At 65.5% G+C, this 52,953-nt stretch carries 47 protein-coding genes and 1 pseudogene; 23 read left to right on the forward strand and 25 right to left on the reverse strand.

Going from position 1 to position 52,953, the window contains the following annotated elements; all coding sequences use genetic code 11:
- Positions 1–54 precede the first annotated feature (54 nt).
- The 4 genes from HZZ13_RS33470 (at position 55) to HZZ13_RS33485 (ending at position 5,340) form a co-directional block, all read left to right on the forward strand.
- Complete coding sequence (locus HZZ13_RS33470; RefSeq protein WP_197963714.1) at positions 55–3,426, forward strand: helicase-related protein; 3,372 nt, start codon at positions 55–57, stop codon at positions 3,424–3,426.
- Between the two features lie 22 nt (positions 3,427–3,448).
- Positions 3,449–3,700 (forward strand): RNA-binding S4 domain-containing protein, encoded by a 252-nt coding sequence (locus tag HZZ13_RS33475; protein ID WP_197954914.1) that lies wholly within the window; start codon positions 3,449–3,451, stop codon positions 3,698–3,700.
- Between the two features lie 132 nt (positions 3,701–3,832).
- Complete coding sequence (gene fdxA, locus HZZ13_RS33480) at positions 3,833–4,171, forward strand: ferredoxin FdxA (RefSeq protein ID WP_197963715.1); 339 nt, start codon at positions 3,833–3,835, stop codon at positions 4,169–4,171.
- A gap of 344 nt (positions 4,172–4,515) precedes the next feature.
- A complete protein-coding gene (locus HZZ13_RS33485; protein ID WP_197963716.1) occupies positions 4,516–5,340 on the forward strand; it encodes a CarD family transcriptional regulator in 825 nt (274 codons plus the stop codon).
- A gap of 296 nt (positions 5,341–5,636) precedes the next feature.
- On the opposite strand, the gene HZZ13_RS33490 is transcribed toward HZZ13_RS33485, so the two are convergent.
- Both HZZ13_RS33490 and HZZ13_RS33495 read right to left on the reverse strand, forming a co-directional pair.
- A complete protein-coding gene (locus HZZ13_RS33490; protein WP_246504676.1) occupies positions 5,637–7,025 on the reverse strand; it encodes an adenylate/guanylate cyclase domain-containing protein in 1,389 nt (462 codons plus the stop codon).
- Positions 7,026–7,073: 48 nt separating this feature from the next.
- Positions 7,074–7,442 carry a winged helix-turn-helix transcriptional regulator gene (locus HZZ13_RS33495; protein ID WP_197963718.1) on the reverse strand — a complete coding sequence of 123 codons (369 nt, stop codon included), beginning with the start codon at positions 7,440–7,442 and terminating at the stop codon, positions 7,074–7,076.
- 39 nt (positions 7,443–7,481) lie between these two features.
- On the opposite strand from HZZ13_RS33495, the gene HZZ13_RS33500 reads away from it, so the two are divergent.
- Entirely contained in the window at positions 7,482–8,255 is a 774-nt protein-coding gene (locus HZZ13_RS33500; RefSeq protein WP_210349583.1) for a glutathione S-transferase family protein, read from the forward strand.
- Between the two features lie 30 nt (positions 8,256–8,285).
- Here the strand turns inward: HZZ13_RS33500 and HZZ13_RS33505 are convergent, their stop codons facing one another.
- From HZZ13_RS33505 to cyoA, 7 genes are read right to left on the reverse strand one after another with little or no spacing between them, the layout of a single operon-like run.
- Positions 8,286–8,819: a response regulator transcription factor gene (locus HZZ13_RS33505; RefSeq protein ID WP_197963720.1), complete on the reverse strand. Its 534-nt coding sequence runs from the start codon at positions 8,817–8,819 to the stop codon at positions 8,286–8,288.
- On the reverse strand, positions 8,809–10,212 hold the full coding sequence (locus HZZ13_RS33510) for an ATP-binding protein (RefSeq protein ID WP_197963721.1): 1,404 nt from the start codon (positions 10,210–10,212) through the stop codon (positions 8,809–8,811). The genes HZZ13_RS33505 and HZZ13_RS33510 overlap by 11 nt, the downstream gene beginning before the upstream one ends.
- On the reverse strand, positions 10,184–11,032 hold the full coding sequence (locus tag HZZ13_RS33515) for an SURF1 family protein (protein ID WP_197963722.1): 849 nt from the start codon (positions 11,030–11,032) through the stop codon (positions 10,184–10,186). Before HZZ13_RS33515 ends, HZZ13_RS33510 begins: the two co-directional genes overlap by 29 nt.
- On the reverse strand, positions 11,029–11,409 hold the full coding sequence (gene cyoD / locus HZZ13_RS33520; RefSeq protein ID WP_197963723.1) for a cytochrome o ubiquinol oxidase subunit IV: 381 nt from the start codon (positions 11,407–11,409) through the stop codon (positions 11,029–11,031). The genes HZZ13_RS33515 and cyoD overlap by 4 nt, the downstream gene beginning before the upstream one ends.
- The gene (gene cyoC / locus HZZ13_RS33525; RefSeq protein WP_197963724.1) at positions 11,406–12,035 is read right to left on the reverse strand and encodes a cytochrome o ubiquinol oxidase subunit III; all 630 of its coding nucleotides are present in this window, start codon (positions 12,033–12,035) and stop codon (positions 11,406–11,408) included. The genes cyoD and cyoC overlap by 4 nt, the downstream gene beginning before the upstream one ends.
- A complete protein-coding gene (gene cyoB, locus HZZ13_RS33530; RefSeq protein ID WP_197963725.1) occupies positions 12,036–14,033 on the reverse strand; it encodes a cytochrome o ubiquinol oxidase subunit I in 1,998 nt (665 codons plus the stop codon).
- An 11-nt stretch (positions 14,034–14,044) separates the two neighbouring features.
- Complete coding sequence (cyoA, locus tag HZZ13_RS33535) at positions 14,045–15,205, reverse strand: ubiquinol oxidase subunit II (protein ID WP_197963726.1); 1,161 nt, start codon at positions 15,203–15,205, stop codon at positions 14,045–14,047.
- A gap of 182 nt (positions 15,206–15,387) precedes the next feature.
- On the opposite strand from cyoA, the gene HZZ13_RS33540 reads away from it, so the two are divergent.
- On the forward strand, positions 15,388–16,716 hold the full coding sequence (locus tag HZZ13_RS33540; protein ID WP_197963727.1) for an MFS transporter: 1,329 nt from the start codon (positions 15,388–15,390) through the stop codon (positions 16,714–16,716).
- 51 nt (positions 16,717–16,767) lie between these two features.
- Here HZZ13_RS33540 and HZZ13_RS33545 read toward each other — a convergent pair whose 3' ends face one another.
- Together HZZ13_RS33545 and HZZ13_RS33550 are read right to left on the reverse strand one after the other, a co-directional pair.
- The gene (locus HZZ13_RS33545; RefSeq protein WP_197963728.1) at positions 16,768–17,262 is read right to left on the reverse strand and encodes a VOC family protein; all 495 of its coding nucleotides are present in this window, start codon (positions 17,260–17,262) and stop codon (positions 16,768–16,770) included.
- 315 nt (positions 17,263–17,577) lie between these two features.
- Complete coding sequence (locus HZZ13_RS33550) at positions 17,578–18,123, reverse strand: carboxymuconolactone decarboxylase family protein (RefSeq protein WP_197963729.1); 546 nt, start codon at positions 18,121–18,123, stop codon at positions 17,578–17,580.
- Between the two features lie 126 nt (positions 18,124–18,249).
- Between HZZ13_RS33550 and HZZ13_RS33555 the strand changes: the two genes are divergently transcribed.
- The gene (locus tag HZZ13_RS33555) at positions 18,250–19,464 is read left to right on the forward strand and encodes an acyl-CoA dehydrogenase family protein (RefSeq protein ID WP_197963730.1); all 1,215 of its coding nucleotides are present in this window, start codon (positions 18,250–18,252) and stop codon (positions 19,462–19,464) included.
- Positions 19,465–19,610: 146 nt separating this feature from the next.
- Positions 19,611–20,750 (forward strand): acyl-CoA dehydrogenase family protein, encoded by a 1,140-nt coding sequence (locus HZZ13_RS33560; RefSeq protein ID WP_197963731.1) that lies wholly within the window; start codon positions 19,611–19,613, stop codon positions 20,748–20,750.
- 227 nt (positions 20,751–20,977) lie between these two features.
- Here the strand turns inward: HZZ13_RS33560 and HZZ13_RS33565 are convergent, their stop codons facing one another.
- From HZZ13_RS33565 to HZZ13_RS33610, 10 genes are all read right to left on the reverse strand, one after another.
- Positions 20,978–22,015: an amino acid ABC transporter substrate-binding protein gene (locus HZZ13_RS33565; RefSeq protein WP_197963732.1), complete on the reverse strand. Its 1,038-nt coding sequence runs from the start codon at positions 22,013–22,015 to the stop codon at positions 20,978–20,980.
- Between the two features lie 94 nt (positions 22,016–22,109).
- Positions 22,110–22,703 (reverse strand): L,D-transpeptidase, encoded by a 594-nt coding sequence (locus tag HZZ13_RS33570; RefSeq protein WP_197963733.1) that lies wholly within the window; start codon positions 22,701–22,703, stop codon positions 22,110–22,112.
- A 358-nt stretch (positions 22,704–23,061) separates the two neighbouring features.
- Positions 23,062–24,033: a hypothetical protein gene (locus tag HZZ13_RS33575; protein WP_197963734.1), complete on the reverse strand. Its 972-nt coding sequence runs from the start codon at positions 24,031–24,033 to the stop codon at positions 23,062–23,064.
- A gap of 102 nt (positions 24,034–24,135) precedes the next feature.
- Positions 24,136–24,699: a thioredoxin family protein gene (locus tag HZZ13_RS33580; RefSeq protein WP_197963735.1), complete on the reverse strand. Its 564-nt coding sequence runs from the start codon at positions 24,697–24,699 to the stop codon at positions 24,136–24,138.
- Between the two features lie 32 nt (positions 24,700–24,731).
- Positions 24,732–25,430 carry a cytochrome c biogenesis CcdA family protein gene (locus tag HZZ13_RS33585; RefSeq protein ID WP_197963736.1) on the reverse strand — a complete coding sequence of 233 codons (699 nt, stop codon included), beginning with the start codon at positions 25,428–25,430 and terminating at the stop codon, positions 24,732–24,734.
- Between the two features lie 508 nt (positions 25,431–25,938).
- Positions 25,939–26,550 (reverse strand): sigma-70 family RNA polymerase sigma factor, encoded by a 612-nt coding sequence (locus HZZ13_RS33590; protein ID WP_197963737.1) that lies wholly within the window; start codon positions 26,548–26,550, stop codon positions 25,939–25,941.
- A 436-nt stretch (positions 26,551–26,986) separates the two neighbouring features.
- Positions 26,987–27,718 (reverse strand): response regulator, encoded by a 732-nt coding sequence (locus HZZ13_RS33595; RefSeq protein ID WP_036020286.1) that lies wholly within the window; start codon positions 27,716–27,718, stop codon positions 26,987–26,989.
- A gap of 10 nt (positions 27,719–27,728) precedes the next feature.
- Complete coding sequence (locus HZZ13_RS33600; RefSeq protein WP_197963738.1) at positions 27,729–29,474, reverse strand: ATP-binding response regulator; 1,746 nt, start codon at positions 29,472–29,474, stop codon at positions 27,729–27,731.
- Positions 29,444–31,474 (reverse strand): sensor histidine kinase, encoded by a 2,031-nt coding sequence (locus tag HZZ13_RS33605; RefSeq protein ID WP_197963757.1) that lies wholly within the window; start codon positions 31,472–31,474, stop codon positions 29,444–29,446. The genes HZZ13_RS33600 and HZZ13_RS33605 overlap by 31 nt, the downstream gene beginning before the upstream one ends.
- Positions 31,475–31,528: 54 nt before the next feature.
- Positions 31,529–32,539, reverse strand: coding sequence for a TRAP transporter substrate-binding protein (locus HZZ13_RS33610; RefSeq protein ID WP_197963739.1), 1,011 nt, complete (start codon positions 32,537–32,539; stop codon positions 31,529–31,531).
- Positions 32,540–32,683: 144 nt separating this feature from the next.
- Between HZZ13_RS33610 and ugpB the strand changes: the two genes are divergently transcribed.
- The 11 genes from ugpB (at position 32,684) to HZZ13_RS33665 (ending at position 44,362) form a co-directional block, all read left to right on the forward strand.
- Positions 32,684–34,066, forward strand: coding sequence for a sn-glycerol-3-phosphate ABC transporter substrate-binding protein UgpB (ugpB, locus tag HZZ13_RS33615; protein WP_197963740.1), 1,383 nt, complete (start codon positions 32,684–32,686; stop codon positions 34,064–34,066).
- 152 nt (positions 34,067–34,218) lie between these two features.
- Complete coding sequence (locus HZZ13_RS33620; protein ID WP_197963741.1) at positions 34,219–35,166, forward strand: aminoglycoside phosphotransferase family protein; 948 nt, start codon at positions 34,219–34,221, stop codon at positions 35,164–35,166.
- Between the two features lie 367 nt (positions 35,167–35,533).
- Positions 35,534–37,153 (forward strand): ABC transporter substrate-binding protein, encoded by a 1,620-nt coding sequence (locus HZZ13_RS33625; protein ID WP_197963742.1) that lies wholly within the window; start codon positions 35,534–35,536, stop codon positions 37,151–37,153.
- A 114-nt stretch (positions 37,154–37,267) separates the two neighbouring features.
- Positions 37,268–38,281: an ABC transporter permease gene (locus HZZ13_RS33630; RefSeq protein ID WP_197963743.1), complete on the forward strand. Its 1,014-nt coding sequence runs from the start codon at positions 37,268–37,270 to the stop codon at positions 38,279–38,281.
- Between the two features lie 3 nt (positions 38,282–38,284).
- Entirely contained in the window at positions 38,285–39,184 is a 900-nt protein-coding gene (locus HZZ13_RS33635) for an ABC transporter permease (protein ID WP_197963744.1), read from the forward strand.
- Positions 39,185–39,512: 328 nt separating this feature from the next.
- On the forward strand, positions 39,513–41,336 hold the full coding sequence (locus HZZ13_RS33640) for a dipeptide ABC transporter ATP-binding protein (protein WP_197963745.1): 1,824 nt from the start codon (positions 39,513–39,515) through the stop codon (positions 41,334–41,336).
- Between the two features lie 15 nt (positions 41,337–41,351).
- Positions 41,352–41,531 carry a DUF4089 domain-containing protein gene (locus HZZ13_RS33645; protein WP_197963746.1) on the forward strand — a complete coding sequence of 60 codons (180 nt, stop codon included), beginning with the start codon at positions 41,352–41,354 and terminating at the stop codon, positions 41,529–41,531.
- A gap of 4 nt (positions 41,532–41,535) precedes the next feature.
- Positions 41,536–42,930 carry an AtzE family amidohydrolase gene (locus tag HZZ13_RS33650; protein ID WP_197963747.1) on the forward strand — a complete coding sequence of 465 codons (1,395 nt, stop codon included), beginning with the start codon at positions 41,536–41,538 and terminating at the stop codon, positions 42,928–42,930.
- 1 nt (position 42,931) lies between these two features.
- Positions 42,932–43,327: an oxalurate catabolism protein HpxZ gene (gene hpxZ, locus HZZ13_RS33655; RefSeq protein ID WP_197963748.1), complete on the forward strand. Its 396-nt coding sequence runs from the start codon at positions 42,932–42,934 to the stop codon at positions 43,325–43,327.
- Entirely contained in the window at positions 43,324–44,046 is a 723-nt protein-coding gene (locus HZZ13_RS33660) for a GntR family transcriptional regulator (protein WP_197963749.1), read from the forward strand. The genes hpxZ and HZZ13_RS33660 overlap by 4 nt, the downstream gene beginning before the upstream one ends.
- 100 nt (positions 44,047–44,146) lie before the next feature.
- Positions 44,147–44,362 carry a hypothetical protein gene (locus tag HZZ13_RS33665; RefSeq protein ID WP_029673845.1) on the forward strand — a complete coding sequence of 72 codons (216 nt, stop codon included), beginning with the start codon at positions 44,147–44,149 and terminating at the stop codon, positions 44,360–44,362.
- Positions 44,363–44,377: 15 nt separating this feature from the next.
- Here HZZ13_RS33665 and atzF read toward each other — a convergent pair whose 3' ends face one another.
- The gene (atzF, locus tag HZZ13_RS33670; RefSeq protein ID WP_197963750.1) at positions 44,378–46,186 is read right to left on the reverse strand and encodes an allophanate hydrolase; all 1,809 of its coding nucleotides are present in this window, start codon (positions 46,184–46,186) and stop codon (positions 44,378–44,380) included.
- Positions 46,187–46,380: 194 nt separating this feature from the next.
- Entirely contained in the window at positions 46,381–46,887 is a 507-nt protein-coding gene (locus HZZ13_RS37045) for a MarR family winged helix-turn-helix transcriptional regulator (protein WP_197963751.1), read from the reverse strand.
- Positions 46,888–47,039: 152 nt separating this feature from the next.
- Here HZZ13_RS37045 and HZZ13_RS33680 point away from each other — a divergent pair, with 152 nt between their 5' ends.
- Positions 47,040–48,887 (forward strand): feruloyl-CoA synthase, encoded by a 1,848-nt coding sequence (locus HZZ13_RS33680; protein WP_197963752.1) that lies wholly within the window; start codon positions 47,040–47,042, stop codon positions 48,885–48,887.
- Positions 48,888–49,231: 344 nt separating this feature from the next.
- On the opposite strand, the gene HZZ13_RS33685 is transcribed toward HZZ13_RS33680, so the two are convergent.
- Positions 49,232–49,732 (reverse strand): MarR family winged helix-turn-helix transcriptional regulator, encoded by a 501-nt coding sequence (locus HZZ13_RS33685; RefSeq protein ID WP_197963753.1) that lies wholly within the window; start codon positions 49,730–49,732, stop codon positions 49,232–49,234.
- An 83-nt stretch (positions 49,733–49,815) separates the two neighbouring features.
- Here HZZ13_RS33685 and HZZ13_RS33690 point away from each other — a divergent pair, with 83 nt between their 5' ends.
- From HZZ13_RS33690 to HZZ13_RS33700, 3 genes are read left to right on the forward strand one after another with little or no spacing between them, the layout of a single operon-like run.
- Positions 49,816–51,024: a cytochrome P450 gene (locus tag HZZ13_RS33690; RefSeq protein WP_197963754.1), complete on the forward strand. Its 1,209-nt coding sequence runs from the start codon at positions 49,816–49,818 to the stop codon at positions 51,022–51,024.
- A gap of 12 nt (positions 51,025–51,036) precedes the next feature.
- Entirely contained in the window at positions 51,037–51,360 is a 324-nt protein-coding gene (locus HZZ13_RS33695) for a 2Fe-2S iron-sulfur cluster-binding protein (protein ID WP_197963755.1), read from the forward strand.
- 50 nt (positions 51,361–51,410) lie between these two features.
- Positions 51,411–52,622, forward strand: coding sequence for an ABC transporter substrate-binding protein (locus HZZ13_RS33700; protein ID WP_197963756.1), 1,212 nt, complete (start codon positions 51,411–51,413; stop codon positions 52,620–52,622).
- 58 nt (positions 52,623–52,680) lie between these two features.
- Here the strand turns inward: HZZ13_RS33700 and HZZ13_RS33705 are convergent.
- A pseudogene (locus HZZ13_RS33705) lies at positions 52,681–52,953 on the reverse strand (IS4 family transposase); the annotation flags it as partial.

The raw sequence follows: 52,953 nt of genomic DNA on the forward strand, positions 1-52,953 counted from the left end.
CGCCCCGGATAGCACTGACATTCGCCCAAATCGCCATTACCTATTCCCCCAGACATGGCTTTTTCCTCCTCCCCCTTCGCCTCCGAGCGCGCACCCGGTGCGGGCGTCACTGCGGTGCTCGGTCCGACCAACACCGGCAAGACCCATCTCGCCATCGAGCGGATGCTGGCGCATCCCTCCGGGATGATCGGCCTGCCGCTGCGCCTCTTGGCGCGCGAGGTCTACAACAAGATCGCGGCCAGAGCCGGCGAGGCCAGCGTCGCGCTCGTCACCGGCGAGGAGAAGATCAAGCCGAGGAATCCGCGCTATTGGGTCTCGACCGTCGAGGCGATGCCGCGCGACCTCGACGTCTCCTTCCTCGCCGTCGACGAGGTCCAGATCGCCGCCGATCTCGAGCGCGGCCACGTCTTCACCGATCGGCTGCTCAACCGCCGCGGCCGCGACGAGACGCTGCTGCTAGGCGCCGCCACCATGCGTCCGATCATCGAGCGCCTGCTGCCGGGCGTCTCCATGATCACGCGGCCCAGATTGTCGCAGCTCGAATTCGCCGGCGATCGCAAGATCACGCGCCAGCCGCGCCGCACCGCCATCGTCGCCTTCTCCGCGGACGAAGTCTACGCCATCGCCGAGCTGATCCGCCGCCAGCGCGGCGGCGCCGCCGTGGTGCTGGGTTCGCTCAGCCCACGCACACGCAACGCGCAAGTGGCGATGTTCCAGAACGGCGACGTCGATTATCTCGTCGCCACCGACGCCGTCGGCATGGGCCTCAATCTCGATGTCGACCACGTCGCCTTCGCCTCCGACCGCAAGTTCGACGGCTACCAGTTCCGCCGCCTCACGCCAGCTGAATTCGCGCAAGTGGCGGGACGCGCGGGCAGGGCCACGCGCAACGGCACCTTCGGCACCACGGGCCGCTGCGCGCCGTTCGAGCCCGAGCTCGTCAACGCGCTGCAGAACCACACCTTCGATGCCGTGAAGGTGCTGCAATGGCGCAATTCCAAGCTCGATTTCTCCTCGCTCGGCGCGCTCCAGGTCTCGCTGAACCTCGCCCCCGGCCACGAGACGCTGACGCGCGCGCCGATCGCCGAGGACATGCGCGTGCTCGATCACGCCGCCCGCGACGGCGAGGTGCGCGATATCGCGCATGGCAAGGCCGCCGTGGAGCGGCTGTGGGAAGCTTGCCAGGTGCCGGACTACAGAAAGCTGTCGCCGGCCGCCCATGCCGAGCTGGTGACGACGCTGTACGGCTTCCTGATGCGGAAGGGCTGCATTTCCGATTCCTGGTTCGAGGCCCAGGTCACCCAGGCCGACCGCGTCGACGGCGACATCGACACGCTGTCGGCCCGAATCGCCCAGATCCGCACCTGGACCTTCGTCGCCAACCGCCCGGACTGGCTGAAAGACCCGGAACGCTGGCAGGGGATTACGCGGGAGGTCGAAAATAAATTATCGGATGCGCTCCATGAACGCTTGACTGAGCGTTTCGTTGATCGCCGGACCAGTGTATTGATGCGCCGCCTGCGGGAGAACACGAGCTTGAATACTGAAATCGGCAAGACCGGCGAAGTTATCGTCGAAGGCCATGTCATCGGCCGCCTCGATGGCTTCACCTTTGCACCGGATGCGGCGGAAGCCGGCTCCGATGCGAAAGCCTTGCAGGCTGCAGCACAAGCGGTGCTCGCCGGCGAGATCAACGCGCGCGCCGAAAAGCTGGGCAATGCGCCGGACGAGCAGTTCGTGCTGACGTCCGAAGGCATCATCCGCTGGACCGGCGATGCCGTGGCGCGGCTCGCCGCCGCAGACGAGGCGCTGCATCCGCGCATCCGCATCATCTCCGACGAGCGCCTGACCGGCGCTCCCCGCGACAAGGTGCAGGCGCGGCTCGAGCTCTGGCTCAAGACCCACATCGAAAAGCTGCTCGGGCCGATGTTCGAGCTGTCGAAGGCCGAGGACGTCACCGGCATTGCCCGCGGCATCGCCTATCAGCTGGTCGAGGCGCTCGGCGTGCTCGAGCGTCCGAAGATCGCCAGCGAGCTGAAGGATCTCGACCAGCCCTCGCGCGCGACCTTGCGCAAATACGGCGTCCGCTTCGGCGCCTATCACCTCTATTTCCCCGGCCTGCTCAAGCCCGCCGCGCGTGCGCTCGCAGCGCTCTTGTGGGCGCTGAAGCAGGACAATGTCGATCTCTCCGCGCTCTCGGGCGCGCAGCATCTGGCCTCCTCGGGGCGCACCTCGTTCCCGGTCGACAAGGCGCTGCCGCGCGATGCCTATCGCGTGCTCGGCTACAAGCAGGCCGGCGAGCGCGCCGTGCGCGTCGACATCCTGGAGCGCCTCGCCGACCTGATCCGCCCGGCGCTGGCCTGGCGCGAGAATTCGCCGGGCGAAAAGCCCGCCGGCGCATTCGACGGCCGCAGCTTCGTGGTCACGCAGGCGATGACCTCGCTGACGGGATCTGCCGGCGAAGATTTCGCCTCCGTGCTGCGCGCGCTCGGCTATCGCATGGAGAAGCGCCCGCCGCTGCCGCAAAAGCCTGTCGCGACCGAGCAGGTCGTGACCGAGACTGTTACGGCCGAGACGCCGCCCGCTGAAGGCAGCGCGGAGACCTCGACCGAGACTGCAGCTGAAGCCGTTGCCGGCCTGCCGGCTGAGGCGCCGGCCACTGAGGCTGCCGCCGAATCCGTCACGGTCGAAGACGCGCCCGGCATGGAGCCGCACGACGAGCCTGCTCATGAGGAGGCTCAAGCGGAGCCGGCGCCGGAAGCTTCTGCTGCGCCGGAGCCGGTCACGCCGGAAGATGCCCCCGGCATCGCGCCGCCGGCCGAGGAGGCCGCGGCCCCGGTTGATGCGGCTCCGGCCGAGACCGCCGCCGTCGAAGCCGCCGCTTCACCCGATGCCGCCGCGCCGGTCGAAGCGGCCGTGACGCCCGCCGAGCCCGAGCTGGTCGAGGTCTGGCGTCCCGCCGGCCGTCACGAGGATCGCAAGCCGCGCCACGAGCGCCATCGCCATCAGCGTCACCATCATCAGCCGCGTCCGCAGGCGGGTGCCGAAGCTGCTGCCCCGACGCCCGGCGAAGCGGCCGAAGGCGCCCAGCCGGGCCACCGCCATGGCGGGCATCGCAAGGATTTCCGCAAGGGCCGCGAGGACAGTGGCGATCGCCGCGAGCAGCGCAGCGACAACAACCGCCGCTTCGAGGGCAAGGATCGTGATCGCGGCAAGGGCAAGCCCGGCGATCGCGACGGCGGCCGCGAGCACCGCGGCGGCCGCGACCGCGACAAGGGCCGCGATCGTCGCGATCGCGAGTCCGGTCCCTCGCTGCGTCCCTACGCCTCGAGCGCGAACCCGCGCGAGCGCGATCGTCCGATCGATCCGAACTCGCCCTTCGCCAAGCTCGCCGCGCTGAAAGAGCAGCTGGGGCGGAAGGAGTAGCCCCACGACCGAGCGGCAGCGCATCGACAAATGGCTGTGGCACGCGCGCGTGGTGAAGGCGCGCACCTCTGCGGCCGAGCTCGTCGTCACCGGCCATGTCCGCGTCAACGGCGTGCGCGAGACATCGCCGGGCCATGCGATCAAGGCCGGTGACGTCCTCACCATCGCGCTCGATCGCACCGTGCGTGTCCTGAAGGTCACCGCCTTCAACGAGCGCCGTGGCGATGCTGCCTCGGCTCGCGTGCTCTACGAGGAGCTCGGGACGCGCAATTAATTGCGTCTGATATTCATTTCTTGATCGATCAAACACACAAAGCCGTCATGATCGGGCCCTCCCGACCTTGCGGCGCCCGGCCATCCGCGCTAGGCAAGCCGCGACTTTTAAAAGAGCTTTTCGGAGCGTTGGATGACTTACGTCGTCACTGAAAACTGCATCAAGTGCAAGTACACCGACTGCGTCGAGGTCTGCCCGGTCGATTGCTTCTACGAGGGCGACAACATGCTCGTCATCCATCCCGACGAGTGCATCGATTGCGGCGTGTGCGAGCCGGAATGCCCCGCCGACGCCATCAAGCCGGACACGGAACCGGGGCTGGAAAAGTGGCTCCAGGTCAACGCCGAATACGCCAAGAGCTGGCCGAACATCACCCAGAAGAAAGAATCACCCGCCGACGCCAAGGAATTCGACGGCATGGAGGGCAAGTTCGAGAAATATTTCTCTCCGAACCCTGGCTCGGGAGACTAATTCGGGTCCAAACTTAACCCTAATAGCGGCGCTTTCTCCGAAAACCAGCCCTCAAGACCCCTAAATCATTGATTTTTGCGGGAAATGTGCTATATTGGGCACATTAAGCCGAACCCCGTCAGCCCCGTTGGCCCCTCTGGGTTCCCGTGAAACCAAATGTCGAACAGGGGCGTGGCAGTTTCCGCGCGCAGGCTGTGTCACAGAAAACGCGTAAAAAGAGTACTTCAGCGAGGGCTTCCCATAAGGAGGCCAAAAAAGTCGCCGCGGCCAGCCGTAGCGCATCCAAGGGTCGGACCGCGACGAAGGCGCCGGCTGCAAAGTCCTCGAAGAACAAAAGAAGCGCAATGCCTAACAAGACTGCCAAACCGGCCGCGAAAGCGACCGCTGCCAAGCCTGCTGCCGCCAAGCCTGTGAATGTCAAGCCTGTGACTGCCAAGGCCCCCGCTGCCAAGCCCGCGACCAAGGCCTCTGTTGCCGCTGCGCCTGCCAAGGCTCCCGTCGCTGCGAAGCCGGCCGCCAAGCCCGCGGCTGCGCCGAAGGTCGAGGAAAAGAAGGTCGTGACCCAGCGTCAGGGCTTCAAGGCCAACGAGTTCGTGGTCTATCCCGCTCACGGCGTCGGCCAGATCCTGGCCATCGAGGAGCAGGAGATCGCCGGTGCGAAGCTCGAGCTGTTCGTCATCAACTTCATCAAGGACAAGATGACGCTGCGCGTGCCGACCGCCAAGGTCGCCAATGTCGGCATGCGCAAGCTGTCCGATCCGGCGCTGGTCAAGAAGGCGTTGGAGACGCTGAAGGGCCGCGCCCGTGTCAAGCGCACGATGTGGTCGCGCCGCGCCCAGGAATACGAAGCGAAGATCAATTCGGGCGACATCGTCGCGATCGCGGAAGTCGTGCGCGACCTCTATCGCTCGGAATCGCAGCCCGAGCAGTCCTACTCGGAACGCCAGCTTTACGAAGCGGCGCTCGACCGCCTGTCCCGCGAGATCGCGGTGGTGCAGCACTCGACCGAGACCGAAGCGGTCAAGGAGATCGAGGCTCAGCTCGCCAAGAGCCCGCGCCGCGCCAGCGCCAAGGCGGAAGCTGCCGACGGCGAAGCCGACACGGATGCCGAGGGCGATACCGACGATACCGATGGCGACGACAGCACCGTCGCCGACGAGGCCGCGTAAGCAGCTTCGTTCTGCGCAAGCCATCAAGAGCCCGGCCGTTGGCCGGGCTTTTTCTTTGGCTTCCTGACGCCGCAGGGCTATCGCATATGAGGTGTGGCTATGGGCACCGGCTGTCTCCACAGCGTCATGGCCGGGCTTGTCCCGGCCATCCACGCCTTTCCACGCGGCACAAAGAACGTGGATGCCCGGGCCTTCGCCTCGCCGAAGCGGCTTCGGCCGCGCAGGCGGGACGAGCCCGGGCATGACGACCTCTGCAATATTCAAAGGCCCTGCCTTACACCGGGACGAGCTCGCCTCTACACGCCGCGCGGCTGGGTCCAGATCGAGATCGGCTGCTGAATACCGCGGACCGCCCGCGGCTCTCGCGCTTGCAATGACTGAAACGTTGCGGCTGCGTCGCCAAGCTCGGCCTTCGCCTGACTGACGAGGTCGTCACTCGCCACCAGCGCGCAATCGAGAGCGCGGGTCAAGGCCTCGAGACGGCTTGCCACGTTGACGGTCGCGCCGATCACCGCAAATTCCAGACAGGTCTGCCCGATGTCGCCGAGCACCACCGGCCCATAATGCAAGCCAAAGCTCACATGAAGCGGCGGCTCGCCTGACGCTGCGCGCCGGTCGTTCCAACCGTCCGCCGCCGCGATCATGGCCTGGGCGCATCGCAGCGCGTTGCTGGCGTCGTGCGCCCCCGCGAAGGGCGTGCCGAACGTCGCCATCAACCCGTCCCCGAGATATTTGTCGAGCGTGCCGCTATGGCGGAAAACCTCCTGCTCCATCAATCCGTGGAATTCCCGCAACGTCCGCACCACCTCCTGTGGCGAGCGCGCATCAACAAAGGCCGTGAAGCCGACAATGTCGACGAACAGCACCGCGACGTGTTGCGTGCGCACCTGCTTCAGCGGCTCGTCCTGCTTCGACAATTCCGCCACGACGTTCGGCGAGAAATAGCGTGCAAGGTTGCCCCGCTCGCGCTCCACCGCGGCATGCCGCACCAGAAGGTCGTTGCTGCGGCGGACCGCGAGCGCCAAGGTCATGGCCACGATCATGAAGACGACGATCTCCTGAATGCGAACGTGGAACACGATCGCGCTCGGCGAAATCATCGCAAACAGGCGATGATCGCTGCCTGCTGCGGCTGCGATGCGGGCAGTCAGTGCAGGATCGCGATCGGGTTGCCACCACACCCAGGCGATGCCGATCATCCAGAGCGCAGCCGTCCACACGCCGACCGCAATGACGGTCCGCCAGGTATAGGCCAGTGTGGCGCCCGCGAGCAGCACGAAGAAATAGATGAAGTTGCCGAAATGGTACTGCATCGCGACCGGCCAGTGCGAGGTTCCGAACGGATTGGGAACCACGATGAGGCAGGTGAGCAGCGCCAGGTCGCAAAACAGGAGTGCCAATTCCGCCCGTGACACGCCAACCCGCCCGACCCTGACCTGGGCCCAGCCGATCAGTGCGAACAAGCCGAGCAGCGCCACGTAGTAGAGCTGCTCCCAGGCCGGGTTGATCACCAGCAGCAGGCAGGCAATGACGACGAGGGCGACATAGCGCGCCCGCACCGCGAGTTGCAGACCCTCCCGCTTGGCGGACGTCAGCGCAGCCTGTGCGAACTGAACCGTTTCGGCATCGCGCTTGCTCGGCGCCGGCGCAAACGCAGCCGGCAGGTTGAAGCGCTCGACGAGCATTGTCACGGAAGTCTCCTCACAATCTCCTCACCTGGGGCCTTCAGCGCATCAAGTCCGCTGCGTCGTTGCCGAGACGCCGACTTCACCTCGATGGCCATCTCCAGCCCCGGCCGCGACCGACGCCCACCAGTCCCCCAGGGCATCGATCAACGGCACGAGCGCGTGACCGGCGGCGGTCAGATCGTATTCCACGCGCAGCGGATATCCGCCGAATTCAGTGCGGCTGACGATGCCGGCGTCTTCCAGCTTGCGAAGCTCGAGTGCGAGCATCCTGTGCGAGATGGTCGGATTGTCGCGGCGCAAGTCGCTGAAGCGTTTGGTGCCCTGCTTCAAATAATAGATCAGCAGCGTCGGCCAGCGACCGCTCAGAATCTGCATCACCTCCTCGATGGGACATCGCGAAACGAGATCCTTCATCGGCGCCTCCAGGTTACAAAAAAGTTCGTAATTTACTTGATGCGGCGAGCGGCTAGGGTCGCATCACCGCTGCGCAGCGTGATCATCAGAAATCACGGAGAATGGATCGTGGACCCAATTCTACTCTACGGCTTCCCGAAGGGAAGCTCCATGGGGCTCGTTGCGGCTCTCGAATGGCTGGGTAAGCCATATCGGCTGTGTCGGGTCGACATGATGGGCGAGATGCGAAGCCAGTCATATGCCCGCATCAATCCGCGACATGAGACGCCGGTGTTCATCACCGAGCAGGGCGAGGTGCTGACGGAAACGATGGCGATCGCGGCCTGGCTCGAAGCCAGGGATGTCGAACGACGCATCAGCTTCGATCCGCTGTCGCGGCAAGCCGATCGAATGCATCAGCTCATGGCTTTCGTGAATACCGGTTTCACCGCCGCCTTTGCGCCGCTATGGGCCGCAATGGAAGCCGAAGCCATGGAGCCCGCCACGAAGTCGGCCTTGCGCGCCTTTGGCACGGGAAGGGTCATCGAGCGTCATGACAAGCTCGAAGGAATGATCGAGGCGCGCCAATTCCTGCTCGGGGACCGGCCGACCCTCGCCGACGCCGTGCTTGTCGGCGTCGCGCGCTGGCTCGACTTCCACGCGGTTGCGGAGAGCAGCCGCTGGCCGAAGCTGGCGGCACTGCGAGCTCGCCTCGAAGCCGATCCTGGGGTCCTCTACGCCACCGCTCTGGAGGACGGCGACTCGGGTCTGGGAACGGGATCGTGCACAGGCCACGTCGCGCTGGCCGACGTGATTGAGCGCTTCGGCAAGTAGGGAAGCAGCAGGAGCCGCGGCGCGCTCCTCCTACTTCACCGGGCGCTTCTCGAGCTTCCTCGCCAGCGTCCGCCGGTGCATGCCCAGCCGGCGGGCCGCTTCCGAGATGTTGAACTCGGTCTCGATCAGGGTCTGGTGGATGCGTTCCCATTCCAGCGTCTTGATCGAGGTCGGCCGCGTATCGAGCGCGACCTCGGCGTTACCTTCGGCCTTGTGGAAGGCGGCCTCGATATCGTCGGTGTTCGACGGCTTCGCCAGATAGTGGCAGGCCCCTAACTTGATCGCCTCGACGGCGGTGGAGATGCTTGCAAATCCGGTCAGCACCACGATCAGCATGTCGGGATCGTGCGTGTGCAGGAGCTCGACGCAGGCGAGGCCCGAGGCGCCGCCGAGCTTGAGGTCGACCACGGCATGACCGAACGAGCGCTGCTCCAGCACCTTTCGCACCTCCTCGATCGAGGCGGCGAGCACGACCTCGTAGCCGCGGCGCTCGAACGAGCGCTTCAGCGTGCGGGCGAAACCCGCATCGTCCTCGACGACGATGAGGGAACGGTCAGGTGTCAAATTTCCCTCCGATCGCCAATGTTGCGAGCGGCAGCGTGAGGCGCACCGTGGCGCCCCGCTTCCTGTGGTTCTCGGCGGTCACGGTGCCCCCCAATTTGCGCACGACGTTCACCACCAGGAACAGGCCGAGCCCGCCGCCGGCGCGGCCCTTGCTCGACTGGTAGGGCTTGCCCAGCTGTGCCAGCATCTCCGGCGCAAAGCCGGGGCCGCGGTCGGAGATCGACAGCACGAGATTGTCGCCCTCGCGCTCGGCGACGAGCTCGACCCACTCGCGCGAGACCTCATAGGCGTTGTCGAGCACGTTGAAGATCACCTGCTTCAGCGCGACGTCGGAGACGATCGCGACGTCCTCACCGAAGGTGTTGACGAAGTAGAGCGTGCGGGCCGAGCGAGCATTGCGCCATTCGTCGACCAGCGCGGTGACGAAGGCCGTCACCGTCGTCGGCGAGGAGCCTTCACCGCGGGCTTCGCCCGCCGATACCAGGATGCCGGTGACGATCGACTTGCACCGCTGCAACGAGGTTTCCATTTCAGCCAGATCCTCGGCGAGCTCCTGATCGGCGGCGAGGTCCGGCATGCGGCGCCAGTCGCTGAGGATCACCGAGAGCGAGGCGAGCGGCGTGCCGAGCTCATGCGCCGCGCCGGAGGCGAGCAGGCCCATGCGCACGATATGGTCCTGTTCGGCGGCATGCTGGCGCAACGCCGCCAGATGCGCGTCACGCTCGCGCAAATTCCGGTTGATGCGGGTGACGAACACGACGAGCAGCACGGCGTTGAGCACGAATCCCAGGAGCATGCCTGTTACGGTGAGCGTATAGGTCTCGCTCAACGGATTGGGCGGCAGATCGAGCGGCCGGTAGGCCAAGGTCAGCCAGACGAAGCTCGCACAGGTCAGCGCCACCAGCGACCAGGTCGAGCGGGCATCGAGCAGCACCGCGCCGAGCGTCACCTGGAGCAGGAACAGCGAGGTGAAGGGATTGGTGGCGCCGCCGGAGAGATAGAGCTGCGCCGTCAGCGCGGCGACATCCAGCATCAAGGCGACCAGGAGCTCGTTGTTGGTGATTGCGGCGCGATGGCGCACCCAGACCAGGCTGGAGACGTTGAGCAGCACCAAGGCGCCGATCACCGCGCCCATCCGCTCCAATGGCAGGGGAATGCCGAGGCCGAAATGCACGGCACCGATGGTGACGATCTGGCCGACCACCGCGGTCCAGCGCAGCTGGATCAGCAGCGCCATGTTCTTGCGGTTGGTCTCGTCGTCGGTGGGCGTGGTGCCGATCAGATCGCTGCGCGCGTCGGCCTGCGATTGCAGCGTGACGGGCCCGCCGCCATGGGCAAGCGTTTGGGGAAGCGTTTTCCCGTCGTCAGGTCGGCTCGACGATCGTTCCAGCATCTGATCCCGTCCTGCGGGCGACGGCATCCGAGCCGCCGGCCTTGTCGTGGACGAAGCGCTTGCGGCGGAACAGCCCGCCGCCGAATGTGACGAAAAGCCTGCCGGCCAGCATGAAAGCCAGGGCAAACCACGTCAGCGCGTAGATCAGGTGGTTATTGGGAAAGCGGATCACGGTCAATCCGCCGATTGGGCCGCCGGCAATTTGTGATCCGGCGTCGGCGTCCACGAAGAAGGGCGCGACCTCATGAAGGCCACGTGCCGCCGCAATGGCGGCGACGTCCCGCGAGTACCAGCGGTTGTGCTGGGGCACGTTGGTCCGCAAGAAACCGCCCCTCGGCTCGGTCATGCGGAGCAGGCCGGTGATCGCCACCTGACCTTGCGGGTTGCCGTCCCGGCGCGTCGATGCGTCGCGCCGCTCGGGCGGCACGAAGCCGCGGTTGATCAGCACCAGCGTGCCGTCGTCGCGCTGCAGCGGCGTCAACACCCAATAGCCCGGGCCCTCCTCGGTGACGGCCTGAACCAGCGTCTCGCTCTCATGCAGGAAGCGCCCGCTGACGCTGACGTGCCTGTATTCGTCGCTTGCGGCGCTGACGGCAGGCCATGCCGCAGGCGAGGGGATCGGCTGTACCGGCGCGTGGACGCGCTGCTCGACCCGGTCGATCAGCGCCAGCTTCCAGGCGCGGCGCTCGATCTGCCAGACGCCGAGCGCGATCAGAAGCACGAAAGCAATGAGCGAGAGGACCGTGAGCCACAAGGACGGCGACGGCGCAGCCTTGCTGCGCGTTTCGTCCTCGCCCGTCACGGTCCTGATGTCGCTCACTTCATTCCCGTCATCTGGTGGACCGGCATCATGTTGCTGTTGAGGTGGCTCATCACCCACAGCGAACCCGACAGGGCGATCACCACCATCACGATGGTGAAGATCAGCGCCATCATGGTCCAGCCGTTCTCGGACGTCGTGTTCATGTGCAGGAAGTAGACCATGTGCACGATGATCTGCACGATCGCGAAGGCCATGATCACCAGCGCGGTGATCTGCTTGCTCGGCAGCGCGCCGCTCATCACCAGCCAGAACGGGATCGCGGTGAGCACGACCGAGAGCACGAAGCCGAGCATGTAGCCCGAGAACGTGCTGTGGGCGTGGCCGCCTTCGTGGTGATGGTCGTGCGCGCCGGCTGCGTGGGTATTAGTGCTCATCGCAGAACTCCCAGGAGATAGACGAAGGTGAAGACGCCGATCCAGACCACGTCGAGGAAGTGCCAGAACATCGACAGGCACATCAGGCGGCGGCGGTTGGCCTCGATCAGGCCGAACTTTCCGACCTGCACCATCAGCGTCACCAGCCAGATCAGGCCGCAGGTGACGTGCAGGCCGTGGGTGCCGACCAGGGTGAAGAAGGCGGAGAGGAAGGCGCTGCGCTGCGGGGTAGCGCCCTCGTGGATCATGTGGGCGAACTCGGTGAGCTCGATGCCGATGAAGGCGAGGCCGAACAGGCCGGTGATCGCCAGCCAGATTTGCGTCTGCGCGACCTTGTTCTGCTGCATCGTCAGCATGGCAAAGCCGTAGGTGATCGACGACAGCAGCAGCATGGACGTGTTCACCGCGACCAGGTTCAGGTCGAACAGGTCCTTCGGTGCCGGCCCGGCGGCATAATTGCCGCCGAGCACGCCGTAGGTGGCGAACAGGATCGCGAAGATGAGGCAGTCGCTCATCAGGTAGATCCAGAAGCCGAGCGAGGTGCTGTAGCCTTCCGGATGCGGATGTTCGTCGGCGAGGTAGAAGACCGGCTCGCCGGTCTGCGAGGGATTGACAGCGATCGTCATTTACTTGGCTCCGGCGAGCAGCTTGGTGCGCGCGTCTTCGGTCCGGATGACGTCTTCAGCCGGAATGTCGAAGTCGCGGTGATAGTTGAAGGTGTGGCCGATCCCGACGGCGAGCATCGCGATGAAGCTCACGGCGGCGAGCCACCACATGTACCAGACGAGAGCAAAGCCCATCGCGGTGGCGAAGCCGGCGAGAATGATGCCGGTGCCGGTGCTGCTCGGCATGTGGATCGGCTTGAAGCCGGTGAGCGGACGCTGATAGCCGCGCCGCTTCATGTCCCACCACGCGTCATTGTCGTGAACGACCGGGGTGAAGGCGAAGTTGTAGTCCGGCGGCGGCGAGGAGGTCGCCCATTCCAGCGTGCGCGCGTCCCAGGGATCGCCGGTGACGTCCTTGAGTTGCTCGCGCTTGAGCAGGCTGACCGCGAACTGCATCAGCATCGAGAGGATGCCGATGAAGACGAACACGGCACCGATCGCGGCGATGACGAACCAGATCTGGAGCGAAGGATCGTCGAAGACGCGCAGGCGGCGCGTCACGCCCATCAGGCCGAGCACGTAGAGCGGCATGAAGGCCAGGTAGAAGCCGGTGACCCAGAACCAGAACGACATCTTGCCCCAGAACGGATCGAGCTTGAAGCCGAACGCCTTCGGGAACCAGTAGTTGATACCGGCGAACGCGCCGAACACCACGCCGCCGATGATCACGTTGTGGAAGTGCGCGATCAGGAACAGGCTGTTGTGCAGCACGAAGTCGGCCGGCGGCACCGCGAGCAGCACGCCGGTCATGCCGCCGATCACGAAGGTCAGCATGAAGGCGATGGTCCACATCATAGGCAGCTCATAGCGGATGCGGCCGCGATACATCGTGAACAGCCAGTTGAACATCTTCGCGCCGGTCGGGATCGAGATGATCATCGTGGTGATGCCGAAGAACGAGTTGACGCTGGCGCCCGAGCCCATCGTGAAGAAGTGGTGCAGCCACACCAGGTAGGACAGGATGGTGATGACGACGGTGGCGTAGACCATCGAGGTGTAGCCGAACAGCCGCTTGCCCGAGAAGGTCGAGGTGACCTCGGAGAAGATGCCGAACGCCGGCAGAACCAGTATGTAGACCTCGGGGTGACCCCAGATCCAGATCAGGTTCACGTACATCATCGGGCTGCCGCCGAAATCATTGGTGAAGAAGTTGGTGCCGACATAGCGGTCGAGCGACAGCAGCGCGAGCACCACGGTCAGGACCGGGAAGGAGGCGACGATCAGCACGTTGGTGCAGAGCGAGGTCCAGGTGAACACCGGCATCTTCATCATGGTCATGCCGGGGCAGCGCAGCTTGACGATGGTGCAGATCAGGTTGATGCCGGACAATGTCGTGCCGACGCCGGCGACCTGCAGCGCCCAGATGTAATAGTCGACACCGACGTCGGGACTGTAGCCGATGTTCGACAGCGGCGGGTAAGCCAGCCAGCCGGTGCGGGCGAATTCGCCGATGAACAGCGAAGCCATCACCAGCACCGCGCCGCCGACCGTCATCCAGAAGCTGAAATTGTTCAGGAACGGGAACGAGACGTCTCGCGCGCCGATCTGCAGCGGCACGACATAGTTCATCAGGCCGGTGACCAGCGGCATCGCCACGAAGAAGATCATGATCACGCCGTGGGCGGTGAAGACCTGATCGTAGTGATGGGCGTTGAGATAGCCTTCGGAGCCGCCAAAGGCGAGCATCTGCTGGCCGCGCATCATCAGCGCGTCGGCAAAGCCGCGGAGCAGCATCACGATGCCGAGGATCATGTACATGATGCCGATGCGCTTGTGGTCCACCGTGGTGAACCATTCGCGCCACAGATAGCCCCAGAGGCGGAAATAGGTGAGGCCGCCGAGCAGTGCAGCGCCGCCGAGCGCGACCACCACGAAGGTGCCGACGACGATCGGCTCGTGCAGCGGCAGCGATTCAAGGCCGAGCCGGCCGAAGATGAGCTTGAGAAGATCAGGAGACATGCGCGTTCTCTTTAGGAATCTGACTTCGGACGCTGTCCGAGGAAGAAGGACGAGGACTTCAGCGGCGTGAACGACGGCCGCTTCAGGCCGGCACCGAGCAGCGGCGCGGTGTCGACGGGTGCCGTAATGGACGCGGTGGTCTTGCCCTGCGGCGCATCCGGCGTGCAGGTGCCGGCGACGAAAACAGGCTCGGGCCCCAGCGGGGCGCCGCGGCGGGCATACTTGTCATAGGTGAGCGGCAGGGTGTTGTTCAGGCCCTGATGGCCGTTGCCGCCCTTGGCGTCGATCGCCATCATCTCGCTCTGGCACATCTTGCCGGTCTCGACGCACATGTTGAGGATCAGGCGGTAGAGATCGGCATCGACGGTGCCCCAGCGCCGCACCGGCTCGTTCTGGCTGGGCTTCTCCAGCTGGAGATATTCGGCGCGGCCGAGCGAGCCGCCGGCGGACTTGGCCTTGGCGACCCAGGTGTCAAAACCCTTGTCGTCGAGGCCTTGGAAGTTGAAGTGCATGCCGGAGAAGCCGGCGCCGCTATAGTTCGCCGAAAAGCCCTTGTAGGTGCCGGCGTGGTTGACCACGGCGTGGAGCTTGGTCTCCATGCCCGGCATCGCGTAGATCTGGCCGGCGAGCGCGGGGATGTAGAACGAGTTCATCACCGAGGATGCGGTGATGCGGAAGGTGATGGGGCGGTCGACCGGAGCGGCGAGCTCATTGACGGTGGCGATGCCGTAGTCCGGGTAGATGAAGAGCCACTTCCAGTCGAGCGCGACGACGTCGACCTCGAGTGGGGCCTTGGACTGGTCCACGGCGCGCTCGGCATGGATGCGGCCGAGGGTGCGATAGGGGTCGAGCAGATGGGTGCCCATCCAGGTCAGAGCGCCCAGGCAGACGATGATTAGAAGCGGCGCCGACCAGATCACCAGCTCGAGCTTGGTCGAGTGGTCCCATTCCGGCTCGTAGCGGGCCTGGGTGTTGGACTGGCGGTAGCGCCAGGCGAACAGCACCGTCAGCGCCATCACCGGCACGACGATCAGGAGCATCAGGACGGTCGAGATGATGACGAGGTCGCGTTGTTGGGCGGCGATATCGCCGGCTGGCGCCAGCACGATATAGTCGCAGCCGCTGAGTGCGGCTACCAGAGGTAGTAGCGCCAGGATCTTGAGACGAGACACGGGCCGAGCCTTATGAGAATGAGTTTCCTTTGCGGGGCCAACGGGTAGCTGCGGCGCAACAATCCGGACATTGGACAATTTGTCCAATGTTGCACTGCGGGAGGTTGGGCCAGACAGGAGCAGATTGCCTGGCGCCCCGCCGGGCGGTCGGCTTTGGTTTTCAGGACGTTAAGGGCGCACGAATGGCGACGGCACAGACCCCCGCAATGGCAGACCTCCACACGGGCGAGCACGGCCACGACCAGGCCAGTCCCGGCGAGATCGCCATCGGCGTCATCATCGGCCGTACCTCGGAATTCTTCGACTTCTTCGTCTTCGCGATCGCCTCGGTGATCGTGTTTCCGCGCCTGGTGTTCCCGTTCGCGAGCGAGCTGACCGGCACGCTCTATTCCTTCATGGTGTTCGCGCTCGCCTTCATGGCCCGTCCGATCGGCACCGTCATCTTCATGACGATCGACCGAACCTACGGCAAGACGGCCAAGCTGATCTCGGCGCTGTTCCTGCTCGGCACCGCCACCGTCGCGCTCGCCTTCCTGCCGGGCTATCAGGACATCGGCGTCGCCGCGATCTGGCTGCTGGCGCTGGCGCGCATCGCGCAAGGCCTGGCCTGGGGCGGCGCCTGGGACGGCATGGCTTCGCTGCTGGCGCTGAATGCGCCGGCCTCCCAGCGCGGCTGGTACGCGATGGTGCCGCAGTTAGGGGCCCCGCTCGGGCTGATCGTGGCGAGCGCGCTGTTCGCCTATTTCGCTGGCCTCCTTTCGGCCGATGATTTCTTCGACTGGGGCTGGCGCTATCCGTTCTTCGTTGCGTTTGCCATCAACGTCGTGGCGCTGTTCGCGCGCCTGCGCATGGTGACGACGGAAGAATACGCCACCCTGTTCGAGACCCGCGAACTCCAGCCGGCGCGGATCTCCGAGACGGTCGCGCGCGAGGGCCAGACCATCATGCTTGGCGCCTTCGCGCCGCTGGCGAGCTTTGCGCTGTTCCACATGGTCACGGTGTTTCCGCTGTCCTGGGTGTTCCTGTTCACCCGCGAAAGCCCGGTGCGCTTTTTGATCATCGAGATCGTCGCCGCCGTGTTCGGCGTCGCCGCGATCGTGGCCTCCGGCATCATTGCCGACCGCGTCGGCCGCAAGTCGCTTCTGATGGGATCGGCGATCGCGATCGCGGTCTACAGCGGCTTCGCGCCGCAGCTGCTCGACGCCGGCGCGTTCGGCGAGACCATCTACATGGTGATCGGCTTCATCCTGCTCGGCCTGTCCTTCGGCCAATCCTCCGGTGCGATCGCCTCGAACTTCCGGCAGGCCTATCGCTACACGGCGTCCGCGCTGACCTCCGACATGGCCTGGCTGTTCGGCGCCGGCTTCGCCCCGCTGGTCGCGCTGCTGCTCGCCACCAATCTCGGCGTCATCGCCTCCGGTGCGTACCTGTTGTCTGGCGCGTTCTGGACCCTGCTCGCGCTCTGGCTCAGCGGCCAGCGCGAGGCGGGCGATATGGACGCAGGGCGCTGAACGCGCAGCGCATGCAGGATGGGCAACGGCGCTGGTCGCGCCGTGCCCATCTCACCCCTGCCGCTGCCGCAACAGCGCTTCGACATCCAGCCGCTTGGTGAACATCGCGAGCTTCCCATCAGGCCCGAACGGCCATTGCTCCCGCGGCTTGTCCCAATACAGCTCCACGCCGTTCTGATCGGGGTCGCGCAGGTAAAGCGCCTCGCTGACGCCGTGGTCGCTGGCGCCATCGAGCGCAATGCCGGCCGTGAGCAGGCGATGCAGCGCATCCGCCAGCGCGGGGCGCGTCGGATAGAGGATCGCGGTGTGATAGAGCCCGGTGGTGCCCGGCGGCGGCGGCGAGCCGCCCTTGCTCTCCCAGGTGTTGAGCCCGATGTGGTGATGATAGCCGCCGGCCGAGATGAAGGCCGCGCCCGAGCCCATCCGCTGCATCAGCTCGAAGCCGAGCACGCCGCAATAGAAGCCGAGCGCGCGATCGAGATCGGCGACCTTGAGATGGACGTGGCCGATCCTGGTGCCGGCAGGAATGGCGGGGCTTTGCGACATGTGAATGCTCCATCGAATACACCCACATAAGGTCGGCCCCGGGACCGCGCTACGGGCCGATCCCGAAACCCATTGTTTCCGGAACGAGACCCGACTATGGACCGGTCTCTCTCGACATACGCAGTGCCATGGCCTCTTTGCATACAGGGCATGCAATCAAGCGTTCCATTTTCTCAGAGGCGAATGGAACGTCGGTGATGCTCAGGTCAGCTTCCTCGCAAAACGGACAGCGGATCGGCGTATCCCGGTCGCGCGCGAGTTGCTGAGCGACGGCAGTCCATCTCTTCGTTTTGTTCTGAATGGTCATAGCACGATTTAGGATAGCTCCGACACCTCACCGTCGGGCAGGCCAAACTCAAATGTGTTCAGCGTCATCGACACCAGCGTGTAATAGCCGCACAGGCCGATCACCTCGACCACGCCGCGCTCGCCGAGCAGCTTCACCGCCTCGTCGTAGAGCCCCTTCTCGACACCGTGGCCCTCGTGCAGCGACTTCGCGAGGTCGTAGATCATCTTGGCCACGGGATCGTCGAAGTCGGGCGTGCGGCGGTCGCGGATGGCGTCGATGATCTCGGGCTTCATGCCGCCGGCAAGCGCCAGGCGCTTGTGCGCATACCATTCGTAATGCGCGGTCCAGTGCCGCGCCGTCACCAGGATCGCGATTTCCGAGAGTTTTGCGGGAAACATCGTGTCGAAGCGCAGCACCTCGCCGAGCCGCGTGGCATGGCGCGCCATCTCGGGGCTGTTCAGCCAGGCCATCATCGGCGGCGGCGGCTTGCCGCGCTTGCCGGCGATCGACTCGTCATAGGTCTGCCGCTGGCTCTCGTTCATTTCGCCAGGCGAAAGAAGTTTCAGGCGCATGGTCGTTTCCTCTTTGTTTTCAAGGCTCGCCGCAGCGGCGACTATAACTGATAAGTGGTTGAATTCCGCGGGGGCTTGGCCCAGACTCGGCGGCAACAATTCGAATTTGAGTGATGGAAACGACCAATGACTGACTCCAAAACCAGCGATTCTGAATCCGCCGATCTCGAAACATTCCGCAACGAGACCCGCGCCTGGCTGGAGGCCAATTGCCCGCCGGAGATGCGCAAGCCGGCAACGTCCGATGCAGACGTGTTCTGGGGTGGGCGCAACGCGAAATTCTCGTCCGAGCCGCAGCGCATCTGGTTCGAGCGCATGCGCGACAAGGGCTGGACCGTGCCCGACTGGCCGAAGGAGTATGGCGGCGGGGGCCTGAGCGCTGCCGAGCACAAGGTGCTGCGCGCGGAGATGGCGCGGATCGGCGCGCGGCCGCCGCTGTCGAGCTTCGGCATCTGGATGCTCGGGCCGGCGCTGCTCAAGTACGGCAACGACGCCCAGAAGAAGGAGCATCTGCCGAAGATAGCCGCGGGCGAGATCCGCTGGTGTCAGGGCTATTCGGAGCCGAATGCCGGCTCCGACCTCGCTTCGCTCCAGACCCGCGCCGAGAGCGACGGCGACGACTTCATCATCAACGGCCAGAAGATCTGGACGTCCTACGCCAATTACGCCGACTGGATCTTCTGCCTGGTCCGCACCGATCCGACCGCGAAGAAGCATGACGGCATCAGCTTCATCCTGTTCGACATGACCTCCAAGGGCGTCTCGACCAAGCCGATCCTCTTGATCTCGGGATATTCGCCGTTCTGCGAGACCTTCTTCGACAATGTCCGCGTGCCGAAGGCGAATGTGGTCGGCCAGATCAATCGCGGCTGGGACGTCGCGAAATATCTGCTCCAGCACGAGCGTGCGATGATCTCAGGGATGGGCGAGCGCGGCGTCGGCCGGCCGCTCGGCCAGATCGCGGCCGATACGATCGGCACCGATGGGCAGGGCAAGCTCGACGACGCCATGTTGCGCGGCCAGATCGCGCGCTTCGACGTCGATGAAGCCGCATTAGCTGCCTGCGCCGAGCGCGCGGTCGATCTCGCCAAAGCCGGGCAGGCGCATCCGGCGTTCTCCTCGGCGATGAAATATTACGGCACCGAGCTCAACAAGCGCCGCCATGAAATCCTGATGTCGGCCGGCGGCGTCGATGCGCTGGAATGGGAGAGCGAGCGTTCCAGGCAGGGTGCCCGCCCGCGCGCCTGGCTGCGCACCAAGGCCAACTCGATCGAGGGCGGCACGAGCGAGGTCATGCTCGGCATCGTCGCCAAGCGCATCCTGGATTTGCCGGGGGCGTAAGCCTTTCTGTCATTCCGGGGCGCGACGAAGTCGCGAGCCCGGAATCCATCTATCCACCAACTCCGCCGCTCGATGGTTTCCGGGCCTGGCCCTTCGGGCCATCCCGGAATGACGAACCAGATAGATTTCGAATCGGAAACACGCCCATGGCCCTCGTCCTCACCGAAGAACAATCCATGCTCCGCGACTCCGCGCGCGGGCTGATCAGCGACAAGGCGCCGGTGTCGCACCTGCGCCACTTGCGCGACAGCAAGGACCCCACCGGCTTCTCCAAGGAGCTCTGGCATTCCTTCGCCGAGATGGGCTTTGCCGGCTTGCTGGTGCCGGAGGAGTTCGGCGGCAGCGGTCTCGGCTACGTCGAAGCCGGAATCATCATGGAGGAGATTGGCCGCACCTTGATGCCATCGCCCTTCCTCGCCACGTCAGTGGTGGCGGCCTCGGCGCTGGGCCGCGGCGGCAATGCCGCGCAGAAATCGGAATATTTGTCGAGGATCGCGAGCGGCTCGCTGCTCGCGACGCTGGCGATCGACGAGGGCGCCAAGCATCGCCCGCTGCAGACCAGCCTGCAGGCCGTGCGCGCCGGCAACGGCTTCAAGCTCTCCGGCGCCAAGGCGCTGGTGGTCGACGGCCACGTTGCCGATCTCCTCATCGTCGCCGCGCGCACCGCGGGCGCCGCCGGCGAACGCGAGGGCCTGACGCTGTTCCTGGTCGACCCCAAGGCCAAGGGCGTTGCGATAGAGCGCACCATCATGGTCGATGCGCACAATGCGGCGCGGATCGAATTCGCCAACGTCGAGGTCGACGCCGACAGCGTGCTCGGCGAGGTCGACCAGGCCGCGGGCCTGCTCGATGGCGTGCTCGATATCGGCCGCGGCGCGGTCGCCGCCGAGATGGTCGGCCTCAGCGATGAAGTGTTTGGCCGCACCGTCGAATATCTGAAGAGCCGCAAGCAATTCGGCAAGCTGATCGGCGAATTCCAGGCGCTGCAGCATCGCGCCGCCGAGCTCTATATCGACATCGAAATCACCCGTGCCGCCACCATGAAGGCGCTGCAGGCCCTGGATGCCGACGTCGCCAAGGCCGCGTCCGCCGTCGCGGTCGCCAAGGCGCGCGCCGGCACCACCGCCACGCGCGCGGTGCAGGAAGGCGTGCAGATGCACGGCGGCATGGGCATGACCGACCAGTTCGACATCGGCTTCTTCATGAAGCGCGCACGTGTCTGCGAGGAGCTGTTCGGCGATGCGAACTATCACACCGAGCAGCTGGCCAGGTCGCGGGGGTATTGAGGATCCTGTAGCCCGGATGGAGCGCAGCGAAATCCGGGTTCTTTCCGCACGGCGAGACCGCCCCGGATTACGCTACGCTCCATCCGGGCTACGGCGGTTGAGATTGTGGGATGCGCTTGCCTCAATCTCGTCATTGCGAGCGCAGCGAAGCAATCCAGAATCCCTCCGCGGAGGCGGTCTGGATTGCTTCGTCGCTGCGCTCCTCGCAATGACGACCGCGAGGCCGGTTACCGCATCGGCGGCGCATACTGCACGCCACCCGCGTTCCACAGCTGGTTCATGCCGCGCGGAATCTTCAGCTTCGACTTCTCGCCGATGTTGCGATCATACATCTCGCCGTAATTGCCGACGTGACGGATGATGCGCGCGGCCCAGTCCTTGGTGAGGCCGAGCTGCTCGCCGTAATTGCCCTCAGTGCCGACGAGGCGCATCACGTCCGGCTTCTTCGACTTCAGGGCCTCGTCGATGTTTTCCGAGGTCACGCCGAGCTCCTCGGCGTTGATCATCGCATACAGCGTCCACTTCACGATCATCATCCAGTCGTCGTCGCGCTGACGCACCACGGGGGCAAGCGGCTCCTTGGAGATCATGTCCGGCAGGATCATGTGGTCGCCGGGCTTCGTCAGGTTCAGCCGCAGCGCATAGAGCTGGGAAACGTCGGCGGAGAACGTGTCGCACTTGCCGCTATCGTAGGCCTTCACGACGTCGTCGAGCTTGTCGAACTTCACCTCTTCGTACTTCATGTTGTTGACGCGGAAGTAATCGGCGACGTGGAATGTCGTCGTGGTGTTCGCCTGCACGCAGACCTTGCTGCCGGTCAGATCCAGCGACGTCTCCTTGTTGCGCGAGCGCGGCAGCATGAAGCCTACGCCGTCGTAATAAGCGATGGCGGGAAAATAGAGGTCGTACTCCAGCTCACGCGCCATGCTCCAGGTCGTGTTGCGCGAGAGGATGTCCACCTTGCGGCTCTGCAGCTCCTTGAAACGCTCATTGGCGTCGAGCGGAACGAACTTCGCCTTGTTCGGGTCGTTGAAGATCGCAGCGGCGACCGCGCGGCAGAAATCGACATCGAAGCCGGTCCAGTTGCCCTTGTCGTCGGGGATCGAGAAGCCCGGCAGGCCCTTGTTGACGCCGCACAGCACCTCGCCGCGGCGAACGGTGCGCTTCAGCGTGCGGGTGTCGTAGAATTCATAGATGACGGCGAGGACGCCGACCAGCACGGCGACCGCGAGCCCGATCAGCAGGCCGCCACGAAAAGTGCGCATGATGTCTCTCTCTCTCTCTCGAAAGTATCGGAAAAGGAATGGGAGGAGGGTACGGAGCATGATCCCGAGGGATCATGCTCGAACCTAAAGGCCGTCAGAGTTCGGGCTTCTGCCGGATGACGACCTTGGTGCCGAGGGGGACGCGATCGTAGAGATCGGCGACGTCGTTGTTGACGAGACGGAAGCAGCCCGACGACACCTTGGTGCCGATCGTGTCGGGGCGGTTGGTGCCGTGGATGCGATAGACCGTGGTGCCGAGATACATGGCGCGGGCGCCCAGCGGATTGCCGGGTCCGCCGGCCATGAAGCGCGGCAGATAGGGCTGGCGCTGGATCATCTCCGCTGGCGGCGTCCAGTCCGGCCACTCCTTCTTGTTGGTGATGGTCACCAGCCCCTGCCACTGAAAACCGTCGCGGCCGACGCCGATGCCGTAGCGGATGGCGCGCCCGCCCGGCTGCACCAAATAGAGGTGGCGCTCGGCGGTCGAGACGATGATGGTGCCCGGCGCTTCCGTGGTTCGGAAGTAGACCACCTGCTTCTGCCATTCCGGCTCGAGCTGGTAGGAATCATCCGCGATCAGGCCCGGCTCGTCGCCGCGGTCCGGCTGCTGGGCGAAGGCGTGCGGCATGGACAGGAAAAGGCCCATCGCAGCCACCAAAATCCCGGTCAGGCGACGAAAATCCGTCATTTCAAGCTCTCCCCGCTGCCACAGCGCAAATCATTCGGAACCATCAAACCTGAGGGGCAAGTTCATGGCAAGTTGATGGCGCGCCGTCCTGGCATGTCACGACAATGCTTTGGTTTTTTGACGGGCCCAGAGCAATGCCACGAACAGGGGATGGCGCGAAAAGCAGTGATTGTCACCGCTCGGGAGGTGAGCTCCCTCCCCCGCTTGCGGGGGAGGGCTGGGGAGAGGGTGCTTCCGCAATGGGACACTCCCGACGTGGAGAGAACCCTCACCCGCCGCTGCGCGGCGACATCTCCCGCAAGCGGGAGAGGCGCAGACCGAACGCGCGGTGAGATCAACCCAGACAAATGGAGGCCCGCTAAATCTTGTTGCTCTCCGCCGCGATCCCGAGCCGCCGCACGATCTCGGCTCCCACGGCGCGGGCCTCGACCCGCGAGCCGATGCGGGGGCTGCGAAACCGCCGCCCTGAATGCAGCCGGATCACCACGATGCAATGCTCGTCCTCGGAGCGGCCGCGGCGCTCGACCGTGATCGTTTTCACGTCGGGCCCTGCGATGTGGTCGGCCCGCAGGCTGCCGTCGCCCCACAGGCGCTCGACGCGAATCTCGTTCGCGCCGATCACCCAGAACGCGCCGGTGGCGAGGTTCGCATAGCGATAGATGGCGAATGCGGCGATCGCGCCCAGCGGCAGCAGCAGGATGTCGACATGGCTCGGGGAAAGGCCGCGCCACAGCTTGTAGGCATAGGGGACCGCGGACAACGCCACGGCGATCAGTGCGACGATCCGGATGTCCCGTTCAGAAAACGCCTCGAGCGGCTCGCCGAGATGCATCTCGGGATTGCTGGCATCGAGCGGGTTGCTCGGCGCCTCGACATTGGGAACGCCGAAATTCGCCGCGATCCACGTCACAGTGTCCCTAACATGAGTGACGTCGGGAATCGGCGGCGAGGTCAGGCGTTCGCCCGAGGCGAGCGTGAAGACGAGCTGGAAGCGGGCCTTCACCCGCTTGCTGCCGGGGACCTGCAGCGCCGTGATCTCGTCCTTGCCGACGAGGCGCGTCTGGAGTTTTCCGAACGGCCGCTGCCTCCCGATCAGGATCTCGTCGGGCGTGATGATCCACACCACCGCCGGCGCCATCATGATGCCGACGACGAACCCGGCTCCCACCAGCAGCGCCACCGCCGATATCGTGATTTCCAGGACGTCCTGCGTGAACAGTCCCGGCGTGAAGCACAGCGCGACGGCGGCCGCCGAGCCGGCCACGACCAGCCGCTGTGCGATCGAGGAACCTTCACGAAGGCGGATGTCGGTGCTGCTAGTCGCGTCCATTGCGGGCGGCTGATTGCGTCGGTTGCGAACCTCCACGGACGGCTCCGTGGAGTCAAGCAACAAGGCGACAATTGCAGCCGGCCGCGCGATGGCCGCGCAGCGTCAGCTGCTCGCGTTCAGCAGCTTGGCCACGGTGCGATCGATCTCGTCATAGCTGCCTTCGCCGGCGTGCTGGAACACGATCTTGCCGCTCTGGTCGACGATGTATTGCGCCGGCCAATATTGATTGCGATAGGCGTTCCAGGTCTTGGACTCATTGTCCTGCGCCACCGGATAGGTGATGCCATGGCGCTTCAGCGCGGCCTGCACGTTGGCGGCCGAGCGCTCGAACGGGAACTCCGGCGTGTGCACGCCGACCACGACGAGACCCCGATCCCGGTACTTGGCGTAGAGCTCGGTGACATGCGGCAGCGTGTTGACGCAGTTGACGCAGCCATAGGTCCAGAAATCGACCAGCACGACCTTGCCGCGGAGATCGGCGATGCTCAGCGGCTTCGAGTTGAACCAGTTGGTGATGCCGGTGAAATCCGGCGCGGCCTGCTGGCTCGCGGCGGCGGTGACGATGGGTGCGGCACGCGCAGCCTCGTCGCAGATGCCGGGGATGACGGCGCCGGTGACGGTGATGCCGATCAGTGCAGCAGAGGTTGCGAGCAGCTTGAGAGTCATGGAAAGCGTCCTCCGGTGAAGATTGAGGGTGATCACAGGCCGATCTGGCCGGTGGGGTAGAAGCCGGTGAGCCACGCCACGAGCAGCGTGTCATATTGGAAATAGGCGGCGACCGCGAAGCCGATCACGACCACGCCAAAGCCCTGCTGCAGCCGCGGCGAGATCCGGGCCAGGCTGCGCACGCGCGTGGTCGCGGCCTGTCCGCCGTAGGCGACCGCCAGCATCGGGATCGCAGCACCAATGGCATAGGCGACCAGCAGCGTGCCGGCCCAGCCGAGATTCTTCGAGGTCGCAACCAGCGTCAGGATCGAGCCGAGCACGGGCCCTGCGCAGGGCGTCCAGACCAGGCCCAAGGTGGTGCCGAGGATCAGCCCACCGAGCGCGCCGTCGCGCTGCGGGGTGCCGGTGTTGCCGAGATCGAGCCAGCCGTTGAGCCGGATCGACAGCCATTCGAACGGCGCCGGCCACAGCATCAACAGGCCGAAGCCAAGCAGCAGGACCGCAGCCGCCTCGCGCAGCACGTTCGGATCGAAATCGAAGGCCCGCGTGATCGCGCCGAGCGCCAGCGCTACGGCCGAGAACGAGACGACGAAGCCGAGCGCGATCATCGCGGGGCGCAGATGCCCCGCGCGCCCGATCGAGGCGCCGAGCAGGATCGGCAGCATCGGCAGCGTGCAGGGCGCCGCGATGGTGAGGAGGCCGGCGAGGAGAGCGAAGACCAGGTCGAGCATGGCGCACTCGTGAGGGAGGTCACGAGGGCTGTTCGGGATGGATGGGGCGCTCGTTACGCCGCGTCACGCCTTCGTGACGGGGCCTTTGAGGCATTCTGTTCGCCGCGGCGGCGGTGCGCTCCCTCCCCCGCTTGCGACCCGCTTGCGGGGGAGGGCTGGGGAGAGGGTGTCTCCGCAACGGGACTCTCCCCCAGAGGAAAGAACCCTCACCCGCCGCACACGGGACGATGCTTCGCATCGCCCGGGTGCGTCGGCCTCTCCCGCAAGCGGGAGAGGCGGGAGTTCCACGGCGGCCAACACAAGACCAAACACAAAACGACCCGGACGGGGCATCGTCCGGGTCGCTGGGAGGTCTTGGGAGGTTTAACGAAACCGTATGGGAGCTTTATAGAGGGGAAGTTTTTCCGCCTGATGTTGTCGATTGTTTCAATTGTTTCGTCGGTGGTAACGCTTCCGTGTTCGGGGACAGGGCCAGAGTTGATGACCTATCCCCCTGAAATCATTGCCGTTACGCGGCGAAACGGTCCACTCCGGCGCCCTTAAGCAAATCGGCGAGTTGCTTGCGGGCATAGAACATCCGCGTCTTCACCGTGCTCTGGGGGATGCCGATGATCTGGCCGACCTCCTCCACTGACTTCTCGTGGTAGTAGATGAGGTTGATGATCTCGCGGTGCGCCGGCGACAGCTTCTGCACGCAGGCGCGCAGGATGGCGCTGGTGTCGCTGCGGTCGAGCGAGGTCTCCGGCGTGTCGCAATCATCGGGGATCTGACGCACGTCCTCCTGATCGATGTCCTCGAACCGGCGCTGGCGCATCGCGGTCAGCGCCTTGAAGCGGGCAATCGAGAGCAGCCAGGTGGACACCTGCGAGCGGCCCTGGAACTGGCCGGCGGTCCGCCACACGTCCAGAAACACCTGGCTGACCAGGTCTTCCGCCGTAGTGGCGTCGCGCACGATGCGCAGGATGAAACGGTACACCCGCACATTGTGCCGGCAGTAAAGGATGTGCATGGCCGTCCGGTTGCCGTCGGCAATGCTTTCGAGGAGCATGGCGTCCGAGGTCGCCTGAGCGGCAATGATGCTCTGGCTGGCTTGGGCGTTGATGGCGATGACGTTCGGCATGGACTTGGCTCCCCGTAGCGCCGCAACCGAGCGGCGTTTCCTGCTGTCAAAGTGTTAATGAGCCAACGTTTCGGGACGTCTGCACGAAAAGCGGAAAATGGTTTCGTGCGCCGCCAAATTGTTTCGTCACAACCGGCGCGACGAAACATTCGGGGCAAAAAACCGTGGAATTTCAATGTGTGGAGAATAAGGGGGCGGGGATTCGGGGGCGGACCCAGGCGCCGGGAACGTAATTCGGGGGATTGCGTTTGGTCGCGCCGCACCCACCGCTGTCGTCCCGGGGCGCGAAGCGAGCCCGGGACCCATAACCACAGAATGTGGTTTGGCGAAGATTCGGAGTTACCAGCTCGGCGTCATAACCCCTCCCTGGGGGTATGGGTCCCGGGCTCGCGCTACGCGCGCCCCGGGACGACGGCAGTGAGCTTGGGCTAAGAAACTACGCCTTCTCGCCCTGCGGCGAGAACAGATAGCCGCCGCCGCGGATGGTGCGGATCACGGCAGGCTTGGCCGGGTCGGGCTCGATCTTGCGGCGGATGCGCATGATGCGCAGGTCGACGGCGCGGTCGAAGGCTTCGGCATCGCGGGCGTTGGCGAGCTCGAGCAGGCGCTCGCGCGACAGCACGCGCTTCGGATTGGCCGCGAACACCTTCAAGAGCCCGAACTCGGACGCGGTCAGCGGATGCTCGTTGCCCTCGTCGTCGCGCAAGGCCTGCGCTTCGAGGTCGAGCCATTTGGTGCCGAAGCGCACCAGCTGCTCCTTGTCCGACTTCGCCGCCGGCGCGTCTGCCGCCTTTGCCGGCCCGCTCCGCCGCAGCACCGAGCGGATGCGCGCCATCAGCTCGCGCAGCTCGCAGGGCTTTGCGACGTAATCGTCGGCGCCAAGCTCGAGGCCGACGACGCGGTCGATCGGGCTCGCGGTCGCCGTCAGCATGATGACGGGCACGTTGATGCGGCTCTTGAGGTCGCGGATGATCGAGAGCCCGTCTTCCTCGGGCATGTTGAGGTCGAGCACGACGAGATCGGGCATGCTGCCCTGGATCGCGGCGCGCAACGACTTGCCGCCGTCGCACAGCGTCACGGTGAAGCCGTGCATCTTGAGGTAATCGCCGACCATCTCCCGGGCCGGGGCCTCGTCGTCGACGATCATGATGTGCTGGCTTTGAGTCATGGTCTTTGCATCACGGCATTTCGGTCGCAGGGAGAATGATGGTGAAGGTCGAGCCCTTGGTGGGGCCCTCGCTCTCGGCGGTCACCTCGCCGCCGTGCATGTCGATGATACGCTTGACGATGGAGAGACCAAGCCCCGTCGAGCTCTCGCCGGCGGTCGGCTTGGCCGACAGCCGCTGGAACCGGCCGAACAGGCGGCCGAGATCCTCCGGCGACAGGCCGGCGCCCTCGTCGCTGACGCGGACGATGGTGTCGCTGCCCTCGTGGATGACGGCCACGTTGATCTTGCCCCCGATCGGCGAGTATTTGATGGCGTTGCTGATGAGATTGTCGATCGCCTCGCGGATGCGGTCGGTGTCGCACATGGTGACGACGTTGGGCGGCGCGGTGACGCTGATCGCCTGCTGCTTGTTGACGGCGAGCGGCTGGTTGGCGTCGGCCACTTCCTTGACCAGCGCGGCGACGTCGACCGGCTCGCGGCGGATGGTGATGTCGAAGGCATCCGCCATCGCGTCCGAAATCAGGTGATCGACCATCGTGGTCAGGCGCTTGGTGGCGTCGCGGATGTGGTCGACCTGGGCGATGACGCCGCCCATCGAGGCGCCGGTCGAGATCAGCTCCTTCAGCATCTCGGTGCGGCCGAGGATGACGCCGAGAGGGTTCTTCAAATCGTGCGCGACGGTGCCCAGGATCTCGTTCTTGAAGCCGTTGGCGCGCTGAAGCCGCAGCCATTGCGCCGAGAGCCGGCGGTTGGCCTGCATCAGCGCGCGGGTGCGCTGGGCGACGCGGTCCTCCAGCTGGGTGTTGGCGTCCTGCAGCTGCTGATAGAGGATGACGTTGTCGAAGGCGATCGAGAGCCGGCTGGAGAAGATCTCGACCAGCGAACGGTCGGTCTCCGACAGCTCGCGCTCGGCCTGCAGCAGCACCACGACCTCCCGGCCCGATCCGGTGCGCAAATAGATCACGCTGCGGTGGTCGGCGAACTCGTTCTTGCGGCGCTGGAACGCGGCCTCCACCATCTCGCGCAGTTCGGGGTCGAGCGCCTTGGAGGAGGTGGTGCCGATGAAGCGGCTGTAGCAGCCGCTGCCGGCGAGCACCGAGAGCTCGGGATCGGCGCCGCCATTGTCGCGCAGCACCAGGATGCCGGCGCAGTCGACGTTGAGCAGCGAAGCGAGCTGGGTCAGGACGCCCTCGGCGAGCCGCTGCATCGACTTGAAGTCGTACAGCGTGGAGGCGGCGTCGATGATGATCTCGAGCCCGCGCCGCGTCTGCACCATGCGCTCGAGCTGCTGATAGGAGCGCAGCGCCGCGGTCAGCGAGGTGAACAGCTTGTCGGCGGTGAGCTCGGTCTTGGCCTTGTAGTCGTTGATGTCGTACTGAACGATCACGCGCCGCTCCGGCGCCTGGCCGGGCTGGCCGGTGCGCAGGATGATGCGCACGGTCTCGTTCCGGATCTCGTTGCGGATGAACTCGACCAGCTCGAGGCCGGCGACGTCGGTCTCCATGATGACGTCGAGCAGCACGGCGGCGACGTCGCGGTGCTCGGCCATCAGCTTGCGTCCTTCCGCCGCGGAATAGGCGGACAGGATCTCCAGGCTCTGGCCGTTCAGGCTGTAGTCCGACAGCGCGAAACGCGTGCCGTCATGCACGGCCGGATCGTCATCGATGACGGCGATCTTCCATTTCCGGGCGTTGCTATCCTCCGACGCGGTACCGCTATCGTCGATCAGGTGGAGGACATCGTCCTGTTCGGCCATCGAGAAGATCCGTCACTTTCTGTGCTTTGCGCGCCGCCCTTGGCGACGCGGGGCATGATAATGCGAAAAGTAGTGCCTTGTCCCAGCTTGGATTCCAGCATCATGCGGCCGCCGAGCTGTTGGGTGACGAGGTTATAGACGATATGAAGGCCAAGTCCCGTGCCGCCTTCATTGCGCCGGGTGGTAAAGAAAGGGTCAAAGGCCTGGCGCTGCACGTCCGGGGTCATGCCGGCCCCGTCGTCGGAGAAGCTGATCTCGATGTCCTCGGTCCCGCGCGGCCGCGCCGAGATCGCGATCCTGCCGGCGCGGCCATCGGCGAAGGCGTGGTTGGCGGCGTTGAGGAAGAGGTTGGTCAGGATCTGGCCGTAGGAGCCGGGATAGCCGTCGAGCAGCAGCCCCTCGGGCACGTCGACCTCCAGCGTGATCGGCGAGCGCTTCAGCACGGGCTTCAGGCTGGCGATGATCTGGTCGGTGGCTTCGCTTAAGGAGAACTGCCGCCGCTCGGCATGGGAGCGGTCGACCGCGACCTGTTTGAACGATTGGATCAGCTCGCCGGCGCGGGTGAGGTTGGCGACGAGCTGCTGCGAGGCGTCGCGCGAGGACTGCACGAACTCCTCCAGCTGCGAGCGGCGCAGGCCGCCCTCACCCTTGAGCTGGGCTTCGAAGATCTCGGTGCGACGGGCAAAGCTCGACGCCACCGTCAGGCTGATGCCGATCGGGTTGTTGACCTCGTGCGCGACGCCGGCAACGAGGCCGCCGAGCGCGGCCAGCCGCTCGGCGTCGATCAGGTTCTGCTGCGCGGTGTTGAGCTCGAGCAGGGCGCTCTCGGCCTTCTCCTTGGAGGCGCGCAGTTCGTCCTCGGTCCGGCGCTTGGCGATCGCGTTCTCGCGGAACACCTCCACCGCGCGCGCCATGGCCCCGACCTCGTCCCGCGCTTTCGTTCCCTGCACCTCGCGGTCGAGGTCGCCGAGCGTGATCGCGCGCATCGCGGTCATGATCTGCTGCAGCGGCAGGCGGATCGACAGCGCGATCAGGACGCCCACGGTCAGGATGACGCCCAGGAAGATGATGGCGATCGACAGCACCCGCCGGGAGATGTCGGCCAGCGTGCGGTCAAAGGTCTCCTGCGCCTTCTGCTCGCGCTGGCGCATCTTGGTCGAGAGGTCGTCTATGGCGCCGATCGCCTCGGCCTGGCTGGCGTCGATGGTGTTGCGCAAGAGCTCGGTGCGGCTCGCGAGCTGCTCGGAGAGCTTGGCAAAGCCCTCTCGAAGTGCGGCGGTGCGGGCCGCGAGCCGCTGCAAGGCCATCTTCTGCAGGTCGTTGTCGGCGAGATCGATCATGACCGGGATGGTCCTCTCGATCGTCTCGGTGTGGCGGCGCGCGTCGTCGGCGGCGCCCGACGACTGCGACAGATAATAGGAATTGGCCGCGACCAGCATCGCGGTGAAGGCTTCGCGGGACTTGCCGAGCGAGGGCCAGATCAGCGCGTCGCGATGGCCGGTGGCGCCCTCGATGATGGAGTAGAGGCCGGCCATGTCCCTGGCCGGACCCTGCACCTGCTCCTCATAGGTCCTGGCGATGGTGGACTGCACGCTGCGCAGCTCGCCGAAGCCGTTGAGGAAGCGGTCGGTGGTGCGCTCCAGCTCCTCGACCGAGCCCGACAGCATCGGGTCCTTGGCGGCGCGGCCCGTCAGCGTGCCCAGCACCGCCTCGCGCAGCAACAGGATCTCGGCGAACAGGTCCGGGCTCGGCTGGTTGATATAGCGGTGGATCAGGTTTTGCAGCCGCCCGGTCTCGCTTTCGAGCAGCGCCAGGATCCGGTCGGACTCGCGCACCCGGCGCACGTCGTCCCAGGCCGAGCCGAGCACCTGCGCGCCGTTCCAGATCATCGCCACCAGCACCACGACCACGGCGGAGTTCAGCGCGGCGATCGACAGGATGCGCCAGCGGATCGGCACCGCCCGCAGCAGGCCGACGATGCGCGCGCGCAGCTGCCCGATCGGGCCGGGCGGCTTGTCCGCGTGTTCGCTATGTCCAAGCGCAGCCAACAGGCCTCACTCCACCTTGCGAATTCGTTCGATCAGCGCGGCCGCCGCGGGGTCGCGCTCGGCCTTGGCGTAGATTGCGGCCATCGCCGCCTCGAACGGCTTGCGGTCGATGTCCCTGATGATGGTCACGCCGGCTTCCTGCGCCTTGCGCTGCGACTGTTCCTCGAGGTCGCGCCACTTCTCGCGCATGAACCGGCTGGAGCGCTGCGCGGCCTCCTTGAAGATCGTCTGCTCCTCCGCCGACAGGCTCCTCCAGGCCTTCAGCGAGATCACCAGCACCTCCGGGCTCATCGTGTGTTCGGTGAGCGTGTAATGGCCGGCATGCTTGTAATGGTCCGTGGTCACGAAGGATGGCCAATTGTTCTCGGCGCCGTCGATCAGATGGTTGGCAAGTCCGGTGAGCACCTGCCCGTACGGCAGCTCGACCGGTTCGGCGCCGAGCGCGCGCATCATCTGGCTCATCAACTCCGACTGCTGCACCCGGATCCGCAATCCCTTGAGGTCCGCGATGGTCTTCACCGGGCGGACCCCGTTGTAGATCGACCGCGCGCCCGAATCGTAGAAGGCGAGCCCGACGAAGCCGTAGGGCTCGAAGCTGCCGAGGATCTCGTTGCCGACGGGTCCGTCCAGCACCTTCTGCATGTGCTCGATGGACCGGAACAGGAACGGCATCGCCAGCACGTTCATGGCCGGGACGAAATTGCCGATTAGCGCCACATTGGTCCGGTTGAGGTCTATCGCACCGACCCGGGTCTGCTCGATGGTCTCCTTTTCCTCCCCGAGCTGGCGGGAGTGGAACACCTTGATTTCGTGCCGGCCCTTGGTGCGGTCGGCGATCAGGGCGCCCATGTAGCGCAGCGCCTGCACGGTCGGGTAATCCTCGGTCTGGGTGTCGGCGGCGCGAAATTCGCGCGCAATCGCGCTCGTCGTGCGCATGCTCGACGAGACTGCGGCAAGCACAAGCGCGACGAAGACCACCCCGGTCCGCGAGAGTTCGGCACGGCTCAACACTGGCACACTCAACCCCTCAGTGGTGGAGTCTATGGCGGAAGGAAAAGGTTCAATGCAATCTAGCAGATGGTTAAGGGAAGGCCATCCCGCGCCGGGCCCGCGAGCCGATTGTGCAGCGCGGCCGGAGTTCATTCGCGGTTGAAACTGGGTATGCCGCGCCTTAAGCAAGGCAGCCGCCTCTTCGACCGCGGCCCGGGAAGAGCCATCGTGAGGTCAGCATTGCGCCTTTTGCAGCTCGTCGCCGCCTTTGCGGCCCTCGCATTGGCCGCTCCCGCGCGGGCCGCCACCGAGATCGCGTTGTGGCACGCCATGTCGGGCGAGCTCGGAAGGCAGCTGGAAAGGCTCGCCGCTGACTTCAATGCCTCGCAGTCCAGCTACCGCATCGTGCCGGTCTACAAGGGCAATTACACCGAGACGGTGACGGCCGCGATCTTCGCCTTCCGCTCGCGCAGCCAGCCCGCCATCGTCCAGGTCAACGAGGTCGCCACCGCCACCATGACCGCGGCCAAGGGCGCGATCTACCCGGTGTTCAGCCTGATGCGGGACCAGGGCGAGCCGTTCTCGCTGGGCGATTATCTGCCCGCGGTCTCCGGCTACTACACCGATGCGACCGGCAATCTGCTGTCCTTCCCGTTCAATTCCTCGACGCCGATCCTCTATTACAACAAGACCATGTTCCGCGACGCGGGCCTCGACCCGGAGACGCCGCCGAAGACCTGGCCGGAATTGGGAGCGGCCGCCAAGCGCCTGCGCGACCGCGGCGCTCCTTGCGGCTTCACCACGTCATGGCCGTCCTGGATCCATGTCGAGAATTTCTCCGCCTTCCATAACCTGGCGGTAGCGAGCCGGGCGAACGGCTTCGCCGGGCTGGATGCGGAATTGACCATCAACAATCCGACGCTGGTGCATCACGTCGCGGCGCTCAGCGAGTGGCAGAAGTCCAGGCTGTTCGATTATAGCGGCCGCGGCCAGTCGGCCGAGCCGCGCTTCCAGAAGGGCGAGTGCGGCATCTTCATCGGCTCCTCGGCGACGCGCGCCGACATCAAGGCCAATTCGAAGTTCGAGATCGGCTATAGCATGATGCCCTATTGGCCGGACGTTGCGGGCGCGCCGCAGAACTCGATCATTGGCGGCGCCACGCTGTGGGTGCTGCGCGACCGGCCGCGCGAGGAATACAAGGGCGTGGCGCGGTTCTTCGCCTATCTGTCGCAGCCCGGCGTGCAGGCCGCCTGGCACCAGAACACCGGCTATCTGCCTGTGACCCGCGCCGCCTTCGAGCTGACGCGCTCGCAAGGCTTCTACGAGCGCAATCCCGGCTCGGCGATCTCGTTCGAGCAGATCACGCTTCATCCGCCGACCGAGAACTCCAAGGGCATCCGGCTCGGCTCCTTCGTCCTGATCCGCGGCGTGATCGAGGACGAGCTCGAGCAGGCCTTCGCCGGCCACAAGAGCGCGCAAGCCGCACTCGATGCCGCCGTCGAGCGCGGCAACAAGCTCCTGCGCCAGTTCGAGCGCGCCAGCCCGGAGCGGTAGGAACGGAATAGAAGCTTGGCGTTGGCTGGAATGCGAGACCTTTCCACGTCGTCATGGCCGGGCTTGTCCCGGCCATCCACGCCTTGTGGCAGCGGAAGAACGTGGATGCCCGGGACAAGCCCGGGCATGACGAACTCAAACAGCAGCGCGCGATGTCCATAAAACTCGCTGACCTCGCCGACGCCGCAAGCTTCCGCGCCTTCCGCTCCGTGTCCGCGCAATGGCTGCCGATCGCCCTCGACATCGCACGCAGCCACGGCCTCGACACCGGCTCGCCGCATGTGTTTGCGACCGGCACCAATCTCGTGGTCGGCCTCGGCGACAAGCTGATCCTGAAGATCTTTCCGCCGCTGCTCGCAGCGCAATTCGTCTCGGAGCGCGCCGCGCTGACGCAGCTCGCCGGTCGCTTGCCCCTGCCGATCCCCGAGATCGTCGCGGAGGGGATGCGCGACGGCTGGCCCTACCTCGCCATGACGCGTCTTGCCGGCACGCTCGGCTCGGAGGTGTGGCCGCAACTGCCGGAGCCGCAGAAGGAGCGCCTACTGCGCCAGATCGGCGAGACGATCGCCGCCGTGCAGCGCGTCCCTCTCGGGGAGCTCGCGTCCGTCGAGCCGCGCTGGGACGCGTTCATGCACGCCCAGATGCAAGGCTGTAAGGCGCGGCATGAGCGTCTTGGCCTTGCACCAAAATTCCTCGCCGGTCTCGACGATCTCCTCCGCGACGCCGCAAAACTGATCCCGATGGACGCACCGCCAGTGATTCTGATCGGCGAATACATCCCCGAGAACTTTCTGCTCGCCTGCGATGACGGCCAGTGGTCGCTCGCAGGTCTGTTCGATTTCGGCGACGTTCTCGCGGGATGGCGCGACTACGATCTGCTCGGCCCCAGCGCCTTCATGGCGGCGGGCCGTCCGCGCCGGGTGAAGAGCCTGCTCGAAGGCTTCGGCTATGCCAGGCTGGACTTTGCGCACAAGCGCCGCCTGATGGCCCTGATGCTGCTGCACCGCGCCAGCGACCTCAACAGCCACATCTGCATCGAGGGCTGGCAGGAGAGGGCGGGGGATCTGATCGAGCTGCAGGAGCTGATCTGGCCGGGCTGAGCGCTGCTCGTCATTCCGGGGCGCGCGCAGCGCGAACCCGGAATCCATTTCTCTACACGCGCTGCGGCCCGATGGATTCCGGGTTTGATGCTCCGCATCGCCCCGGAATGACGGCTGGGGGCCGGATGCGCGCGCCGGTTGGGCAGGGGCTGGGCGGCGCCTCCACAATGAGCTCTCAAGCGGGGCAGACTAATTTTTGCGCAATTGCCCGTCTTTGTATGCAATCGCGGGCGCAGTGCAGAGCGGTGAAAATACGAGATACTCTGCATTATCAGTTGTTTAGAGAGAATTTAGTCTCCCGTTAAGCCTTGGCACAAACCTTGCGAATCCAGCTCCAACCAAAAAACTTTTGCGTTGGAGCGATTTCATGAAGCGCCGCGATTTCCTCAAATCCGTTTCCGGGTTGGCCGCTGGCGCGGCGCTTCCGGCCATGCCGTCCGTGATCTCCCCGGCCAAGGCCGATGCCCGCTCGGAGACGCTGCTGATCGTCTCGGAGGGCGGCCCCAACAATCTCGATATCCATGGCGTCGGCACCAACGTGCCCGGCTATGAAGTCTCCTGGAATTGCTACGACCGCCTGATCAGCCACGAGATGAAGAGCGGCCCGGGCGGGGTGCCCTATTACGACCGCGACAAGTTCAAGGGCGAGCTCGCCGACGACATGAAGATCGACGACATGTCGGTCACCTTCAAGCTGAAGAAGAACGCCAAATTCCACGACGGCACGCCGGTCACGGCGAAAGACGTGAAATGGTCGCTCGACCGCGCCGTCAGCGTCGGCGGCTTCCCGACCTTCCAGATGAGCGCGGGCTCGCTGACCAAGGCCGAGCAGTTCGTCGTGCTCGACGATCACACCGTGCGCGTCGACTTCCTGAAGAAGGACAGGCTGACGATCCCCGATCTCGCGGTCATCGTGCCCTGCATCGTCAATTCCGAGCTGGTGAAGAAGAACGCCAGCGAGAAGGACCCATGGGGTCTCGAATACACCAAGCAGCAGACCGCCGGCTCCGGCGCCTACAAGGTGACGAAGTGGACCGCGGGCACCGAAGTCATCATGGAGCGCAACGACGACTGGGTCGGCGGTCCGCTTCCCAAGATCAAGCGCGTGATCTGGCGCATGGTGCCGCAGGCGGGTAACCGCCGCGCGCTGCTCGAGCGCGGCGATGCCGACATTTCCTATGAGTTGCCGTTCAAGGATTTCCAGGAGATGAAGGCGAACGGCAAGCTCAACGTGGTGTCGCTGCCGTTCTCCAACGGCATTCAATATATCGGCATGAACGTGACCAAGCCGCCGTTCGATAACGTCAAGGTGCGGCAGGCCATGGCCTATGCCATGCCGTACCAGAAGATCATGGACGCCGTGCTGTTCGGCCTCGGCAATCCCATGTTCGGCGCAAAGGACAAGGCGACCGAAGTCGCCTGGCCGCAGCCACACAAGTTCAACACCGACATGGAGAAGGCGAAGGCGCTATTGGCCGAGGCCGGCTATGCCAACGGTTTCGAGACCACGATCTCGTTCGATCTCAATTTCGCCGGCGTCAACGAGCCGCTCTGCGTGCTGGTGCAGGAGAGCCTCGCCCAGCTCGGCATCAAGACCACCATCAACAAGGTGCCCGGCGCCAACTGGCGCACCGAGCTCAACAAGAAAGAGATGCCGCTGTTCACCAACGTGTTCTCGGGCTGGCTCGATTACCCGGAGTACTTCTTCTACTGGTGCTATCACGGCAACAATTCCGTGTTCAACACCATGAGCTACAAGTCGGCGGCGATGGACAAGTTCATCGACGGCGCGCGCACGGCGGCAGCCACCGGCGACAAGGCCGCCTACGATGCCGACGTGAAGGGCTTCGTCGATCTCGCCTTCGCCGACATCCCGCGCATCCCGCTGTATCAGCCGTTCGTCAACGTCGCTATGCAGAAGAACGTCACGGGCTATCAGTACTGGTTCCACCGCCGGCTCGACTATCGCGCGATGGCGAAGGGGTGACGAGGCGAATAGGGAGTGGCGAATAGCGAATAGGGGAGCAGGGATCATGACGGTCAACCGCGAACGACTATTCGCCATTCGCTACTCGCCACTCGCAAGCGCGGAGCGCTGCCGATGCTGACCATGATCGGCAAGCGCCTGATGTTCGCGATCCCCTCGCTGATCGGCGTCGTCATCGTCACCTTCCTGCTGACGCGCGCGCTGCCGGGCGATCCCGCCGCCTACTTTGCCGGCCCCGCCGCGACGAAAGAAGCCGTCGAGCAGATCCGGAAAAAGCTCGGCTTCGACAAGCCACTGATCGAGCAGTTCTTCCGCTACGCCAACGATCTCGCGCACGGCGATTTCGGCAACTCGCTGACGACGGGCCAGCCCGTCGCTACCGAGATCCGCAACCGCCTGCCGGCCTCGGCCGAGCTGACGCTGCTCGGCCTCTTCGTGTCCATTGCGATCGCCATTCCGCTCGGCGTGCTGGCGGCAACGCGGCCGGGATCATGGATCGACCATCTCTGTCGGGTGACGACCACGGCCGGCGTCTCGCTGCCGGTGTTCTTCACCGGCCTCGTGCTGGTCTATGTCTTCTACTTCCGGCTGGGCTGGTCGCCGGCGCCGCTCGGCCGCCTCGACGTGTTTTACAGCGCGCCGCCGACGGTGACAGGCTTCTATCTGATCGACACCTTGATCGCGCGCGATTATGAAGCGTTCCGCTCGGCACTGAGCCAGTTGATTCTTCCCGCAACGACGCTTGCGATCTTCTCGCTGGCGCCGATCGCGCGCATGACCCGCGCCTCCATGCTCGCGGTGCTCGCATCCGAATTCGTCCGCACCGCGCGCGCCAGCGGCCTGTCGCCGGCAACCGTGATCGTCACCTACGCGTTCCGTAATGCGATGCTGCCCGTGATCACCACGCTCAGCATGGTGTTCTCGTTCCTGCTCGGGGCCAACGTGCTGGTGGAGAAGGTGTTCGCCTGGCCCGGCATCGGTTCCTACGCGGTGGAAGCGCTGATCTCTTCGGACTTCGCGCCGGTGCAGGGTTTTGTGCTGACCATGGCGGTGATGTACGTGCTGCTCAATCTCGTGATCGACATTTTGTACGGCGTGATCGATCCCCGCGTCAGGTTGGAGGGCTAGGTTATGAGCTCCGTTGCGCCAGCTGTTGAACCTGTCGGTCCCGCCCGCACGTCAGGCCTCGTCGCGATTTTTGAACAGACCCGTTACGTCCTCAGCGAGAACAAGGTCACGGGCTTTGCCTTCGCGCTGCTCCTGATCATCGTGTTCGCCGCGCTGTTCGGCCCCTATGTCGTGCCCTACGATCCGCTCGCCTCCGACACGGCCGCCGCGTTGAAACCACCGTCCGCGGCACACTGGTTCGGCACCGACCAGCTCGGCCGCGATATCTTCAGCCGCGTGATCGTCGCCACGCGCCTCGACGTCTTCATCGCGGTCGCCTCGGTGGCGCTGGTGTTCCTGATGGGCGGCCTCGCCGGCATTGCGGCCGGCTATTTCGGCGGCTGGACCGATCGCGTCGTCGGCCGCATCGCCGACACCATCATGGCCTTTCCGCTGTTCGTGCTGGCGATGGGCATCGTCGCCGCGCTGGGCAATACCGTGCAGAACATCATCCTGGCCACCGCCATCGTCAACTTCCCGCTCTATGCCCGCGTCGCGCGCGCCGAGGCCAATGTCCGCCGCAATGCCGGTTTCGTGCAGGCCGCGCGTCTCTCCGGCAACGGCGAATTCCGCATTCTCTTGGTGCACATCCTGCCGAACATCATGCCGATCATGATCGTGCAGATGTCGCTGACCATGGGCTACGCCATCCTCAACGCCGCCGGCCTCTCCTTCATCGGCCTCGGCGTCCGCCCGCCGACCGCCGAATGGGGCATCATGGTCGCCGAAGGCGCGGGCTTCATGGTGTCGGGCGAATGGTGGATCGCGCTCTTCCCCGGCCTTGCTCTGATGGTTGCCGTGTTCTGCTTCAACCTCCTCGGCGACGGCCTGCGCGACATCGTCGACCCCCAGCGGAGGACGTGATGGTTGGTCTTCAGTCAGCGGCGAGCGAAGCGAGACTGACCGGTGAGGAGGGCACTGTCTTCTCGCTCCCTCCCCCCTTGTGGGGGAGGGTTGGGGAGGGGGGTAGCCCAGGAAAAGGTGTCTGTGGGATGGATGTTGCGGTGCTCGCATGCGGAGAGAGCCCCCGTGTGGCACCCCCCTCCCTGCCCCTCCCCCACAAGGGGGGAGGGAATGAGAGAGCGGCGCCCGCCTCACGCGCAAATTCCTGGCCGAAATTCTCCAATGATTTCAGTCGCCATTCTACTGTGCATGGGGTTGTTTTCGAATGTTTGAGTGACGGGAGGCGTCCATGACCGCCCAGCCGCTGCTCGACGTCCGGGACCTCACGGTCGAATTCACCACCCGCCGCGGCATCGTCAAGGCGGTGCAGCACGTCAACATCTCCGTGGCCAAGGGCGAGACGCTCGCCATCGTCGGCGAGTCCGGCTCCGGCAAGTCGGTGACCTCCTACGCGGTGATGCGCATCCTCGACCGCGCCGGCAAGATCGCCGAGGGCTCGGTGCTGTTCTCCGGCATCGACGTCAAGGCGGCGACCGAAGACCAGATGCGCGATCTGCGCGGCCGCGAAGTCTCGATGATCTTCCAGAACCCGCGCGCCGCGCTGAACCCGATCCGGAAAGTGGGCGATCAGATCGAGGACGTCCTGCGCACCCATGTGCAGCAGGCCCAGGTGGCCGATCACGGCGAGAAGGCGATCGAGGCGCTGGAGCAGGTCAAGATCGCCCGCCCGCGCGAGCGCTACCACGCCTACCCGTTCGAGCTGTCGGGCGGCATGTGCCAGCGCGTCGTCATCGCGCTCGCGCTCGCCTGCAATCCGCAGCTCCTGATCGCGGACGAGCCGACCACGGGCCTCGACGTCACCACGCAGAAGGCGGTGATGGACCTGATCGTCGAGCTGACCAAGCGCCGCGCGATGTCGACCATCCTGATCACCCACGATCTTGGCCTCGCTGCCGCCTATTGCGACCGCGTCGTCGTCATGGAGAAGGGCCGCGTCGTCGAGACCGCCACGGCCGCCGACATTTTTGCGAACCCGCAGCACCCCTATACGAAGAAGCTGATGCGCGCGACGCCGCGGCTCGGGGTGAGCTTGCGAGATCTGCTGCCGGAAGAGGAAGCGAGCGCCTCGCAATCCTTCTCCGTCATGGCCGGGCTTGACCCGCCTGCGGGGCCGAAGCCCCTTCGGCGCGGCGAAGGCCCGGCCATCCATCACGCTTCGCAAGATTCGTCTCAGTCGATGGACCCCCGGGTCAAGCCCGGGGGTGACGAGAATCCAAAGCTTCTCCTCCGCGTCGACAAGCTCGTCAAAGAATATCCGCGCCAAGGCGCCACCGCCGTGCTCGGCAAACTGTTCGGCCGCAAGCCGCCGGTGGAGCCGGACGTGTTCCGCGCCGTCGATGGCATCAGCTTTGCGATCGGCCAGGGCGAGAGCGTCGGCCTCGTCGGCGAATCCGGTTGCGGCAAATCGACGACGTCGATGATGGTGATGCGTCTGCTCGACCAGACCTCCGGCCTGATCCAGTTCGACGGCGAGGACATCTCCGGCATTGCGCCCGCCGCCTTCGCCCGGCTGCCGCAGCGCAGCCGCATCCAGATGGTGTTCCAGGACCCGACCGACAGCCTCAACCCGCGCTTCACCGCCGCGCGCGCCATCGCCGACCCGATCATGCAATTGGGCGACATCAGGGGACGCGACGCGCTGCGCGCCCGCTGCGAGGAGCTCGCCACCATGGTCGGCCTGCCGCACAATCTGCTCGACCGCTTCCCGCACCAATTGTCCGGCGGCCAGAAGGCCCGCGTCGGTATCGCCCGGGCGATCGCGCTGCATCCCAAGCTCGTGATCCTGGACGAGCCGACCGCGGCGCTGGACGTCTCCGTGCAGGCGGTGGTGTTGAACCTGCTGCAGGACCTCAAGGCGCGGCTAGGTATGAGCTATCTGTTCGTCTCGCATGATTTGAATGTGGTGCGCCTGCTGTGCGATCGTGTCATTGTGATGCGGACCGGACGGATCGTCGAGGAAGGCTCTTCCGAGCAGGTGCTCGGCGATCCCAAGGACGACTACACCAAGGAGCTGCTGACGGCGATCCCGCATCCGCCGTTGCCGGTGCACTGATTGCTGGGACGCGTGATGGCCGAACCCCTGGACGACTATATCGACGCATTATCGAAGGCGCTGGCGCTGCCGATCGAGGAGGCCTGGCGGCCCGCCGTGCGCGCCAACCTCGAGGTGTCGCTGCGGCTTGGCCGTCTGGTCGACGAATTCGCGCTGCCGGACGAGACCGAGCCGGCGCCGATCTTCACGGCCTGACGCCATGACCGCCAAGCCAGAGATGACGGCCGCCGAGATCGCGAGTGCGGTTGCGGCGTGCAAGATGTCCGCGCTCGATGCCACTGACGCCGCGCTCGCGCGCATCGCGCAGCATGACGGCATCCTCAATTCCTTCACCGACGTCACCGCCGACCGCGCCCGCGCCAAAGCGCGCGCGATCGATGCCGACATGGCCGCCGGCAGGACAGTCGGTCCGCTCGCCGGCGTGCCCTTCGCCGTCAAGAACCTGTTCGATGTTGCGGGCCTGCCAACGCGTGCCGGCTCGAAGATCAATCGCGACCTCGCGCCCGCCAGGCGCGATGCGACGCTGATCGAGCGCATGGAAGCGGCCGGCGCGGTTCTGGTCGGCGCGCTCAACATGGGCGAGTATGCCTACGATTTCACCGGCGAGAACATCCATGACGGACCCTCACGCAATCCGCACGACACCACGCGGATGAGCGGCGGCTCCTCGGGCGGCTCGGGCAGCGCCGTCGGCGGCGCGCTGGTGCCGATCGCACTCGGCTCCGATACCAACGGCTCGATCCGCGTGCCGTCGTCCTTCTGCGGCGTCTTCGGCCTGAAGCCGACCTATGGCCGGCTGTCGCGCGCGCGCTCGTTCCCGTTCGTGGCGAGCCTCGATCATCTCGGCCCGTTGGCGCGATCCGTCACCGATCTCGCGCTCGCTTATGACGCGATGCAGGGCCCGGACGCAGACGACGGTGCCTGCAGCACGCGTGCTGTCGAGCCCGTCACGCCGCTGCTCGATGAGTCCATTTCCGGCTTGCGCGTTGCGATCGCCGGCGGGCACTTCCAGAAGAACGTGTTTCCGGAAGCCGTCGAGGCCGTCAGCCGTATCGCCAAGGCGCTGGGCGCAACGCAAGTGGTCGATGTTCCCGAAGCATCGCGCGCCCGCGCCGCCGCCTATGTCATCACCACCACGGAAGGCGCTTCACTCCATCTCGACCGCCTGCGCAAGCGCCCTGGCGATTTTGACCCGGCGGTGCGCGACCGGCTGATCGCGGGGGCGATGGTGCCGGCCGCGCTGGTCGATCGCGCCCAGAAATTCCGTCGCTGGTATCGCGCGCAACTCACCGAGGTCTTCAAATCGGTCGATGTTCTGCTGGCACCCGCAACGCCCTGCACCGCGCCAAAACTCGGCCAGGTCAATTTCAATCTCGACGGCGTCGAGCTGCCGGTCCGCGCCAATATCGGCATCCACACCCAGCCGATCTCCTTCATTGGCCTGCCGGTGGTCGCGGTCCCCGTGCCGCTCGAGCCGCTGCCGATCGGCGTGCAGATCATTTGCGCGCCCTGGCGCGAGGACATCGCGCTGCGCGTCGCGCACGCATTGGAGAAGATGGGCGTCGTCGCCGCGCCCGCGCCGAGAGGATTCTAAGATGCAGATCGATCTCCCCGACGTGGTTGCGGAAGTCAAAGCCGCGTTCGAGCGTTATGAGCAGGCCCTCGTCAGCAACGACGTCGCCGTGCTCGGCGAGCTCTTCCGCAACGACCCGCGCACGCTGCGCTACGGCATCGGCGAGAACCTCTATGGCTACGAGGCGATCTCAGGCTTCCGCGCCGCGCGCCCGCCGGTCGGCCTCAACCGCCGCACCGCCAAGACCGTGATCACGGCTTACGGCCGCGACACGGCCGTGGCGTCCACCTTGTTCTATCGCGATACGGCTCCCGGCAAGGTCGGCCGGCAGATGCAGACGTGGATACGTTTCCCGGAGGGCTGGCGCGTCGTCGCCGCTCATGTCAGCATCATCGACGAGCCGAAAGAGACCGTATGACGCTTGATGATCTTCCGCAGGGCACCTTGCCGGCCGAGCCGGTGGTGCCGCGTGTCGACCGTCCATCGCCGTCGCTGCTGAAGATCACGCGCGCCGAGGAGCTGCGGCTGCAGCTTGCCGACGAGATCGTGCGGGGAACGCTGGCGCCGGGCGCGCCGCTGGACGAGACCGATATCGCGCGGCGCTTCAACGTCTCGCGCACGCCGGTACGCGAGGCGTTGCGCCAGCTGGTGGCGAGCGGCCTCGTCGAGGCGCGGCCGCATCGCGGCGCCGTCGTGGCGCGGCCATCCATCGAGCGGCTCAAGAGCATGTTCGAGGCGATGGCGGAGCTCGAGGCCTTGTGCGCAGGCCTGGCCGCCGAACGCATGTCAGCGGCCGAGCGTCACGGCCTGGAGGCCATACACGAGGAATTGCGGGTACTGAGCTACACCGGCAATCCCGAGCGCTTCCACGAGGTCAACGAGCGCTTCCACAACGCGATCTATGCCGGCTCGCAGAACGGCTACATCGCCGAGATCACGCTCGCGACCCGCGTCCGCGTGCAGCCGTTCCGCCGCGCCCAGTTCCGCAACCTCGGCCGCCTCGCCAAGTCGCAAGCCGAGCACGACCGCGTCGTCGTCGCCATCATGCGCGGCGACAAGCAGGGCGCCGCCGCCGCCATGCGCGCGCATATCGAGCTGGTGCGCGGGGAGTATGAGATCTACGCGGTGTCGGTGTGAGTTGCGTGCTCACTGCGAGGTGAAGGAGAGGCGCCGGTTCTCGGGAACCCTGCTTTGCCCTGATCGTTTCCTCCCATCGATCCGATCAGGAGAAAATATCATGGCCTCCTCCGAGAAAGATCCCCGTCATCACACCCAGAAGATGAAGCAGCGTCTGCAGGAGACGGTGACGCACTTGCGCGAAGACATCCGCAAGGTCGACGAGCCCCAGCTCACCGCGATGTTCGAAACGTCCGCAGAGGTGCTGTCAGGCCTCGTCAAGGCGTTCGACGACTATGAGAAGAAGAACGAAGCTGCCTGGCGCAAGTCGGCGTGAGGCGGTGGCCGTCGTCTAAGCCGTCGCAGCTTCCGCCATAAACTTCCGCCATCCCCCGAACGCGGTGATGTCGCGGGCTTCGCTCAGCACTGCCGGCTCGACGAGGAATCCCTTCACGCTGCGCCCGTCGGCGAGCCTGATCGTGCCGATCGCCATCGGCGAAGGAATCGCATCGACGAACTTGCCGAAGGCGGACGATGATAGCGACCAGATCTCCAGCTCGATCGCAGCGCCTTGGCCGGCCTCGACGCGCAGCAGGCCCGGCTTCGGCGGCGTGGTCTGAAGCGCATACAGCTTGTAGTCGGCGGCCGTCCTGGTGGCCTCGATCAAGCGTGCGTTCAGCGCCGTCAGCTCCCCGTTCAGCGCCATGCCGGAGAGATGCGCGCCGACCACCGCAATCGGGATTTCATCGCCACTGCTTGCGGGTAGTGGCGCGAGTGGGGCCTGCGCCACACCCTTCGCGCCGAGCGTCAGCTTCGTATCGGCATGGAACACCCGTCCGATGCTTGCGAGCAGCGCGTCGCGCCCTGCGGGCGCCAGCAACGTGATGCCGAACGGAATGCCGTCGCTGCGCATCGAGGCCGGCACGGCGAGGCCGCAGAGATCGAGCAGGTTGACGAAGTTGGTGTAGGTGCCGAGCCGGCTGTTGAGCTCGATCGGATTGGCCAGCACCTGCGCGGTCGTATAGGCCGTCGGCGCCGTCGGCAGCACCAGCGCGTCGATGTTGGCGAACGTTCGCTCGGCAATCTTGCGCAGTCCCTGCAGGCGATAGAGCGCGGAGAAGGTGTCCGCCGCCGTGAGCCGCGCGCCGCCCGCGGTGATCTCCCGCGTCACGGGATGGATCGCATCAGGCGCGGACGCCAGCAGGCTCTTGATCACGAGGTAACGCTCGGCGACCCAGGGGCCCTCGTAGAGCAGCCGGGCCGTCTCATAGAACGGCTCGAGGTCGAACTCGACCAGCGTTGCCCCAAGCGCGGTCCATCGCTTCAGCGCATCGCTGTAGGCGGCTTCCGCCTTCCTGTCGCCGAAGAAGATCAGCTGGCCGTTGCGCGGCACGCCGAGGCGCAGGTTTGCCGGCATCGGCGTGATCGCGCCGAGCGGCCGGTCGCGCGAGAACGGATCGGCCTGGTCGGGGCCGGCCATCACCGACAGCGCGAGGGCGGCATCGTCCACCGTCAGTGCGAACACCGAGATGCAGTCGAGCGTGCGGCAGGCCGGCACCAGGCCTGCGGTCGAGATCATGCCGAGGCTCGGCTTCAGCCCGACGATGTTGTTGAGCATCGCCGGCACGCGGCCGGAGCCGGCGGTATCCGTGCCGAGCGACAGCGGCACGAGCCCGGCGCCGACCGCGGTGGCCGAGCCCGAGCTCGATCCGCCGGGAATGAGATCATCGCGGATCGAGTTGCGCGGGATACCATAGGGCGAGCGCACGCCGACGAGGCCGGTCGCGAACTGGTCGAGATTGGTCTTGCCGATGATGATCGCGCCCGCCGCACGCAGGCGCTCGACCGCTGTCGAGTCGTGCGTGGGCGTGTAGGAGAAAGCCGGGCAGGCCGCGGTGGTCGGAAAGCCCAGCGCGTCGATATTGTCCTTCACCGCAACAGGCACGCCGTAAAGCGGCAGGCTGGCCGCATCCGCCCGGGCCGCCAGCTTCTCCGCTTCCGCAATCGCGGCTTTCTCCTCGCGCAGGCTGATGAACACGGCGGGATCGTCGTGATCGCGGATGCGCCGATAGGTCCGCGCGACCGTTTCTGCCGGCGTCAGCGTGCCCGCGCGGTGCGCGGCCACAATCGCGGCGATCGTTTCAGGCTGCTCGGCCCCCATGGCGGCAAAACTCCGGCAATTCGTCTTGGCCCCGAGTGAAGCAAGCGATGTGCCATTGTGTACAGAATCCGGGCAGGACCATCGTTCCGGATCTTATCGTGCGATCAGTGGCTTGGGGGATATTCCGGCCGCCGCGCGCCCGCTCGCCTCGGCGACCCCTCGCCTGCATCTGCTCAAATCATGGGCAGCCTGGATCAGGTGAAGCCGGAGAGGATCCGGAGCAGCTGCGCCCGGTTCTCCTTGCCGATCTTGGCCTCGACATGCCGCTCGTGCTCGGCCGCGAGCCGCTTGAACTTTTCGAGCGCCGTCTCGCCCTGCGCCGTGAGGTGCAGCGCATGCGAGCGCCGGTCCTCCTTCGACTTGATCCGCTTCACCAGCTTGCGCTGCTCGAGGCTGTCGAGCAGGTGCACCAGCCGGGCGCGCTCGATGCCGAGTCGTTTTGCCACCGCCATCTGCGACAGGCCCGGATTGGCGCCGATTACGGTCAGCACCGAATATTGCGTCGGCCTGATGTCGACGTCTCGAAGCGTCTTGATGAAGTCCTGAAAGATCCAGATCTGGAAGCGCCGCACCGCATAGCCGGCGTGGCCGACCAGTGCGTCGAGGCCAACGTCGTCGCCGACATCGCGTGGTGCCGCGCCGTTGCCGGCGCGCTTGCGTGGGGAGTGGCGGGTGTCGGCCCGGGCTGCTGAGGGTGGCACGTCGGTATCTCCTGTCGCGCAACCCTAGCGCTCCTGAGCCCGAAGCGAAAGATTGTTGTTGACGACAACAATTGCCACGCCCAACATTATGGCCAAAGCGGCCCGGAACGAGGCTGCGGCCGATCCTGTAACCGGGATGGAGGAGGAAACACATGACAGTTGCCTCACATGGTGACGTTGCAGGCCTGTTCGCAACGCCGAGGACGGTCGCGGAGCATCGGCCCGACGGCAGCATCGTTCTGCGCTCGCCCGAGCCGCTCGGCGAGTTTGCGCGCTGCACCGGCGATTGGCTGGAGCAATGGGCGCAGCAAAGGCCGGATGCGATCTTCCTCGCCGAGCGCGGCAATGTCGACCAGCCCTGGACCACCGTCACCTATGCGCAGGCGCTGCGGAAGGTGCGCGCCGCCGCGTCCTGGATCCTGGCGCAAGGGCTCAGCGCCGATCGCCCCGTGGCGATCCTCTCCGACAACAGCGTCGATCATGCGCTGCTCGCGCTCGCAGCCCAGCATGTCGGCGTACCCTCGGCGGCGATCTCGCCGGCCTATTCGCTGATGTCGAAGGACTTCGACAAGCTCAAGAGCATGATTGCGCTGCTCGACCCCGGCGCGATCTACGTCTCCGCGCTCCAGCCGTTCGCACCAGCGCTGGCCGCCATCAAGCCGCTGCACAACGCACAGATCATCAGCGGCAACGCCGATGACGCCGACGCGCTCGCGTTCCGCGCCATTGCGGCAACGCCCGAGACGCCCGGCGTCGCAAAAGCCTTCGCCGCGGTGACGCCGGACACGATCGCAAAATTCCTGTTCACCTCGGGCTCGACCGGCACGCCGAAAGCCGTCATCAACACCCAGCGCATGCTGACCTCGAGCCAGCAGGCCAAGGCGCAGACCTGGACCTTTCTCGAACAGAGCCGCGATCTCGTCATTCTCGATTGGCTGCCCTGGAGCCACACCTTCGGCGCCAACCACAATTTCAACCTCGTGCTGCGCAACGGCGGCTCGCTCTACATCGACGCCGGCAAGCCCGCGCCCGGCCTGTTCGCGACGTCGCTCGCCAATTTGAAAAGCGTGATGCCGACGGTCTATTTCAACGTGCCGCGCGGCTTCGACATGCTGATCGCGGCACTGCGAAGCGACGAGGAATTGCGGCGCCGCTTCTTCGGCGAGGTGAAATTCGCGTTCTACGCCGGCGCCGCGTTGCCGCAGAATCTGTGGGATGCGCTCGCAGAGCTCTCGCTCCAGACGGTCGGCCACACGCTGCCGATGGTCTCGGCCTGGGGCTCGACGGAAACCTCACCGCTCGCCACCGACTGTCATTTCCTCGCCGAGCGCTCCGGCAACATCGGCGTGCCCATTCCCGGCACCGAGCTGAAGCTCGTCACCTCCGGCGACAAGCTCGAGGTGCGGGTGCGCGGCCCCAACGTCACGCCCGGCTATTGGAAGGCACCGGAGCTGACGAGGCAAGCGTTCGACGAGGAGGGCTTCTACCTGATCGGCGACGCCGTGAAGCTTGCCGATAACGCGCGCCCCGAGCGCGGCCTGTTCTTCGACGGCCGCGTTGCCGAAGATTTCAAGCTCAACTCCGGCACATGGGTCAGCGTCGGCGGCTTGCGCGTTGCCGGCATCGCCGCGCTGGCACCGCTGGCGCAGGACATCGTCGTCGCCGGTCACGGCGGCGACGAGGTGCGCTTCCTCGTGTTTCCGAACATCGCAGCCTGCCGCACCCTTGCCGGCCTGCCCGAGACCGTGGCCGCGACCGAGGTGCTCGCGCACGACAAGATCAGGACGGCAATCGCACAGGGGCTGGCGCGGCTGAAACAGCAGAGCGCCAACTCCTCCGCTCACGCCACTCGCGCGTTGCTGCTTGCCGAGCCTCCTTCGGTTGACGGCGGCGAGATCACCGACAAGGGCTACATCAACCAGCGCGCCGTGCTGACGCGCCGCGCCGATGCCGTGGCGCGGCTGAACGATGATGCGTCGGGGGAGTGGATCGGGTTGTAAAGGCCGAGTCAGCGACGCCACATTCCGCTGTCATTCCGGGGCGCGCCTCTTGGCGCGAGCCCGGAATCCATTTCACCGCAGGGGTGTTGCGCGATGGATTCCGGGTTCGCGCTACGCGCGCCCCGGAATGACGAGCGGGATACGCCAGCCACCCTGTCGCAATATCCTGCCGATTCTTTTGTTGCCTAAGCAACTAATTTGTGCGAACCACTTCAGACGGAGATGACGGCGGAGAACCGCTGCGTCTGATTCTGGAGGAAACAATGCGCGGCAGAGATGATGCCGTCGGCAAATGCCGACGCATGCCGGACGACGGGGCGCCTCTCCGGCGCGGCGCGTCAACTCTAGCTGCTGTCCGTCACCGCGCCGAGATTGTCGTGCAGCCGCCGGAGCAGGTCGATCAGCACTTCGCGCTCGTCCTTGCTGAGGCAGGACAGCAGGCGCCGCTCACGCTCGAACGCAGCGACAATCACCTTGTCGTGGGTGGCGCGGCCCCTTGCCGTCAACGAGATCGAGTGCGTGCGGCCGTCGTTCGGGTCGGTGCGGATCGACACCAGTCCGCGCTTTTCCAGGCCAGCAAGGGTCCTGCTCACCGGCCCTTTGTCGAAGCCGATGACGTGGCAGATGCGCGAGGCGGGAATGCCGGGCTCGATCGCCAGCAGCGACATGATCCGCCATTCCGTGACGTTGACGCCGAACTCCCGCTGATAGAACGCGGTCGCGCTGTTCGACAGCTTGTTGGCGATGAAGGTGATGAACGCCGGGACGTAGCGCTCGAGATCGAGCGTCGGTCCCGCATCGCTGGGCGCGGGCTTCTGGCGGGCTCTGGTCGACGACGGCGGCATATCGGGTTTCTAACTCGCGGCGGGCCCAAAGACCTAAGGGCATGCGCCGTCCTTTCACAAGATCAAAATGAGGGAGGTCTCCCATGACCGCATCCGGCTCCGCGGGATCGGGTGTCCCGCATCTCGACGTCGATCCCTTCGACATGACTTTTTTTGCCGATCCCTATCCCGCCCATGAGCTGCTGCGGGAGGCCGGCCCGGTGGTTTATCTCGACAAATGGAAGGTCTATGGCGTGGCGCGCTATGCCGAGGTCCACGCGGTGCTGAACGATCCCGCCACCTTCTGCTCCAGCCGCGGCGTCGGGCTTTCAGACTTCAAGAAGGAAACGCCGTGGCGGCCGCCGAGCCTGATCCTTGAGGCCGACCCGCCGGCGCACACCCGCACCCGCGCCGTGCTGTCCAAGGTGCTGTCGCCGACGGTGATGAAGCAGGTGCGCGACCGTTTTGCGGCGGCGGCGGAGGAACGGGTCGACGCGCTGCTCGAACAGCGCAGCTTCGACGCGATCACCGACCTTGCCGAGGCTTATCCGCTGTCGATCTTCCCCGATGCGCTCGGCCTGAAGCCGGAAGGGCGCGAGCATCTGATCCCCTATGCCAGCGTCGTGTTCAACGCCTTTGGCCCTCCCAACCAGTTGCGCCAGCAGGCGATCAAGCGCTCGGCGCCGCATCAAGCCTATGTCGCCGAGCAGTGCCAGCGCGAGAACCTGGCACCCGGCGGCTTCGGCGCCTGCATTCATGCGCAGGTCGACGAGGGGGCCATTACGGCGAGCGAGGCGCCGCTGCTGGTGCGCTCGCTGCTGTCGGCCGGTCTCGATACCACCGTCAACGGCATCGGCGCCGCCGTCTATTGCCTCGCGCGCTTCCCCGACCAGTGGCAGCGCCTGCGCGAGGATCTCACGCTGGCACGCGGCGCCTTCGAGGAGGCGGTGCGTTTCGAGAGCCCGGTGCAGACCTTCTTCCGCACCACCACCCGTGAGGTCGAGCTTTCCGGTGCGCGTATCGGCGAGGGCGAGAAGGTGCTGATGTTCCTTGCCGCAGCCAATCGCGATCCGCGGCGCTGGGACGATCCCGACGCTTACGACATCACCCGTCGCACCTCCGGCCATGTCGGCTTCGGCTCCGGCATCCACATGTGCGTCGGCCAGCTCGTCGCCCGCCTCGAAGGCGAAGTGATGTTGACCGCGCTGGCGCGTCGCATCGCGAAGATCGAGATCACGGGCGAGCCGAAGCGCCGCTTCAACAACACCCTGCGCGGGCTCGACAGCCTGCCTGTCACCATCACCCCGGCCTGACGAGGAGACTCGATGCCCGCCATCATCTTTATCCATGCCGACGGCAAGCCCGACCGCGTCGAGACTTCAGGCGGCGAGAGCGCCATGCAGGCCGCGACCCGTCACGGCGTCGACGGCATTTTGGCCGAATGCGGCGGCAACGCGATGTGTGCAACCTGCCACGTCTATGTCGATGAGAGCTGGCTCGCGCGCCTGCCGGCGATAGCTGACGACGAGGATGCGCTGCTCGACGGCACTGCCGCCGAGCGGCGGCCGAACAGCCGCTTGTCCTGCCAGATCACTATCACGTCCGAGCTCGACGGGCTCGTGCTGAGACTGCCCGATCGGCAGGTGTGAATCTCAATATGTCGGCAACGACCGGCGACCAACAAACAGGGGAGGGAATGATGAAGCATCTGAAGTGGACGCTCGCGCTGGCGGCGAGCCTGGTGACCGGCGCGGCGAGCGCCGAGATATCGGACAATATCGTGCGCATCGGCGTGCTCAACGACATCTCCGGCATCTTCCAGGACACCAACGGCATGGGCTCGGTCGAAGCCGCCCGCATGGCCGCGGAGGATTTCAACGGCGGCGGCAAGGGCATCAAGGTCGAGATCGTCTATGCCGATCACCAGAACAAGGCCGATGTCGGCAACGCGATCGCACGCAAATGGCTCGATGTCGAAGGCGTCGACGCCATCGTCGACGTGCCCAACTCGGCCGTCGGCCTGTCCATCAACGCGCTCCTGCGCGACAGCCGCATGACCTTCCTGGCGTCATCGACGGCGAGCTCGGATCTCACCGGCAAGGCGTGTTCGCCCAACACCATCCAGTGGGTCAACGACGCCTGGGCGACCGGCAACACCACGGCAGCGGCGATGATGTCGCGCGGCGGCAAGGACTGGTATTTCCTGACGGTCGATTACGCGCTCGGCAAGGGCATCGAGGCGGAGGCGCAGAAATACATCGAGGGTCACGGCGGCAAGGTGATCGGCTCGTCCAAGCATCCGCTCGGCACCTCCGATTTCGCGTCCTTCCTGCTGCAGGCGCAGAGCTCGAAGGCGCAGGTGATCGGACTCGCCAATGCAGGCGGCGACACCATCAACGCGGTGAAGCAGGCCGCCGAGTTCGGCATCCAGCAAAGCGGCCAGAAGCTCGTCGCCTTCCTGCTCTTCATCAACGACCTCCACGGCATGGGCATCAAGGTCGCGCAGGGCCTCCAGCTCATGGAAGCCTTTTACTGGGACATGAACGACGATACGCGCGCATTCGCCAAGCGTTTCGCCGCGCGGCCCGGCATGAACGGCAAGATGCCGAGCGGCAACCAGGCCGGCGTCTACGCTTCCACCCTCGCCTATCTCAACGCCGTCGCGGCCACCGGCAGCGACAATGCCAAGCAGGTCGTGCCCGAGATGAAGAAGTTCAAGGGCAAGGACAAGCTGTTCGGCGACACCACGATCCGCCAGGACGGTCGCGTCGTGCATCCGATGTATCTGTTCGAGGTGAAGAAGCCGGAGGAGTCGAAATATCCGTATGATTATTACAAGCTGGTCTCGACCATTCCGGCGGACCAGGCGTTCCGTCCGCTGGCGGAGGGCGGGTGTGAGCTGGTGAAGTAGCGAACGCTGTTGCAGCGAGCTCGGTTGCCTTCACCCTCCCCCTTGTGGGCTACCGGATTCACAGATCACCTCCGGGGATCATTAGCTTTGCACCGCGCTTCATGGCCTGGAACTCGAGCCAGCCCTCGAGCATGACGATCGGGCCTGGCTTGCCGTAATAGCCGGTCCATCCGCCGAGGCGCGCGCAGACCCAAGCTGCGCGCGCCAGTGATCCCTTCGGATGGGGATTTTTCTGTCGCTCCGTCTTGCCTTCAAGTTGAGCGCAACAGGCTTCCAGCAGGGGAACGTCCTCGGGCTCGAATGCATCGCTCAGGGGCCGCAGAGGCCCTGG

Origin of the sequence: Bradyrhizobium agreste (genome assembly GCF_016031625.1) — a bacterium.
GTDB lineage: Bacteria > Pseudomonadota > Alphaproteobacteria > Rhizobiales > Xanthobacteraceae > Bradyrhizobium > Bradyrhizobium agreste.

Coding starts and splice junctions, on each gene's coding strand:
- HZZ13_RS33470 (WP_197963714.1), top strand. CDS start 55: ATGGCTTTTTCCTCCTCCCCCTTCGCCTCCGAGCGCGCACCCGGTGCG.
- fdxA (WP_197963715.1), top strand. CDS start 3,833: ATGACTTACGTCGTCACTGAAAACTGCATCAAGTGCAAGTACACCGAC.
- HZZ13_RS33485 (WP_197963716.1), top strand. CDS start 4,516: ATGCCTAACAAGACTGCCAAACCGGCCGCGAAAGCGACCGCTGCCAAG.
- HZZ13_RS33490 (WP_246504676.1), bottom strand. CDS start 7,025: ATGCTCGTCGAGCGCTTCAACCTGCCGGCTGCGTTTGCGCCGGCGCCG.
- HZZ13_RS33495 (WP_197963718.1), bottom strand. CDS start 7,442: ATGAAGGATCTCGTTTCGCGATGTCCCATCGAGGAGGTGATGCAGATT.
- HZZ13_RS33500 (WP_210349583.1), top strand. CDS start 7,482: ATGCGGCGAGCGGCTAGGGTCGCATCACCGCTGCGCAGCGTGATCATC.
- HZZ13_RS33510 (WP_197963721.1), bottom strand. CDS start 10,212: ATGCTGGAACGATCGTCGAGCCGACCTGACGACGGGAAAACGCTTCCC.
- cyoD (WP_197963723.1), bottom strand. CDS start 11,409: ATGAGCACTAATACCCACGCAGCCGGCGCGCACGACCATCACCACGAA.
- cyoC (WP_197963724.1), bottom strand. CDS start 12,035: ATGACGATCGCTGTCAATCCCTCGCAGACCGGCGAGCCGGTCTTCTAC.
- cyoB (WP_197963725.1), bottom strand. CDS start 14,033: ATGTCTCCTGATCTTCTCAAGCTCATCTTCGGCCGGCTCGGCCTTGAA.
- HZZ13_RS33540 (WP_197963727.1), top strand. CDS start 15,388: ATGGCGACGGCACAGACCCCCGCAATGGCAGACCTCCACACGGGCGAG.
- HZZ13_RS33545 (WP_197963728.1), bottom strand. CDS start 17,262: ATGTCGCAAAGCCCCGCCATTCCTGCCGGCACCAGGATCGGCCACGTC.
- HZZ13_RS33550 (WP_197963729.1), bottom strand. CDS start 18,123: ATGCGCCTGAAACTTCTTTCGCCTGGCGAAATGAACGAGAGCCAGCGG.
- HZZ13_RS33555 (WP_197963730.1), top strand. CDS start 18,250: ATGACTGACTCCAAAACCAGCGATTCTGAATCCGCCGATCTCGAAACA.
- HZZ13_RS33560 (WP_197963731.1), top strand. CDS start 19,611: ATGGCCCTCGTCCTCACCGAAGAACAATCCATGCTCCGCGACTCCGCG.
- HZZ13_RS33565 (WP_197963732.1), bottom strand. CDS start 22,015: ATGCGCACTTTTCGTGGCGGCCTGCTGATCGGGCTCGCGGTCGCCGTG.
- HZZ13_RS33570 (WP_197963733.1), bottom strand. CDS start 22,703: ATGACGGATTTTCGTCGCCTGACCGGGATTTTGGTGGCTGCGATGGGC.
- HZZ13_RS33575 (WP_197963734.1), bottom strand. CDS start 24,033: ATGGACGCGACTAGCAGCACCGACATCCGCCTTCGTGAAGGTTCCTCG.
- HZZ13_RS33580 (WP_197963735.1), bottom strand. CDS start 24,699: ATGACTCTCAAGCTGCTCGCAACCTCTGCTGCACTGATCGGCATCACC.
- HZZ13_RS33585 (WP_197963736.1), bottom strand. CDS start 25,430: ATGCTCGACCTGGTCTTCGCTCTCCTCGCCGGCCTCCTCACCATCGCG.
- HZZ13_RS33590 (WP_197963737.1), bottom strand. CDS start 26,550: ATGCCGAACGTCATCGCCATCAACGCCCAAGCCAGCCAGAGCATCATT.
- HZZ13_RS33595 (WP_036020286.1), bottom strand. CDS start 27,718: ATGACTCAAAGCCAGCACATCATGATCGTCGACGACGAGGCCCCGGCC.
- HZZ13_RS33600 (WP_197963738.1), bottom strand. CDS start 29,474: ATGGCCGAACAGGACGATGTCCTCCACCTGATCGACGATAGCGGTACC.
- ugpB (WP_197963740.1), top strand. CDS start 32,684: ATGCCGCGCCTTAAGCAAGGCAGCCGCCTCTTCGACCGCGGCCCGGGA.
- HZZ13_RS33620 (WP_197963741.1), top strand. CDS start 34,219: ATGTCCATAAAACTCGCTGACCTCGCCGACGCCGCAAGCTTCCGCGCC.
- HZZ13_RS33625 (WP_197963742.1), top strand. CDS start 35,534: ATGAAGCGCCGCGATTTCCTCAAATCCGTTTCCGGGTTGGCCGCTGGC.
- HZZ13_RS33630 (WP_197963743.1), top strand. CDS start 37,268: ATGCTGACCATGATCGGCAAGCGCCTGATGTTCGCGATCCCCTCGCTG.
- HZZ13_RS33635 (WP_197963744.1), top strand. CDS start 38,285: ATGAGCTCCGTTGCGCCAGCTGTTGAACCTGTCGGTCCCGCCCGCACG.
- HZZ13_RS33640 (WP_197963745.1), top strand. CDS start 39,513: ATGACCGCCCAGCCGCTGCTCGACGTCCGGGACCTCACGGTCGAATTC.
- HZZ13_RS33645 (WP_197963746.1), top strand. CDS start 41,352: ATGGCCGAACCCCTGGACGACTATATCGACGCATTATCGAAGGCGCTG.
- HZZ13_RS33650 (WP_197963747.1), top strand. CDS start 41,536: ATGACCGCCAAGCCAGAGATGACGGCCGCCGAGATCGCGAGTGCGGTT.
- hpxZ (WP_197963748.1), top strand. CDS start 42,932: ATGCAGATCGATCTCCCCGACGTGGTTGCGGAAGTCAAAGCCGCGTTC.
- HZZ13_RS33660 (WP_197963749.1), top strand. CDS start 43,324: ATGACGCTTGATGATCTTCCGCAGGGCACCTTGCCGGCCGAGCCGGTG.
- HZZ13_RS33665 (WP_029673845.1), top strand. CDS start 44,147: ATGGCCTCCTCCGAGAAAGATCCCCGTCATCACACCCAGAAGATGAAG.
- atzF (WP_197963750.1), bottom strand. CDS start 46,186: ATGGGGGCCGAGCAGCCTGAAACGATCGCCGCGATTGTGGCCGCGCAC.
- HZZ13_RS33680 (WP_197963752.1), top strand. CDS start 47,040: ATGACAGTTGCCTCACATGGTGACGTTGCAGGCCTGTTCGCAACGCCG.
- HZZ13_RS33685 (WP_197963753.1), bottom strand. CDS start 49,732: ATGCCGCCGTCGTCGACCAGAGCCCGCCAGAAGCCCGCGCCCAGCGAT.
- HZZ13_RS33690 (WP_197963754.1), top strand. CDS start 49,816: ATGACCGCATCCGGCTCCGCGGGATCGGGTGTCCCGCATCTCGACGTC.
- HZZ13_RS33695 (WP_197963755.1), top strand. CDS start 51,037: ATGCCCGCCATCATCTTTATCCATGCCGACGGCAAGCCCGACCGCGTC.
- HZZ13_RS33700 (WP_197963756.1), top strand. CDS start 51,411: ATGAAGCATCTGAAGTGGACGCTCGCGCTGGCGGCGAGCCTGGTGACC.